The sequence below is a fragment of the Burkholderia sp. MS389 genome, from assembly GCF_016899425.1.
In the GTDB taxonomy this organism is placed as follows: domain Bacteria; phylum Pseudomonadota; class Gammaproteobacteria; order Burkholderiales; family Burkholderiaceae; genus Burkholderia; species Burkholderia sola.
The window spans coordinates 2687159-2742222 of sequence record NZ_CP045995.1 but is presented as its reverse complement, the minus strand read 5'-3'; the positions used below and the strand labels follow the sequence as shown (position 1 = coordinate 2742222).

The following is a 55064-nucleotide window of genomic DNA, read 5'->3' as shown; positions in this document are numbered from 1 at the left end:
CGTTTGACTTTGTGCAATGCACCATAACATTGTTTCCAGGATTTTTCCTGCTCGCCGAGCGTGCCCGGCAGCGCAAAAAACGGGCCTCATGCGGACGCGGCGCTATACTGGGGTTTGGTCGCTTGTATCCGTTGTAGTCGTTCTTCCCGGCTCGCGCGTTGATTTAAGCATTGTCCCGCCTTCGTTCGTCCCCTTCCCGATGTTCGACCTGCCCGCTCACCTGTGGATCATGATCACCGCGTTCGGCGGCGCCGGCCTGACGTTGCCGCTCGCGATCACGATAGCCGTCTGGCTCGCGCTCGGCTACTCGTGGCAGCGCGCGGCCGCGTGGCTCGGCGTGCTCGCGGCCGCGATCGGCGTGGTGGCGCTCACGAAGATCGCGTTCCTCGGCTGGGGCATCGGCATCCGCGCGTGGGATTTCACCGGGTTCAGCGGCCATGCGATGCTGTCGACGTCGGTGTATCCGGTCGCGATTTTCCTCGCGCTGATCCGCACGCGCACGCCGGTGCGAATCGCCGGCATCGCGCTCGGGCTGGCGGCCGGCGTCGCGGTCGGCGTGTCGCGGGTCGCGCTCGACGCGCATTCGCCGTCCGAATCGATCACCGGCTGCATCGTCGGCGCGATCGCCGCGCTCGCGTTCATCGCCGGCTCGTGGCGCGCGGCGCCGCACCGCTGGTCGGTGCCGGCGGTCGTCGCGAGCCTCGCGCTCGTCACCGTCGCGCTCCACGGCCTCACGGTGCCGTCGCATCGCTGGGTCACCAAGGTCGCGCTGGAACTGTCGGGCCACGAGCGCCCGTTCGTCCGCGCGCGCTGGAAGGCCAATCCGAACTACCATCCCGCGTCGCAGCCGTCGTCGCTGCAGCGCACCGAATCGGCGCCGCCTGTGCTTCACGCGTGACCGGCCGCCCGTTTTCACCGCCCGTTTTCACCGCCCGTTTTCACCGCCCGTTTTCACGTCTGATCTTCACGTCTGATCATTTCATGCGCACCGCCGCATGAGCAGTATGTCGAGCGTTATAACCCGCCCTATATTACGATGACGGTTTCCACCCATTCACGACGAACTCCCATGCGCTCAACCGTCCGTCCGCTTCGCCGCGCCCTGCTTCGCTTACTGCCGATCGCCACGCTCGCCGCCGGGATCGCGCTCAGCGCGCCCGCTTGCGCCGCCGACGAACTGGTCGTGTCGGCGGCCGCCAGCCTGACGAACGCGTTCAAGGCCGTCGGCGACGCGTACGAGAAGCAGCATCCGGACACCAGGGTGCTGTTCAACTTCGGCGCATCGGACGTGCTGATGCAGCAGATCGCCAAGGGCGCGCCGGCCGACGTGTTCGCGTCGGCCGACCAGAAGGCGATGGATCGGGCGGTGAACGAGAAGGTGATCGTGCCCGGCACGCGCCGCGATTTCGCGGCGAACTCGCTCGTGCTGATCGTGCCGGCGGACAGCCGCGCGGCCGCGCCGACGTCGCTGAACGACCTGACCGCGCCGGGCGTGAAGCGCATCGCGTACGGCGACCCGGCGTCGGTACCGGTCGGCCGCTACACCGAGGGCGCGCTGCGCGCGGCCGGGGTGTGGGATGCGGTCAGCACGAAGGGCGTGCTGGCCGCCAACGTGCGCCAGAGCCTCGACTACGTCGCGCGCGGCGAGGTCGACGCAGGCTTCGTGTTCGGCACCGACGCGGCGATCATGCCGGGCCGCGTGAAAATCGCGCTGACGGTGCCGACCCGGACGGCCATCACCTACCCGATCGCCGTGGTCAAGGACAGCCGCCACGCCGCGCAGGCGCAGTCGTTCATCGATTTCGTCGCGTCGCCGCAGGGCCAGGCCGTGCTGTCGACGTTCGGCTTCAAGCCCGCCAAGTGAGCGAATCGCGATGCAAGACGCCTGGGTCCCGCTACTGCTGTCGCTGAAGGTTGCCGGCTGGGCGACCGCGCTCGACATCGTGCTCGGCGTCGCGGCCGCGTTCATGCTCGCGCGCTGGCGCTCGCCGCTGCGCGACGTCGTCGATTCCGTGCTGACGCTGCCGCTCGTGCTGCCGCCGACGGTGCTCGGCTATTACCTGCTCGTGCTGCTCGGCCGGCGCGGCGTGTTCGGCGCGTGGCTCGACAGGTTCGGCATCGAACTGGTGTTCACGTGGCAAGGCGCGGTGATCGCGTCGATGGTCGTCGCGTTTCCGCTGATCCTGAAATCGGCGCGCGCGGCGTTCGAGGGCGTCGATCCGCATCTCGAGCGCGCCGCGCGCACGCTCGGGCTCGGCGAAGCCGCGGTGTTCTTCCGCGTCACGCTGCCGCTCGCTACGCGCGGGATTCTCGCCGGGGCGCTGCTCGCGTTCGCGCGCGCGCTCGGCGAATTCGGCGCGACGCTGATGATCGCCGGCAACCTGCCCGGCCGCACGCAGACGCTGTCGGTCGCGATCTACGCGGCCGTGCAGGCCGGCGACGACAACACGGCCAACTTCCTCGTGCTGGTGACGTCGATCACCTGCGTGCTCGTGCTGCTCGCGACCGGCTGGCTCGTGCCGTCGCGCGCCCGGCGGAGCCAGTTGACTTGACGTCCTCCTCCGCCTAAAGGGAGAGGATTCCCACACCTGGCGATGCACGTCCGCATCGGAGAATGTTCAGCGCAGCGTTGATATCTCGATCATGCACGACACCACATCCACTGCAGGCCCATTCTCTTATTCTCAGTCCCGCGATACCTTTCGGCCGCGTCGTGCTGGCTTGCGACCCGCACGCCGAACAGGACTGGGTAAAACCGCTTTCGTCGACTTCCTCGAGCGTGGCCCCGTGCGCGATCGCTTTGTAACGAAACTTGTTTCGGAAGGACGACCAGGATGCGTCGTAGACGCTTTTCGCCATTCTGGTTCTGGCGAGTTTTGCGGCCGACACGTTGCCGACCGCGATGTAATCGAAGCGCCGCACCAGATCGAGCGCGAGCTTGTGCTGGAAGTCGGCGCGGACATTCGCCACCTTCGCGTGCAGCTTCGCGATATGCCGTTTGTGCTTTCGCGCTCGTTGCGCTTTCGCCAGCTTTTCCGCCGCTCGTCGACCGAACGGGTCATTGGGCAGCTTCTCGCCGGTCGAAAGTGCGGCGAAGTCTTTCAGGCCGAGATCGATGCCCACACCGGAACGGATAGGTCGGGCCGGAACATCCGGCATCTCGATCACAATGTTGAGAAACCAGTTGCCGCGTGCATCCTGCGCAAAGTTGGTCCCATCCTTGATCTTGCCTTCGGGAAGCGGCCGGCTGTTGAACACGCGAAACATGTTGCCGGCGAAACGGAACGCGTCACCCTCGCGCTTCAGGTCACGGCCCTTCAGCGGCACCCAGCCGAGCGATTTCCTGCCGCGATAGCGCAGGTAGGGCCGACGGTGCTGGCTGCCCGACTTCGCATATTGCTCGCATGTTGCGTTGATCGTGCCGGAGTGAATACCGAGTTCCTTGCTGCTGCCGGTTGTCAGCACGTTCAGGTCGAATCCGGTCGGCCACTTCTTGCTCCACTTGAGCGCGTGCTTCTGCGTGTCGTTGCAGAAATTCCAGACGTAGTTCACCGCGCGGCTCTGCTTGTTGAGCAGTCCGTTGAGCGATTTCACCCGGTAGCGATAGACAAGGATCATGCAGGTGATCCTAACCCGTGGAAGAAGCTGTCTGTCAACAGCACGCCTCTCCTCCCCGTCCTGAAGGACGGGGTTTCTCGGAGCAAATTCTGATGAAGCACCTGCGCTGCCCGTATCACGTCTGTCGTCCGGCAGCCGGCCCGCTTCGGCGGAGGCCCGCATGAGCGTCGTCGTCGATATCCGCAAGACCTACGCGAACGCCGAGCGCCGCTTCACGCTCGACGTGTCGTTCACGGCGACGACGCAGCGCGTCGTGCTGTTCGGGCCGTCGGGCGCGGGCAAGAGCATGACGCTGCAGGCGATCGCCGGGCTGCTGACGCCCGACGCAGGCGCGATCACGCTGAACGGCGAGCCGCTGTTCGACGCCGCGCGCCGCATCGACGTGCCGACCCGCGAACGCCGTGTCGCGTACCTGTTCCAGGACTACGCGCTGTTCCCGCATCTGAACGTGCGGCAGAACATCGCGTTCGGGCTCACGGCCGGCCTGCGCAACCCGCGCGCGAAGACGGCGCCGCCGGAGGTCGCGTACTGGCTGCGCGCGTTCGATCTCGAATCGCTCGCGGGGCAATATCCGTCGCAACTGTCGGGCGGGCAGAAGCAGCGCGTGGCGCTCGCCCGTGCGCTGGTCGCGCAGCCGCGCATCCTGCTGCTCGACGAACCGTTCGCGGCGCTCGACGGCGCGATGCGCCAGCGCATGCGCCACGAGCTCGCCGAGCTGCAGGCGCGGCTCGACATCCCGATGGTGCTGATCTCGCACGACCCCGACGACGTCGCCGCGTTCGGCGATCAGGTCGTGCAGTTGAGCGAAGGACGCGTGCAGGCGAGTTCGCCGCATGCCGAGTGGCCGACGCGCGTCACCTGAGCGCGCGACGCCGTGGTCGTGAGCGTGGCGCCGGTCGCCACGTTGGAGCCTGGGAGCAGCCGCGTCGCGGCACATGCTGAACGCGGAAACGAAGCCGGTGCGATGCGCACGCGTGCGGCACCGGCTTCGCCCCGCCCCGCACGCCGGCCGCCGGCCAACGCAAGCCGCGCTACCGCGCGGGTCAGCCCGTCACCGCCAGAATCACGCTCGACGCCTTGAACAGCGCGATCGCGCGCCGACCGGCGTCGAGCTGCAACGCATCGACGCTGTCGTTGGTCACGACGGCCGTCAGCGTCCCGCCGCCGTCGAGCGCCAGCGTCACCTCGCTGTTGACCGCGCCCGCCGTGACGGCTTCGACGCCGCCGCGCAGCCGGTTGCGCGCGGACACCTTCAGGTCGGGTCCGCCCTCGTCGACCGCGAGCACGACCCACGACGCCTTCACCAGCGCGCACGCGTCCGCGCCTTCCCGCAACCCGAGCGCCTCGGCGCTTTCGTGCGTCAGCACGGCGACGACGGCTTGCCCGCCCGGCAGCGCAAGCGTGACCTCGTCGTTGACGGTGCCGCGCACGATCGATGCGACCTTGCCGAACAACTGGTTGCGCGCGCTCGTCTTCATCCCGATCCGCCCGATCAGCGCCCAGTCGACGTCGAAGCCGGCAACGGCCGCGCTCGCGGCCTCGATGAAACGGCGATGCTCGCGCTCGATCGCGCGGAACGCGGCGATCAGCGACGTCGCGCGCGGCGTCAGCGTGGTGCCGCCGCCACCCTTGCCGCCGGTCGAACGCGCGACGAGCGGTTCGCCGGCGAGATTGTTCATCGTGTCGACCGCGTCCCACGCGGCCTTGTAGCTGAGGCCCACCGCCTTCGCCGCACGCGTGATCGAACCGGTGTCGCCGATCGCCGCGAGCAGCGCGATGCGCGTCGCGCCGCCGAGCGTCTGTTCGCCGGCGCGCAGCCACAGCTCGCCGCCCAGTTCGAGCGGTTCGGCGGACGAGGAAGAATGCGGTGCGTCGGTCATCATCGGCATGCGTGCGGGGAAACGGGCGGCCATTATAGGGTCCGGCGCGTGGCGCTCAGCCCGACTTGCCGTCGAGCTTCGGCGGCCGCAGGCTGGCGAGCAGCGTCTCGGCGTCGCGCGCGGCCCGCTGTTGGAGCGCGGCGCCGTAGCCGCGCACGAAACCGAGCTGGTACGGCGGCGCCGACAGTTGCTCGAGATGGTGCAGCGCGACCATCGCGTCGTTCGCTTCGCCGAGCACGCTCTGCACGCGCGCCAACGTCTTGACCGTCTCGGTGCGCGTGCGGCGCGACGCCAGCGACGCGAAGAATTCGAGCGCGTAGCGCAGCCGCTTCGCATCGATCCGCACCTGGTGGCGCGCCGCCGTGTCGAGCGACGTGAGCGACGGCGATCCGTAGAGATGACCGAACAGCCGCCGCACGCGCTTGGTCGCGTGACGCCGCAGCGACGGCGCGTCGTCGCCGTCGGCCGCCGGCAGCACGAGCGCGCTCAGCCATTCAAGCCAGCCGAGCGTCAGCCGCGCATAGCGGGCCGAATGCAGCGCCTGCCGCAGTTCGACGCGCGCGGCCATCGACTGCGCACGGGCGGCGTCGAGCGTGCCGTCCCAGTCGCTGCCGCCGCCGTCGGCCGCGATCAGCGCGGGCAGGCTCTCGGTCGCGAACACGTCCCAGTCACGCACCGTGCCGAGCAGCTTGGCGAGCCAGCGCAGGTCGACGCCGAGCGTGTCCTTCCATTGACGGTCCGTGAAGCGCGGGAAGAAGCGCATCAGCGTGCGCAGGCGGCGCAGCGCGACGCGCATCTGGTGCACGAATTCGGGATCGTCGCGATCGAGCACGCCGCATTCATTGCCGAGCCATTGCGCGGTGATGTCGCCGGCCAGCGCGAACAGCGCGGCGCGCTGCGTGCGGATGCCGGTCAGGTCGACGGGCTGCGCCTTGACCAGCGCGGCGGCCACCGGCCCGCCCGCACAGGCGCGGTCGATCACGCTCGTCAGTTGCACGAACGCGGGCCACGCGCCGCTCAGTTCGCGCGCCGCGGCAAACAGCGCGTGCAACGCGGCCGTGCGCGCGGCCACGGTTTCCCAGTCGGGCGCGGCCAGACGCAGCTCGACGTAGCGGCGCGGCGGCTCGCCGCCGCCATGCAGCATGATGTCGTCGAGCGTCATCTCGACCACGACGCCGCTGTCGTCGGCCCAGCGCCCGCGCCGCCGTTCGCTGACGATGCGCAGCGCCGACGCCTGGGCCCGCGCTTCGTCGGTGTCCGGCGCAATGCCCTCGGCGTCGGCGGCCGGCGCGTCGGCATCGGCTGCGCCGGCCGTCGTGGGCACCGGCAGCGGCGCCGCGACGACGATGCCCGCGTGCTCCGCGTCGAACAGCTCACGCTGCGTGACGCCGGGGGCGAACGTCTCGGTGCGCGATGCGACGACCCGCGTGCCATGCGCGTTCGATTCCACCCAGGTCCACCAGTTCGCGCCGGGGCTCCGCTCGGCCTCCTCGATCTGGCACGGCTCGATCGTCACGCGCTCGTGGCCGCGCCGCATCCGGACCTGCGGGCAGATCCGCCACGCACGCACGAGTTCGGCGCCGAAATCGCGCTGCGCGCCACGGGTGCGGCTTGCGCCCTGGACCGGCCACCCTTCCAGCGACAACGACAACACGATTTCCAGCACACGCGACATGGAGGCTCCTGCACATGAAGGATCGCCGGCGCATCGACCGCGCCAGCGTCGCTCGTGAAGCAACTTCCATAGTACACGCCCCAAAAGGACGCAGGCGACGATCCGGCCCTGTCTCCGTGTGGCACGTCAAACAGGCAGGTCAAGCCGGCACGTCAGACCGCGTATTGCGCGATGCCGTTGCCGAACGACCAGTTCTCCTTCAGCACCTCGACCAGACTGATGAATACGTCTTCCTGCCGCACACCCGGCTGCTGCGACAGGTTGTCGGCGATCGTCCGGTACAGCGAGCGCTTCTGCTCGAGCGTGCGCGTGTTGTTCGCGGTGATCTGGATGATCACGAGATCGTCGCTGCGTTCGATATCGAGGTAATGGCGGCCGAACACGAAGTTCTCGGCCGCATGCTCGGTCACGACCATGAAGATGTCGTCCTCGGGGACGTTGAACGTCTGGATCAGCGCGCGTTGCACGCCGTCGACGAGGGCCTTGCGGTAGGCGGCCGGTTTGCCTTCGCGTACGGCGATACGGGTGAATGGCATGGTGCTGCTCCTGTCGGTGAGTGACGTTGAAGAACGAAAACACAGCGTCAGGTTAGGCGCGGCAACCTATAATGAACAGTCATTGATGAATATTTCATCCATTTTCATTTGAAATGAAAGTACTCGATCTCGATGCCGTCCGCGCGTTCGTGCTGGTCGCCGACCTCGCCAGCTTCACGCGCGCCGCCGATGCGCTCGGCACCACGCAATCGGCCGTCAGCCTGAAGCTGAAGCGGCTGGAAGCCCATCTCGGCAAGCCGCTGCTCGCGCGCACGCCGCGCGTCGTCAAGCTGGCCGCCGACGGCGAGAATTTCCTGCCGGCCGCCCGTGCGCTGCTCGACGCGCACGAGCGTGCGCTCGGCGCGATCTCGACCGGCACGGTGCGCCTGTCGCTCGGCGTCAGCGAGCACGTCGCGGTGCCCGACCTGCCGGCCGTGCTGACGAGCCTGCACCGGCAAGATCCGGGGCTGTCGCTGGAAATGCATCTCGGGGCGTCGACGAGCCTGCTCCCGCAATACGACGAACGGCGGTTCGACGCGGTCATCGCGCGGCACGAGCCCGGCGAGGATCCGCCGCGCGACGACGCCACGCCGCTCTTCACCGAGCCGCTGGCCTGGCTCGCCGCGCCCGACTGGGCACCGCGCGCCGGCGAGCCGCTGCCGCTCGCGGTGCTGGCCGGCCCCTGCGGCGTGCGGGCCGCCGCGCTGCGCGCGCTCGACCGAGCGGGGCTGCCATGGCGCGAGCGCTTCACGGGCGGCGGGGTCGCGGCGGTCGCGGCCGCCGCCGCGGCGGGGCTGGCCGTCTGTCCGCTCGCGCGGCGCGTCGCCCCGCGCACGCTGGTCGACGTCGGCGCGAAATTCGGGCTGCCGGCGCTGCCGCAATCGCAGGTCGTGCTGTATTCGCGGGTACGCGACGCCCGCGCCGCCGCCGCGCTGCGCAGGTTCGCCGACAGTCTTGCAATCTCGGCGTAAACTAGCGGGCTCCTGCGCAATCTCCAGACGAATTCCATTGAAGCCCGACGCCCGCCAGCACCTCCGCGCCAACCTGCTGATGCTCGGCGCCGCCGCGATCTGGGGCTCCGCTTTCGTCGCGCAACGCCTGAGCCTCGACGTGATCGGCCCGTTCCTGTTCACCGGGCTGCGCTTCCTGCTCGGCGCGCTCGTGCTGGTGCCGCTGCTGATGCTGAATCCGGCGTCGCGCGCGCAGCTCGCGGCGATCCGGCGCGACTCCGCGCTGCTGCTGCCGGGCGTCGCGCTCGGCGGCCTGCTCGCCGTGTCGATCTCGCTGCAGCAGGTCGGCCTGCAATACACGCGGATCGCGAATGCCGGCTTCATCAGCTCGCTGTACGTCGTGATCGTGCCGCTGATGGGCGTGTTCGCGCGCCACCGGATCGGCGCGGGCATGTGGTTCGGCGCGTTGCTGGCCGCGATCGGCCTGTATTTCCTCAGCATCGACGAGCACTTCTCGGTGCTCTACGGCGACTGGTTCCAGCTCGCGGGCGCCGTCATCATCGCCGCGCACGTGATGGCGGTCGGCCATCTCGCGAAGCGCCACGATCCGCTCGTGCTCGCGTTCCTGCAGTTCGCCGTATGCGGCGTCGCGTGTCTCGCGGTCGGCCTCGCCGTCGAACCGGTCAGCGTCGCGATGCTGCGCGGGGCGCTGCCGACGCTGCTGTACGGCGGGCTGCTCTCGGTCGGGGTCGGCTATACGCTGCAGGTCGTCGCGCAACGCGACGCGGCGCCCGCGCACGCGGCGGTGATCTTCAGCATGGAAGGCGTATTCGCGGCGATCGCCGGCTGGGCCGCGCTCGGCGAAACGCTGACGCTGCGCGCGCTCGTCGGCTGCGCGCTGATGCTGGCCGGCCTGCTCGCGTGCCAGTTGCTGCCGAACGGCGACGCGCGGAAAAAGGACGAGGACGCGCTGCCGGCGTGACGCCCACCGTCCCTATAATGGCGATTCGCGTGACTTCCACGCCAACCGCTTCCGACAGGCCAGCTCCGTGACGTCCACTTCCGTCGATCCCGCCGCCGACCTGCTGCGCGAACGCGCAGCGCACTACGCCGCCCAGGCGGCGCTGTTCCTGCGCGACCAGGCGCTCTCCACCGCGTCGCACGACCTGCGCAGCCCGCTGAATGCGATGCACAGCTGGGCCTACGTGCTCGAGCGCCAGCTCGCGAATGCCGACCCGAACCTGCAGCGCGCGCTCGCGGGCATCCGCACGGGCATCGACCAGCAGGTCGCGCTGATCGATGGCGTGCTCGACGCGCCGCGCGCGGAAACGCGCACGCTCGCGCTCGCGCCTCGGCCGTTCGCGCTGCGCGCACTGCTCGACGAAACGATCGCGCTCGTGCGTTTCGCGCTCGCGGACGCCCGCCAGGTCGCGCTCGACACGACGCTGCCGGACGGCGAGCCGTCGCTCACCGTCGATCGCGAACGCGTCGCGCAGGCGCTCTGGACGCTGCTGACGACGGCCGTCGAGGCCAGCGCCGCGGGCAGCCGCGTCGCGTTCGCCTGCACGCGCGACGGTGTGCAGTTCACCGCGCACGCCACCTGCACCGTCAACGCCGGCGTGCTCGTCGATCCCGCGCAGCCGCACGCGTTCGAATCGTTCGCGCGGCGCGAGATGCTGCACGAGCGCGACGCGAAACGCAGCGCATGGGCGCTCGCGCTGTGCCAGCGCGTCGCCCTCGCGCACGGCGGCACGTTCGCGCACGACGTGTTCGTCGACGGCGCGAGCGCCACCCTCACGTTCTCGATTCCGTGCGAGGCGCCGGTGTAAGCAAGCGCCCGCCCGACACATTACGAATTCCTTTCTGGCTCTATACTGACGGGCCTGTCATAACCGGAGCGATTCTTTGTTACAGATCTTCGCGCTCATCGGCGCGTTGTTCCTGGTGGCCCTGAACGGGTTCTTCGTTGCGGCCGAATTCGGCCTCGTCAAACTCCGCGCGACGCGCGTCAAGACCCTCGCCCGCAAGCACGGCCTGCGCGGGCGCATCCTCGCCATCGTGCACGGCCGGCTCGACGCGTATCTTTCCGCGTGCCAGCTCGGCATCACGCTCGCGTCGCTCGGCCTCGGCTGGGTCGGCGAACCGGCGTTCGCGGAACTGATCGGCCCGCTGCTCGACCTGATCGGCGTCGAGTCCGAACGCGTCGTGCACCTGATCTCGCTCGTGTTCGCGTTCTCGCTGATCTCGTTTCTGCACATCGTCGTCGGCGAACTCGCGCCGAAATCGATGGCGATCCGTCAGCCGGAGAAGGTCGGCCTGTGGGTCGCGCTGCCGCTCTACGCGTTCTACTGGGCGATGTATCCGGCGATCTGGGTGCTCAACACCAGCGCGAACGCGGTGCTGCGCCTTGCGGGGCTGTCGGCCGATCACGGCGGCGATGCGCACTATTCGACCGACGAGCTGAAGCTGATCCTGCGCAGCCGCCGCAGCGCGGCCGGCAATGCGGCCCAGCCGGCGCGCGGCACGTACAGCAACGACGAGTGGAATACGCTCGCGCATTCGCTGGATTTTTCGTCGATGACCGTGTCGGACCTGATGCGGCCGGCCCATGAAATGATCGGCCTGCGGCGCGACCTGCCGCTGCCCGACAACATGGAGATCGTCGCGCGGCACCGCTTCAGCCGCTATCCGCTGTTCGAGGATGCGTCGCGCGAACAGGTGAGCGGGCTGATCCACCTGAAGGACCTGCTGCTCGCGCGTCACGCGGGCGCCGCGCTCGAGGATCTGTCCGACTACGTGCGCCCGGTCCAGTACGTGAAGCCCGACACGCCGGCGCTGGAGCTGTTCCGCCGCTTCCGCAAGGGCGCGCCGCACTTCGCGCTGGTCGGCAACAAGGGCGAGAAGCCGATCGGCTTCCTGACGCTCGACAACCTGCTGGGCGCGCTGGTCGGCCAGATCCACGACGAATTCCGCCAGGGAGACGCCGACTGGAGCCGCCTCGACGACGGCACGCTGATGGGCAAGGGCAGCCTGCCCGTCGTGTCGCTCGAGCAGGCGCTCGGCATCGACATCGACGAAGGCCGCGCGGAATCGGTCGGCGGCCTCGTGATCCAGGCGTTGAGCGACCTGCCGACCGAAGGGCAGCGCGTGTCGTTCGACCGCTTCGACGTCGTCGTGAAGAAGATGAACGGGCCGCGCATCGTGCTCGTGCGCGTCTATCCGAAGATCGCGAAAGAGGCCGACGAATGACGGCCGCGCGCTGCATCGCGCGATGAATGGGCCGCTGCCGCGCTGCTGCGTGATCACGCCGGAACCGGCGTCCGCGTCGGCGGCCGATCGGGCCGCGTTCCTCGACCGGCTGTCGGCCGTGCTCGCGCGCGGCGAAACGCTCGTGCAACTGCGCGTGAAATCGTTCGACGCGGCCGCTTTCGCGTCGCTGGCCGCCGCGGCGCTCGCGCGCTGCGACGCGGCCGGCGCGCATCTGATGCTGAACGGCCCGATCGAGGCAGCCGGCGTGATGCGGCTCGACGGCGCCGGCTGGCATCTCGACGGCGCCGCGTTGCGCGCCGCCGTGCAGCGGCCGCTGCCGGCCGGACGCTGGGTGTCCGCGGCGTGCCACTCGGAAGACGATCTGCTGCTGGCCGCGCGCGCCGGCGCGGATTTCGTCACGCTGTCGCCGGTGCTGCCGACGCTCAGCCACCCCGGTGCGCCAGCGCTCGGCTGGGCGCGATTCGACGCGCTGGCCGCACAGGCCGCGATGCCCGTGTTCGCGCTCGGCGGCATGACGCGCGCGCACCTCGACGATGCGCGCCGTCATGGCGCGTACGGCATCGCGGGCATTCGCGGGTTCTGGTAATTAATTCGGCGCTTTCCGGCAGCGCGGCCGCGCACGATCGCTTACCGCCCCGCCACGCCGCCTCACGCGTTCATCGGCTCATGCGTTCAGGTTCGGACGCCTGCCGCGCCATGAACCGTCGTCGAGGCGACGCACGTCGTGCGTCAGCGCGTAGCGATTGACGTCGCCCGTCAGCCACGCGACGAGCGAATACGGCGGCAACTCCCCTTCCTCGACCCGGTCGCGCGCGCGTGCCGGCGTCTCGAACACCACCCGCCCGACCGGTGCGTCGAACGGCACCGCATCGGGCGACAGGTTCAACGCGATCGTCAACGTCTCGTCGTCGGCGAGCCGCCATGATGCGCACAGCGCGTCGGCATCGCCGTCGCCGTCCGCCTTGAGCGCATGGGCTGCCTGTGGCCGGCAATCGGACAGCCTCGGCGCGATCAGCTTCGCGCGCACCGCGAGCGCCGACTGCACGAAATGCGCACGGTCGATGTCGCGCGCGGTTTCGTCGAAGATCAGCGGGATCTGCGGCGTGAGCAGCGACAGCGCGAGCGCGGCCAAGCCGGCCGCCTGCCCGTGATCGCCCGGGCCGCTGTCGCGCCATGCGCCGTCGGACAGTACGAGCGACGTCAGCGACAGTCCGCTGTCGGCGGCCATCCCGTCCGCCGATGCGGCCGGCTGGTACGCCGCGCCGGCCGCGGTCAGCGCGCGGGCGAGCGTGTGAATCGACTGGTGCGTGGAAATGCCTTCATGAGCCGACGTGTCGCGCCCGGTGAGCCGGTGCAGCGCGCGTTCGCCGCAGCCGTTCCACTGCGCATCGAAATGGGTATCGGCGAGATGCGCCGGATGCCGCTCGCTGCCGAGCACGAGGTGGATCAGCCGGTCGGCCGGCACGGCGGCGCGCACGCGATCCGCGATCTCGCGCAGCCACGACACGCCGATCCGGTCGGCTTCGCGCAGGCGCAGCCCGTCGCAGCGGTATTCGTCGATCCAGTACAGCGCGTTGTCGCAGAAGAAATCGCAAACTTCCGGATGATCGAGCGCGAGCGGCGCGGCCTGCAGCGGATCGTCGCGCGTATGGAAGAACGGCCCCGCGTAGTGGCGCAGCGCGTCGGTGCCGCTGCCGAAGCGCGCGTAGTCGAGTTCCAGCAGCACCGCGAGACCGTAGCCGTGCGCAGCGTCGATCAGTGCCTTCAGCGCGTCGGGGCCGCCTTCGGCCGCGAGCGGCGCGAACGGCAGGCTGTCGTGCGGCGACGCGAGCAGCTCCAGCGCGGTCACGCCGAGGCGCGCGAGTTGCGGCAGCCGGCGGCGCACGCCGTCGAAGCCGCCCACCGCGTGCGGGCGGATCGCGTAGAGCGCGATGTCTTCCCACGCGCGCCCGTGCCAGAACGTATTGCGCCACGTGAACGCGCGCGGATCGACGACCTCGCTCGGGCCGTCGAGCCCGTCGGGCTGCGAGCGCGACGCGGGATCGGGAATCGATACGGTGTCGTCGAGACGATAGCGGTAACGTGCGCCCGCGCCGCAGTCGACGAAGACCTCGAACCAGTTCGGGCCGGCGCTCGTCATCGGGACGAGCATCGGGCCGTAGCCGGTATCGAGTTCGAGCTCGACGTGGGTGCTGCCGGGCGCCCACACGCGGAAATGCGTGCGCGGCGTCGTGCACAGCGCGCCGCAGGGCTGCGCGCCAAACGGCAAACAATGGATGTAGTGCTGCGCGTACGGATCGTGCGGACAATCGGACATCATGCGCTCCTCGTGCGTACCGAGCGGCATGGCCGCGCCGATGGCGCAGCGCATCGGGGCCCGGCATGCGAAGGCCAGGCGGGGGGAGAGCACCGAGTATGCGCCGGATTCGCCACGTCGATGCATCGTAGTCAGACATTTTTAAATGCGAATCGACCCTTGGAAAATCGCACGGGAAACCGGCCGGCACGCGCCGACGAGTCGGGTAGTCTGCATACCGGAATGATTGCTCGTCTTGTTGCGCCGGCCGCGCGCACATACGCTCTGCGTCCTGTTCGCGGACATGTCGTCCGCCCCGATCCGAGGACCTGCCATGTCGCTTCCCGCCAGCGCCGCGAAATTCGATCCGTCACGCGCACACGAATACGCCGAGCAATCGCGCATCGCGCTCGCCGGCTACGATGCGTGCCACGAACTCACCGCATGCATGCTCGCGTCGGCGATCGGTGCGGCCGATGCGCGGATGCTCGTCGCCGGCGCGGGCGGCACGGGCCAGGAAATCTGCGTCGCGGCCGCGCTCGAACCGGGCTGGCGGTTCACGGCCGTCGACCCGTCCGCGCCGATGCTCGCGCTTGCGCGCTCGAACGTCGAAGCCGCGGGTTTCGGCGCGCGTACGGCGTTCGTCGAGGACGGCGTCGACGCGTTGCCCAACGTGCCCGCGTTCGACGGCGCGACGCTGATCGGCGTACTGCATCACGTGCCGGGCGACGACGCGAAGGCCGCGCTGCTGCACGCGATCGCGCGACGCCTGAAGCCCGGCGCGCCGCTCGTGCTCGCCGGCAACCATCGCCGCTACGCGGACCACCCGCGCCTGCTCGACGCGTGGCAGCAGCGCTGGCGCATGAAAGGCGCCACGCCCGACGCCGTGCGTGCGCAACTCGCGAAGATCCTGCAGGGCGCCGATCCGCCCGCGTCCGAGGAAGCCGTGTTCGCGCTGCTGCGCGACGCGGGGTTCGACGCGCCGCTGCGTTTTTTCGCGAGCCTGTTCTGGGGCGCGTGGATCGCGGTGCGGCGCGCATGACGGTTCGGCGCGGCACGAAACGGCGCGCGCAACGCTATTTGCGTGCGCAACGGACGCGCTCGGTATGATGTCGTTCCCGCCCCCTTCCGGCCTCGACATGCTCACCGTCCATCACCTGAACAACTCGCGTTCGCAGCGCGTGCTCTGGCTGCTCGAAGAACTGGATGCGCCGTACGAGATCGTGCGCTATGAACGCGATCCGAAAACGATGCTCGCGCCGGCCGAATTGCGCGCGATCCATCCGCTCGGCAAGTCGCCCGTCGTGACCGACGACGGCCGCACCTTCGCCGAATCGGGCGCGATCATCGAATACCTGGTCGACCGCTACGGCGACGGGCGTCTCGCGCCGCCGCCCGGCTCGCCCGAGCGGCACGACTACACGTACTGGCTGCACTACGCGGAAGGGTCGGCGATGCCGCCGCTGCTGCTCAAGCTCGTCGCGCTGCGGATCGCGCATGCGCCGATGCCGTTCTTCGCGCGGCCGATCGCGCGCAAGATCGCCGCGACGCTGCAGTCGGGATTCGTCGATCCGCAGATCGACCTGCATCTCGGCCATGTCGACGGCACGCTGGCGCGCAGCGGCTGGTTCGTCGGCGACGGCTTCAGCGCGGCCGACATCCAGATGAGCTTTCCGCTCGAAGCCGCGACCGCGCGCGGCGGCGGCAGCCGGTATCCGGCAATCGCGCGCTTTCTCGACACGATCCATGCGCGGCCTGCGTACCAGCGGGCGCTGGAACGCGGCGGCCGGTACGATCTGCTCAAATAACCGGCGTCAGCTCAGCAGCCCCGCCGCGACGTTGATCGACAAGCCGAGCACGGCCATGTTGAAGTAGAACGACAGGATCGATTGCGCGAGCACCGAGCGCCGCGCGGAACGATTCGCGAGCGACACGTCGGCCGTCTGCGACGCGACCGCGATCGTGAACGCGAAATACAGGAAATCCCAGTAATCGGGCTCCGGGTTCCGGTCCGGGAAACGGAGCGCGCGGTCGCTGCTCGGCGAGCCGTAATAGAGCCGCGCGTAGTGCAGCGTGAAGATCGTCGGGATCAGGAACCACGCGCCGAACAGCGTCGCGCCCGTAATCGCGTAGTGGCTGAGCCCCGCGCGAAAGCCGACGCTCTTGGCGGTCGCGAGTTCGATCGCGATCGCGGCCACGCTCGCGACGGTCGCAAGGCACACGACGGTCAGCACGGTCGTCGCGTTTTCGTCCTCGCGGATCGCGACTTCGCGCACCTTGTGATGATGCGCGGTGACCATGCGCACCCACATCAACACCAGATACAACCAGACCGCGCAATCCCAGCCGATCAGTGCCCGCGCGGTGGCTCGCAGCGGAAGCGGCAGCAGCACCGCGCACAGCACGCCGGCGACGAACGCCGCGACCATGCGCGGCCGGTTGCGTAATACCTGCGGATAAAGCGTCATCGTGTGATTCCGAAAGCGGATGGAAAGGGTTCGGCCGCGCGCGCGGCAGCGCCGGCGCGCAACGCGCCCCGATTATCCTCATTCCGTCGTGACGTGGCGATGGGCGCGCGCGCCCAAGGAGCGCCTAAGATAACGGAATGACCGCCACCGCCCTGCTCTGCCGCCATCCCGCGAACACGGCCGGCCGCGACTTCGTCGTCGGCGACCTGCACGGCTGCGTCGACGTGCTGCGCGCGCTGCTGCACGACGTCCGCTTCGATCCGGCCCGCGACCGGCTGTTCTCGGTCGGCGATCTCGTCGACCGCGGCCCGGCCTCCGACACCGCGCTCGACCTGCTCGACCGGCCGTGGTGCCACGTCGTGCGCGGCAATCACGAGGAAGTGCTGAGCCTCGTCGCGCGCGGCAAGCTGCCGCCCGACGCATGGCGCGGGATCGGCGGCGACTGGGGCGCCGACCTGCCGCCGGAACGGCTGCGCGCGCATGCGGCGCGCGTCGACGCACTGCCGCTCGTGCGCGTGATCGGCGACGGCCCCGCGCGCTTCAACGTGCTGCATGCGGAATTCTTCGGCTCGGACGCGGATCTCGATACCGGCAGCTATCCGCACGACGTGCGCGAGCGGCTGATCTGGGGCCGCGATCTCGTCCAGGGGCTCGCCGATCCGGCGCTTCAGGCCGGGCTGTCGCTGACCTGCACCGGACACACGCCGGTGCGTGAGCCGCAGCGGATCGGCGCGCAATGGTTCATCGACACGGGTGCGTTCGCGCCGGCCGGGCGGCTCACGCTCGCCGAGCCGCGCACCGGCCGCACGTGGTCGATGACGCAGGCCGAAGCGCGCGAGCGCCACGCGGGCGACTGGGCGCTGCCCTGACGCGCCGGCCAAGCGAACGCTAGCCGACCTGATTCAGTTCGAACACCGCATCGACGGCCGAGCCGTTCCAGTTGTATTCGAGATAAGCCGCATGCTGGCAGTCGCGCAGCAGCGTCGTGCGGAACGCGGCCAGACACTCGCCGCGCGGATCGCGCACCGACGGATAGATGATCCCCGCGCCGCCGGCATGGCGCACCGCGCGGCCGAACGCCTGCCCCGCGCCGTAGTCGACCGGGTCCAGCAACGCGGGATCGCGCTGCGGCCACGTGCGCACGTCGGCGACGTCGCCATGCGCGAACACGGTATAGAGCCGCATCTGCTGGCGCATCGGCGGCTCCTTCGTCGCGGCGAGGAACAGCCCGCTGTGATAGCGCGTTTCGGCGATCGCCGTGTCGCGCGAGCGCGTGCAGTAGAACACGCCGTAGCTGCCGTCCGAAAAACGGCTGCCCAGCGGATTCAGGTGCGTGAACGCGGCCATGATCGGCCCCCAGCCCTGCCCGTAGCGGCGCTCGGCCGGCGGCACGAGGTCGAGCGTGCCGACTTCGTTGCGGATGCGGTCGTTGGTCAGCGATTCGAGTGCGTAGAGCGCGTCGAAATCGTCCGCCGACGCGACGCGGTCGAACAGGTTGATGGCCGGAAAACGGGTGGGAATCACGCGATAGGCTGGCGCCCAGTCGACGGTGGTCATGGGCCACCGGGTGACTTCGATCGGTGTCGTCACGCCCAGCCACCCCGCATCGCGTCGAGATATTGCCGGACGGCCACCAGATCGCCGACGTTGCCGGCCAGCATCCGGTCGAGCGCGCGCTTGCCGCCGAACGGCGCCGCGTCGTTGGGCCGCTTGACCCATGCATCGGCCGCGGCCGGCTGCGGCAGCAGGATCTGCAATGCCTTGTAGATGCCGAGCAACAGCGATAGCCGCTCGAGCGTATCGCGCGGCAGGCGGGCCGATTCCGGCGCGGCCTTCCACTTGAAGAACGTCGAGCGGCCAGGCGACCCGAGCAGCACGATCTGCTCGTCGATCGTCAGTTCCCAGTCGCGCGCGATGTTGAAAAACGCGCGCAGGCCGGCGGCCGACATCTGCGCGACCGAAGCGTGCGGCACGGCGGAATGCGACTCGTACGCGGGCTGTGACATGATCGTTAGTCTCGAAACGAATTTACTAACAAGATTAGTCCATTCTCGTATTTTTGCAAGGGTCGCACCCATCGATCGTCACACCGATCCGCTCAATCGATATTTTTTGTCCATTCTGGACTCTTATTTTATTTTCTGCGTTAATGACCGTGCGGACACCGCGTCACGGCGCGGGTCGTGTCCGTGGAAACCGTGTCGCCCAGAACCCGGATGCACCACGCCAAGGAACGCACCATGAAGAGACTGATTGCCGCCGTTTCGATCGCCCTGCTCGCGGTATCCGCAGGCCCCGCCATCGCGAAGGACTGGACCACGATCCGCTTCGGCACCGACGCCAGCTACGCGCCGTTCGAGTCGAAGGCGCCGGACGGCAAGCTCGTCGGCTTCGACATCGATCTCGGCAACGAGATCTGTGCGCGCCTGAAAGCGAAATGCGTGTGGCTCGAGAACGATTTCGACGGGATGATTCCGGCGCTGAAAGCGAAGAAGTTCGACGCGGTGCTGTCGTCGATGTCGATCACGCCGCAGCGCGCGCAGCAGATCGGCTTCACGACGAAGATCTACAACCAGCCGACGCGGCTCGTCGTGAAGAAAGGCTCGTCGCTGCTGCCGACCGCCGAATCGCTGAAGGGCAAATCGATCGGCGTCGAGCAGGGCACGACGCAGGAGACGTATGCGAAGGCGTACTGGGGCAAGCAAGGCGCGAACGTCGTGTCGTACCAGAACCAGGACGGCGTGTATGCCGACCTGATCGCCGGGCGCCTCGACGCGGCGCTCCAGGATGAAGTGCAGGCCGCGATCGGATTCCTGAAATCGCCGCGCGGCGCGAACTACACGTTCGTCGGGCCCGAGCTCGTCGACGAAAAGGTGCTCGGCATCGGCGCCGGCATCGGCCTGCGCCAGGAGGACACCGACCTGAAGGCGAAGATCGACCGCGCGATCGCCGACATGGTCAAGGACGGCACCTACAAGCGGCTCGCGTCGAAGTACTTCGACTTCGACATCTACGGCGGTTGAAAAACGGCGTCGCGCGCGTACGGATTACTGCTTCCGTCGCGCGCGTCCGACCGCCCCTCCCCTTCAACCGGATGGCAACGGCGGCGCGTGGTTCGCCCTTGCATCGAATGCCTGTCTTCCTGCATCGCGTGCAGCACGATGCGTCGACCATCGTTCGGATAACGGATCAATCGTTCGCGGAAATGATGACCGTGCGAACGAACGTCGTGCCGCTCGCGTCAATAGGCGAAGATCGGACGTCGCGGTATCGGCGCCCGTGTGCACATGCCCATGCGGATCGGATTCGCGTGCAGGAAAGTGCCGACCCGGCGCGGATGACCGGCAAGCAGCCGGATCCGCCTCGCACCGGGCGCGGAGAGATGGCCTGTCGTCGCATGCCGGTCGGCCGCAAGCGCGACGCTCGAGCGGCGATGTCCCGAATCACTGCGATCGCGGCCTGCGGACCGCGGCGTGTGATGATCGATCATTTTTCTACCCCGTTTGCTGTCTGATGTTTGTTCCGGCAACCGGACGATGCCGATGCCCCGGCGATCGGGCGACGACGTTTCCTGCTCGCCGTGACGCGGCCCGCTGCACCGCGCCCGGCCGCCGCATCCCCGCGGACTGCATCCTGGTCGATCGCGGCGGCTTTCGCTGCCTGACCGGACGGATCTCGCGCCGTCGACTCTCGCATGCCCTTCATCGCAAGGAGCGGGCCAGCGCTGCGCAAGCCCGGCCGGACAAGGCGGTGACCGAACCGGCTGGCGGCCGGAACGGGCGCGGAATGCCGGAAGTTACGAAACTGAAACATCGGCGCCGCGGCACGCGCCGGCCGCGCAACGGCGGGGCCTTGCGGAATAAGGCTGAACAATGGAGCGCGGAATTTTTACCGGCGGCGGACTGGCCGATCGACCCGGTTCGTCGCGGAAATTCGCGTGGGGGCCAACGCGAAATGTTTCATGGGCTTTACATGCCCGGCTGCGGCAAGACGCACCGCCCGTCGCTGCCGGACGCTGGACGCGGCGGCCGATCGCATGGCTATACTGCGACACCGCTTCACGCGATTTCACGCAACCTCGCGCCCCCCCGCCCACGATGATCCGTACCTTCCATGCCGCCGAGCGCGCGAGACTGATCCGCTTCGGCGTGTCGGGCCTGGGCTCGACCGCGCTGCATGCGCTGATCGCCGCCGCGATGTTCGCGCTGTTCGACGCGACGCCCGTCATCGCGAACGCGACCGCGTTCGTCTGTTCGACCGCGTTCTCGTATCTCGCCAACACGCTGTGGAGTTTTTCGTCGCCGGTGACGTGGGGCAACTTCGTGCGCTTTCTCGCGGTCGCGATGGCCGGCCTCGCCGCGACGATGCTGCTGGCGCACGCAACCGACGCGCTCGGGCTCGCCCGCGCATGGAGCATCGTCGCGGTCGTGCTGTGCGTGCCGCCCGTCACGTTCGTGCTGCATCGGCTGTGGACCTATCGGTGAGCCGCGCCGCACGCATCGCGCGCGCCGCTCATCCGACCCGCTGATGCCCCGCGTCGTCCGACGGCGCGCCGTCGTGCCCGCCGCTGTCGCCATTCCCGCCGTTGCCGCCGGTGTTGTCGTGATCGTTCAGCCCGTGCTCGATCATCATCCGGTAGAGCGTCACGCGTGAAATGCCGAGTTCGGCGGCGGCCTTGTTGATCCGGTGGTCGTTGCGCAGCAGCGCGTTCTCGATCGCGGTGCGCTCGGCCAGCGACCGCGCCTGTTCGAGCGTCACCGGTTCGGTTTCCCCGGGCGTCTCGAGCCCGAGATCGTGCGGCGTCAGCAGCCGGCTCTCGGCCATCACGATCGCGCGCCGCACGCGGTTGATCAGTTCGCGCACGTTGCCGGGCCATTCGTAGCGCCGCATCGCGTCGAGCGCGGCCGACGTGAAGCCGCTGATCTTGCGGCCGCTGTCGGCCTTGAATTTCTGCAGCACGTAGTGCGCGAGGATGTCGATGTCCTTGCCGCGCGCGCGCAGCGGCGGCTCGTGGATGCGCAGCACGCACAGCCGGTGATAGAGATCCGCGCGGAAGCGCCCGGCCTCGACCGCGCCGTCGAGATCGACGTGCGTGGCCGAGATGATCCGCACGTCGACCGCGATCGATTCCTGCCCGCCGAGCCGCTCGATCTTGCCTTCCTGCAGGAAGCGCAGCAGGCTCGCCTGGCTTTCGACCGGCATGTCGCCGATCTCGTCGAGAAACAGCGTGCCGCCGTTCGCCGATTCGATCCGGCCCGCGCGCCGCTGGTTCGCGCCGGTGAACGCGCCGCGTTCATAGCCGAACAGCTCCGACTGCAGCAGGTGATGCGGAATCGCGCCGCAATTGATCGCGACGAACGGCCCCTTGCCGCGGCCGGAGCGCTCGTGAATCGCGAGCGCCGTCAGTTCCTTGCCGGTGCCCGACTCGCCCGAGATGAACACGCTCGCGTCGGTCTTCGCGACCTTGCGGATCGTGCTGAACAACTGCTGCATCGCCTCGCAATTGCCGATCATCCCGTGTTCGCCGATCGACGCCGCATAGGCGGCGCCGTCGACGCGATCGAGCGCGGCCATCCCGCGCGCATGGCCGAGCACGTGCGAAATCCATTCGTACGGCAGCGGCAGCGTCACGTAGTCGAAACAATAGCTGCGGATCAGTTCGCGCACGGCGGGGCCGATCGTGATGCCGGCCTGCGCGATGGAAATCCAGCCGATTGCCGGCTGGCTCAGGCACATCTTCAGCGCGGGATAGTCGCGCGACGTGAACCCGGTGAAATCGACCAGCCCGGCGGCCACGCTCACGCCGGAGGTCATGTTCTGCGCGGCGCCGGCCGTCTTCGCGACCGCGATCTCCCAGCCGAGCCCGCGCAGTTGTGCGAGCAACGGCTCGTCGGGCGTGCGCATGATCACGAACAGCTTGCGTCCGGCCTCGGGAGCGGTGACGGACACGTCCGTCATCTCGGGCGCCGCCTGCCCGTTTGCGTCGGGTGACCTTGCAACCATCGTTGTTCCCCGCTTGGCGTTGGTATCGCGCGCCGGCTCACCGCCGCGTACGACGGACACGATCGAACCGACATATTGGCCGTATTTCCGTCCGAATAAAATCCCCCTGCGCATGAATCGCGCCGGCGGTCGACGTTGCCATGAACGGTATATCGATGCGGCCGGCCTGCGGCTGGATGGGTGTTATCCCGGAGGCGGGCACGGCGCGCGAGTGGAAAGGGCCGGCGCCGTGCGCGCACAGCCGCGCCGGCGCTGGCGCGCGGCGATTGCGCGCGACGCGGCGCACGTCTGATCGGCGTGCCGGCGCATGCGTGCGCAACCGCTCGGCCAGGCAAGCGGGCGCCCGGGCAACCGGTTCCGGTTGATTTGCGTCAATCGTCGGAAGCAGTCAGATGATGCACGCACGCAACATGCGCGGCGCCCCGCCGTGCGGCGGGTGGCCCGGTCAGCGGCCCGACGCGAGCGGCGCCGGCGCGTTCGCGCGGCCGCGGCCGGCCGGCGTGCCGCCGTGTTGGCCGTAGCGGGCGGCCAGCGCGTCGACCCGCGCGAGATGGTGGCGATTGTCGTGATCCCACGGGTGGAAGCCCGGCCGGAAAAAGCTCAGCCATTCGCCGGCGATGCGCGGGAACAGCCCGCGGCGCGGCCCGTACAGGAACGCGAGCACCCGCAGCAGGCCGCGCACGTGATGGCCGGCGCGGCGATCGCGCCACAGCAGCGTCACATGGATCAGGAACACGGTCGGCCAGAACGTCAGCGTCGTCAGCAGATACACGCCGATGCGGATCAGGTAACGGCGCAGCCCCGGCTTCATCGCGGCATTCCACACGTCGAACGACACGGCCTTGTGCTCGGTTTCCTCCAGCGCGTGCCACAGCCACATCTGCCGGTAGCCTTCGACCGAACCGGCCAGGCGCGTCGGGTCGCTCAGCAGCCAGTCGGCGAGCATCGCCGTATAGTGCTCGGCCGCCACCGTGTGCGCGAGCTGCATCGAATGCGGCAGCTTGCGCTTCAGGTAGCCGAGCACCGTCCACACGCGCTTGTCGAGCTTGCGCGCGGGCAGCCGGTTCGCCTGCATCAGCTCGTTGTATTCGACGTGCTCGCGCGTGTGCATCGCCTCCTGGCCGATGAAGCCGAGCACCTGCTGCCTCAGCACCGGATCGTCGATCCGGTCGCGATAGTGGCGCACCGAATCCATGAAGAAACGCTCGCCGGCCGGAAACAGCAGCGATAGCGCGTTGAAGAAATGGGTCACGTGCGACCCGAGGCCATGCCAGTCCTTCGCGCGGTCGACCGGCAGGTCGAAGCGCAGGTCGCGACGCACCGGCATGATGCCGGCTGCGGTGGCGGAAGCGGCTGACTTCATGTTCATCGTTCTCCTGTTGCGGAGCGGCCCGGCGCATCGTCCGACGCAGCCGGCGCAAGCCCGGGCGGCACATCGCGCGCCGCCAAATCCTGACATCGACAGATGTAAAGATAGGCCGCGCGCGCCGGCGCACGCAAGCCGCGCGGTAGATGCGCGCTTCCAAACAGGGCACGGTCGGAACGGCGTAAAAAACGGCGCGCGAGCGGCGCCCGGACAGGTCGCGATTCGAACGCGCGGGTTGGCGTACGGGTGACGCGCCGGAACCGGTTCGGCACCGCGCCGCCCGCCCGCAAGCCTCGTGTGGCGGGCGTGCCGTGGAATCCGGCAACGGTCGTGCAGCCTGCGGCAACGCGTGCCGGTCGCATCGATTCATACACTCGGCGCCCTCGCGTGGTGCAACCTCGGCGCCGCGACGCGCGAAAAATTCAAACGCGCGTTCCAATGGCGTGTCGGGCGATCCCGCGCGCGGCGCTCCGCCACGCTGGGCGATACGCTTGCCGACACGCGTACGGCGGCGCGAAATCCGCACGCGCCGGCCCGCTGCGCGCTCGCCTACAATAGCGGTTTTACGTCACGCTCTTTCAGGAGAAATCATGTCCGTCATCACGACCGAATCGGGCCTCAAGTACGAAGACCTGACCGAAGGCACCGGCGCGGAAGCGCAAGCCGGCAAGACCGTCAGCGTCCACTACACGGGCTGGCTGACCGATGGTCAGAAATTCGATTCGAGCAAGGATCGTAACGACCCGTTCGCGTTCGTGCTGGGCGGCGGCATGGTCATCAAGGGCTGGGACGAAGGCGTGCAAGGGATGAAGGTCGGCGGCGTGCGTCGCCTGACGATTCCGCCGCAACTCGGCTACGGCCCGCGCGGCGCAGGCGGCGTGATTCCGCCGAACGCGACGCTCGTGTTCGAAGTCGAACTGCTCGACGTCTGACCCCGCATCCGGCCGCTTCCTTCGGATGGAACGCATCGCCTCCCCCGCCATCGCGCTGCGCCGCTACGCCACGTGCGAAGCGTCGGACGTGCACGACTTCCACCAGGTCGTGCTCGGCGTCGATGGCGCGATGGTGATGGCGGTGGACGGGGTCGGCCGGCGCATCGACCGGCACGCGGCCTGGCTGATTCCGGCCGGCGCGCGCCACGACTACGCGGGCCTCGACGACAATCGCCAGCTCGTGATCGACCTGCCCGCCACATCGCTCGCGGTGCCGCAGCGGCTGTTCGACCATGCGCGCGCCGTGTCGATCGCCCCGGCGCTCACGTCGCTCGTCGCGCAGGTCGCGGCCGTCGCCGTGCAGCACGATGCGCCGGCCGGCGACGCACGGCAGGCGGCCGCGCACCGTTTCCAGTGGCAGGCCGCCGCACGCCTGTGCGATGCGCTGCTCGACGATGCCGGCATTGCCGCGCCCGCGTCGGGCCTCGATTTCGCGCGCATCGACCGCTGGCTGCGCGCGCGGCTCGCCGATCCGCTGCGCATCGCCGATCTCGCCGCGCACTGCGGCTACGGGATGCGCCGGTTTCATCAGCTGTTCGTCGACGCGTTCGGCGAAACGCCGCATCGCTACCTGCAGCGGCTGAGGCTCGACGCAGCGGTCGTGCTGCTCGCCGACGGCCGGCATTCGCTCGTCGACATCGCGGGCAGCGTCGGTTTCGCCGATCAAAGCACGTTCACGCATGCGTTCACGAAGCGCTTCGGCGTCGCGCCGGGACGCTGGCGTGGCGGACGGCACTGAACGGCCCAGCGACGCCGGTTTTCCCGCGATAGCGGATGCGGCGCTCGCTCGCGCCGTGGCATTACGGCCGAATGAGCTTCGACAGCCGCTGTCCGTTCCGTGCGAGGCCGTGCCGCGCATGAACGCGCCGCGCGTCCAGCCGATGGTCGCCACGCACCGCGCTCACCGACGCGTCGTGCCCGCTTCGTCACCGATCTTCTTCACGATAGTCTCGGCCGCCTTCACCGGCCGGCCGTCGTCGTGCCGCAGCGCGAGCTTGCGGATCGCGCGCCCGGTGCCGCGGTCGACCAGCACCGAATGCGGCTCGCCGCGCGCGAACAGGTTGACCTCGCCCCACTGCCGCAGCATCACGATGACCGGAAACAGCCCCTCGCCCTTTTTGGTCAGCACGTACTCCTGATACGCGGTGCCGTCGGACGCCGGCACGACGTCGAACACGCCGGCGTCCACCAGCCGCTTCAGCCGGTCGGACAGGATGTTGCTCGCGACGCCGAGGCTCGCGCGGAAATCGCCGAAGCGGCGCACGCCGTCGAACGCATCGCGCACGATCAGCAACGCCCAGCGATCGCCGACGATATCGGTCGCGCGCGCCACCGGGCACGCCGAATCCGCAAGACTTTTCTGCCTGGCCATCTTCCTCTCCACAATTGCGCCGGCGCCTTCGCAGGCATGCCGACCATCCGTGCGCGGGCCTTTGGCCCGTCACCCAACAAGTTGCATTTTAAAACCACTTTCCCTACACTCCAAACAAGTTTCAAATTGCAACTCCATTGCGTGAGGCAACCATGGAGTCATCCTGCCGTTCCGGCACCGTTGCATCGAACGCGCGAACCGACGCGGTCCATCCGGCCGACGGCGGCCGCCTGTCGTCGGCGCGCGTCGCGCTGCTGGCCGTCTGCTGCGCGGCGAGCGTCGCGAACGTCTACTACGCGCAGCCACTGCTCGATTCGATCGCGCGGGATTTCGGCGTGTCGCAGGCCGCCATCGGCGGCGTCGTCACCGCGACGCAGCTCGGCTGCGCGCTCGCGCTGCTGTTCGTCGTGCCGCTCGGCGACTTGCTGAACCGCAAGCGCCTGATCGCCGTGCAGCTTCTGCTGCTGACCGCGGCCTGCATCGGCGTGGCTGCCGCGTCGACACGCGTCGCGCTGCTGGCCGGGATGGTCGCGGTCGGATTGCTCGGCACCGCGATGACGCAAGGGCTGATCGCGTGCGCGGCCGCGCTCGCCGGCGCAGGCGAACGCGGCCGCGTAGTGGGTGCTGCGCAGGGCGGCGTCGTGGTCGGGCTGCTGGCCGCGCGCTCGGTGGCGGGCGTCGTCACCGACATCGCCGGGTGGCGGGCCGTCTATCTCGTATCGGGTGCGCTCGCGATCGCGATGCTCGTCGTGCTGTCGCGGCTGTTGCCGGATCGGCACGCACCGCGCGAACGCATCGGTTACGCGGCGCTGCTGCGCTCGATGGTGTCGCTGCTGCGCGAAGAACGCGTGCTGCGCGTGCGCGGCACGATCGCGCTGCTGATGTTCGCGGCGTTCAGCATCTTCTGGAGCGCGCTCGTGCTGCCGCTGAGCGCGCCGCCGCACGCGATGTCGCACACGCAGATCGGCGCGTTCGGCCTCGTCGGCGCGCTGGGTGCGGCGGCCGCCGCGCGCGCGGGCCGGCTCGCGGATCGCGGGCGCGGCGAAGCGACGACCGGCGCCGCACTCGCGCTGCTCGCGTGCGCGTGGCTGCCGCTCGCATTCGGCACTACGTCGATTGCGCTGCTGATCGTCGGTATCGTGCTGCTCGACGTCGGCGGACAGGCCGTGCACGTCGTCAACCAGAGCATGATTCTCGGCGCGCGGCCGGACGCGCATGCGCGCCTCGTCGGCTGCTACATGCTGTTTTATTCGGCCGGCAGCGGGCTCGGTGCGATCGCGGCGACGATGATGTATGCGCGCGCCGGATGGACAGGCGTGTGCGTGCTCGGCGCGGGGGTGAGCGTGGCCGCGCTCGGCGTATGGGCCGCGACGCTGCGGCGCGCATGATGCGCACCGGTCGTGCGGATGGAATGGGAAAAGCCGGCCCGCCCCAGACGGGCGGCCGGCATGCGAACCGGCCGCGCACGCGCGCCGGTCCGGCTTTCGGTCGCGCTGCGGCTCCGCTGCGCGCCGCGAGCGTTCAGCCTGCCGCCTGAATCGCCTCTTCGTACACGCCAGCCACGCGTCGCGCGATCACCGCGTTGTCGAAATGATCGCGCGCATAGCGCTTGCACGCGACCTCGTCGGGCAACGTGATCGCCCCTGACAGCGCACCGCCGAGCCCTTCGGCAATCGCATCGGCGCCCGTCGACGGCAGCACGAGATCGTTCGACAACCCGGCGACCGCCTCCGGCAGCCCGCCGACCGGCGTCACCAGCACCGGCGTGCCGGATGCCAGCGATTCGACGGTGATCAACCCGAAGCCCTCGAGCGCGACCGTCGGCACGACGCTGACCGTCGCCGCGCGGTACAGCGCCGCGAGATGATGATCGGGCACGAAGCCGAGCAGCTTCACGTTGTCCTGCAGCCCCGCTTCGTCGATGCGCTGCTGCAGTTCCTCGCCGATCTTGCCCTTGCCGGCGATGAGCAGCAGCACGTCCGGGTGACGGCGCTTGACGATGCCGATCGCGTCGATCAGGTCCTCCAGCCCCATGCGCCGCACGAGCCGGCGCACGGCGAGCACGATCGGCCGGTCCTGCGGCAGTTGCAGCTTGTGCCGCGCCTCGGCCGGCGTGAGCGGCGTGTCGAACTGCGCGGTATCGACGCAGCCGGGAATCACGCGCACCCGCGACGGATCGATCCCGTAGCGGTGCGTCAGGATCTGGCCGAACGCCTGCGACAGCACGATCAACCGCGACGAGCGCGTATAGACGGCCTGTTCGAGATAGCGCTTCGCGCGCTGCCCGAGCGACGCGGCGCCCTCGACCTGGCTTTCGTCGGCCCACGGCCCCTGGAAGTGCGACACCTGCGGAATCCCGCGCGTCACGTCGAGGCCCGGGAACGTGTACAGCGCGAAGTGCGACGAAATCACGTCCGGCCGTTCGCTGCGGATCTCGTCGCGCAGCGCGCGCCGCGCGGCGAGCATCCGGCGCGCGAGCGGCTGCGACGCGGGCCCGAAGCCCTGGATCGCGCCGCCCGTGTCGTCGGCGACCTTCGGCGAGCCGGCGACGAGCCCGCGCACCTCGACGCCCGCGCCGGGCAGCGCGCCGACGAGCGAGTAGTACATCCGGTCGAGGCCGCCCGCGCGTTCGGGGAACCAGTGCATGCCGATCTGCAACGATTTGATCGGCCGGGAAGAGTGGGACATCACGGTTGCTCCTGCGTGATTGCATGCTCGACCCGCTCGAACGCGGACGGCTGCGTGGGTTGGCCGATGCGCCGGTAAAGCGCGACGTACTGGGCGCCCATGTGCGCCCAGCCGAAACGGGTCATCAGTTCGCGGGCCGCGTCGCCCATCGCGCGACAGGTGTCGCGCGATGCCGCGAGCGCGCCGATCGCCTGCGCGAGCGCGGCCGGATCGTCCGGATCCTCCAGCACGATCCCGCATTCGCGCGTGATGATTTCCGCGCCGCCCGCCGTGCGCGCGGTGACGACCGGCAGACCGGCCGCCATCGCCTCCAGCAGCGACAGGCTCATCGCTTCGTAGCGCGACGGAAAAACGTACGCGTCGACCGAGCGCATCAGCGTCGGCATGTTCTTCACGAGCCCGAGGAAATGCACGCGCGAATCGATGCCGAGCGCGCGCGCTTCTTCCGGATACGGGCTGCCGGGCAGATAGCCTGCCACCGCCAGATGCACGTTCGCCGGCAGCTTCGTCAGCGCCTTCAGCACGGTGCCGAGGTTCTTGCGCGGCGTGCGCAGGTCGCCGACGAACAGCAGCAGGAACGCGTCGGCCGGCAGCTTGAACGCCGCGCGATCGGCCTGCGCGCCCGCGAACGCGCTGCCGTCGACGCCGTTGTAGATCACGCTGATCTTGCCGCTGTCGATGCCGAGCCCGGCGATCTCGTCGGCCACCTTCTGCGACACCGCCGTGATCGCGCGCGAACGCTTGTACGCCCAGCGCTCGAGCACGGTATTCACACGCGTATAGACGTACTGGTAGGCCGACCACAGCCCCTTGGTGGGTCCGAACGGATAGTACGGACTCTTGAACCAGCCGCCGTGCACGAAGTGCGCGGTATTCACGTCGGCCTTGATCCACGAGATGAAGCCGTTCACGTGCAGCACGTCGTATTCGCCACGGTGCGCGCGCAGCCACGCCGCGCTTTTCAGCGCGAACACCTGCTGCTTGACGAGATTCGACGGCCAGAAGCCGCCGACCTTCACCGGCACCCAGCGCACGCGCGGATCGGCCAGCAACTCGGGCGCGACATGCGACGCGACCAGCGTGACCTCGTAGTGTTCGGCCAGCGCCGCGCGCGCGATTTCGTAATTGACGCGGCCCTGCCCGTCGTTATGTCGCACGACGTGCGTGACGATCGCGATTCTCAATGGTCGCCTCCCCGTGAACGCGCGGCGGCCAGCAGGCGTTGCGCCTTCTGCCAGTGCGCCGCGGCAAGTATCGAAAAAATGGCTGTGAACATCAGCAGGCCGCCGGTGCCGATCAGCGAGTTCGTGAATACGAGCATCGCGAAGGTCGACAGGCACAGGCTCAGGCACGCGCCGACGAACTTGTCCTGGCGCAGCTTGAACGCCGCGCGCAGCGTGCGGCCGAACAGCATCACGACGCCGGCGAGATACAGCAGCGTGCCGGGCCAGCCGAGCACGAACGGCACGTTCATCACGCCGCTGTCGAAGCTGCCGTACTTGCCGAGCTCGCCGCTGTCGCTCGACAGCTTCGTGGACGCGCCGGTCGCGCCCATCCCTTCGCCGGCGACGTCGGTGAACGCCGTCTGCGCGAAGGTCGCGTAGAACTTGTTGCGGTCGTCGTAGCTGCGGTCGTCCTTCAGGTTCGTGATCGACTGCAGGCGCGCGCCGAGCCGGTCGGCCACCGGCCCGACGGTCAAGAGCGGCACGCACAGCCCGACCAGCACGACGCCGCTGATCAGGATCCGCATCCGCACGCGGTTGCTCGATTGCACGAGCTGGATCGCGAGCGCGATCACCCAGCCGCCCCAGGTCGAGCGCACGAGACACAGCGCGAACGACACGAAACCGGCCGCGCCCGCGAACCAGCGGATCTTCTGCGGCGCGACCAGCACGAACACCAGCGCACCCATCATCGCGAACGCGAACGGCCCGGACGAATTCATCGTGCTGAACACGCGCACGCCGTACGGCACCGGCTCACCCTGCGAGCCCATCTGCGAGCCGACCATCCACAGCACGTCCCACTGCGGCATCACGAAGTACTGCACGACGCCGTACACGCCCATCACGAGCATGCCCCACATGAAGGTGGACAGCAGCACGTCGCGATACTCCGGATAGTTGCGCGCGTTCACCATGATGTGAAAGCCGATCAGGATCGGGTACAGCCAGTTCGCGAGGTCGTAGGTTGCGGCCATCACGCCACTCGACACGATCCCGACCAGGTATGCATACACGAGCCCGAACAGGATCAGCAGCACCGGAATCCCGCGTCGCTGCGCGAGCACGCGGTAATGCCTGATGAGCCCCAGGCCGGCGATCATCGTCACCGCGAGCGGCGCGACCTGGATCAGGCTCGTCGGCGTGAACGCGCCCTTGGACCAGTCGGCCAGACGCCGCACTTCCGGGCTCAGGAACCACACCCACCACATGAAGCCGACATAGCGCGCCGGGCTCTTGAAATACAGCCAGATGCCGACCCCGATGGCCAGCACCGGGAACGCGAGCGTCAGCACCTTGCCCTGGTGGATCGCGATCAGCGCGGCGGTCAACGTCCACAGCCCGGCCTGCCCGGCCCAGTGCTTCGGTTCGGCGAACCAGCTGCGGGTGCGCGACGGCGCGCGTTCGGCGGCAATCGTACTCATCGATCCGCGCTCACTGCGACGAAGGGTGCGAATCGGCGAGCGGCATCGCGACGCCGGCCGCCGCGGGCGTGCGGCGCCGGCGCAGCATGTCGCGCGTGATCCGCACGTGCTGCTCGGCGAACGCCTGCGTGGTCAGGTCGCGCTCGCGCAGGCAGGCGGCGGCGGCCCGCGCGCAGTCGAGCGCCGCCGCCGGATCGGCGACGAAGCGATCGGCGGCCTGGCGCATCGCCTGCGCGTCGAACGCCGGCACATAGGCGGCCGTATCGTGCGGGAAGTAGTCGCTCAGGCCGCCCACGTCGGACACGATCATCGGCTTGCCGACGGCCGCCGCCTCGAGCATCACGGTGATGCCCGACGCATGGAAATTCGGCCGCAGCGGCACGACGATCACATCGGCCCACGCGTACAGTTCGTGCTGCTTCGCGAGCCCCGACGCCGGGCCGATCTTCACGTTCGGCGCATGCCATTCGCGCGGCACGCGGCGGCGCGTCGCGAGCCGCACGTCGTAGCGTTCGTCGCCGCCGAACGCGGCGAGGAACGTGCGCCAGTCGCGATCGCGGTCGTTGCCGATCGCGGCGATCCGCAGCGGCCGGTTCGGCTGCCACTGCCGCGGCTCGACCGGCGGGAAATCCTGCGTGTTCAGCCCGTAATAAACGAACTCGGCTTCGCGCCCGAGGATGCGGCGGCACAGGTCGGCGTTGTCGCGGGCGAGCGTGGTCAGCGCGTCGGCGCGCGCGAGCAGCTTGCGGTACAGCCAGCGGCGCGGGCCGCCGAAGCTGCCCCACTTGTCGAACAGCCACACGCTCTGCGCGAGCAGCAGCGGGCGCTTGCCCTGCGCGCCGGCGAGCTTGAGGATCAGCGCGGCGGCCAGATGCTCCTGCTCGGTATGCGTCCAGATCACGTCGGTCGCGAGCAACGTCGCGCGGTTGCGCCACGCATGCACGATATCGAAGCCGAGCGCCGCCTTCAGCGCGCGGCGCGCGACGCTCACGACGCGGTTCTCGCGGCCGTCCTGCGAATAGGTCAGCCGGAATTCGTCGGATTCGGCGTGGTGATAGCCGTACAGGCAGCCGATGTCGTCGCCTTTCCGGTAGGTACGCGGATCGGCGCCGTAGAACAGATGGACGTGAACGTTCGTTGCAGCCTTCGTGGTCATGCGAGCCCTCCGGGCATGGCCGCGCGCGAGGCGCGCAGGCCGTTCAAGACGTCACCGGCGGCATCGCCGCACGATGGGGGGCAAGATCGGTGCGACGCGCATCGCGCGCGCCGCGGCGCACCGCGCGCCAGTGCGCGAGCACGCGGGCACGCCGCGCGGTCGGCAGCGCCAGCAGCACGTGCGCAAAGCCCGGATAGACGCGTGTGCCGACCAGCGTCCACCACCACCACGCGATCTCGCGCCGTACCGGCGGCAGATGCTCCCGCAGCGTCAGTTGCAGGTTGTACGCGCCGTTGCTGATCGCGTTCAGCGACGCCGCATCGCGCCGGTCGTCGTCGAAGCGCTCGGCCGGGAAATGGTCGACCGCGATCGCCGGGTCGTACAGCAGCGTCCAGCCCGAGCGCTGCACCTCCATGCTGAACGCCATGTCGTTGTGCACCTGCGCGCCGGCGCCGCGCAGCCGCGTGTCGAAGCGCAGCCGTTCGATCGCCGCGCGGCGGTAGCTCATGTTCGCGCCTTTGAGCATGTCGACGGCGCGCGCACCGCCGACGCCAAGGTGATGATTGCCGATGATCTTGCCCGACAGCGTGAGCTGGCCAACGAGCTCGCGCGATTCGTCGAGCAAGCGGCCCTTCTCGTGCACCCAGTCGCGCCCGCCGACCGCGCCCACGCGCGGGTCGGACAGGAACGCGGCTTCGATGCGCGCGAGCCAGTCCGCGTGCGGCGCCGCATCGTCGTCGGTGATCGCGACGATGTCGCCGTTCACCGAGTCGAGCCCCTTGTTCAGCGCGGCGACCTGGCCGGCCACCTCGACCGGCACGATGCGTAGCGGCAGCGCGCCGCCGACCGCCGGATCGGCGAGCCGTTCGTGCGTGGCGTCGTCCTCCGGGCGCGCGACGACGATCACCTCGTCGGGCAGCCGCTGCTGCCGCTGCAGCGCCAGCAGGCAGCGCGCGAGGTCGGCGGGACGCCGATAGGTCGGAACGAGCACGGAAATTTTCATCAAGGATTCTCCAGTCGGCCGGTCAGGCGCCGCTCGCGCCGGCCCGGTGTCGTGAAATGCGATCAAGCGCTCAGGTATTCGTGCACGGCCGCATAGCCGCGGCCGTAGCCGCGCGCCTTCGGCGGCACGCCGTTGAAGATCCCGCCTTCCAGGTCGACCCCCGCGGTGCGCAGGCGCTTGATCGCATCGGCGATCTCGCCTTCGGTATGCATGCCCGAGCGCAGCACGAGGAACGTCGAGCCGGCCATGCGGCCGATGATGGTTGCGTCGGTCACCGCCAGCACCGGCGGCGAATCGATCAGCACGACGTCGTAGCGCTTGCCGAGCCCTTCGAGGTATTGCGGCAGGCGCGTCGACATCAGCAGCTCCGACGGATTCGGCGGGCGCGTGCCGGCCGCGATGAACGACAGGCCCTGCACCGGCGTCTCGCGGATCGCTTCCTCGAGCGGCGACTGATCGCTCAGCAGCTCGGACAGGCCCGGCTGCACGGTCAGGCCGAAGTAGCGGTCGAGCATCCCGCGGCGCATGTCGGCGTCGATCAGCAGCACGCGCTTGCCCGAATGCGCGAGCAGCACCGCGAGGTTGACCGTCAGGAAGCTCTTGCCGATGCCCGGCGTCGGGCCGGTCAGCACGATCACGCGGTTCTTCGCATCCATCATCGCGAACTGCATCGCGGTGCGCAGGCTGCGCATGCTTTCGACGCTCAGGTCCTTCGGACGCAGGCTCGCGAGGATCGGCCGCGCACGGCTGCCGCCCTTCTCCGCGGCCGCGTCGAGCTTCACCTGCTCGGCGCTTTGCGGCACCAGCCCGTACAGCGGCAGGTTGAACGTGCGCTCGATGCGGTCGGGATCCTCGATGCCCTGGAACAGGTTGCGACGCAGGAACACGACGCCCGTGCCGAGGATCAGCCCGAGGAACACGGCGGCCGACAGGATCAGCACCTTCTTCGGCTTGACCGGCGCGCCCGGACGCAGCGCCGAGTCGATCAGGTGGATGTTGCCGCCCGTGCCGGCCTTCTGCACCGACAGCTCCTGCACGCGGTTCAGCAGCAGCACGTAGATGTCCTCGGCGACCTTCGCGTCGCGCTGCAGCTGGACGGCCTTCACCTCGGTCGCCGGCAGGCTGCGGAAGCGGTTGCTGAACTTGTCCTTCTCGCCCTGCAGCTCCGCGAGCTGCTGCTTCGCGGCGATCACCATCGGGTGCGAATCGGTGAAGCGCTGCGCGAGCGATGCGAGCTGCAGGCGCTGCGCGGCGATCTGCTGTTCGTATTGCACGCTGCCCTGGAGGTAGACCTTCGCCTCGTCGCTCGCGTTGATCGAACCCGACGTGCGCTGGTATTGCGTGAGCGCGGCTTCCGCGCGTTCGAGGTCGGCCTTCAGGCGCGGCTCCTCGCCCTTCAGGAAGTCGAGCATCTTGGTCGCTTCCGCCTGCTTCGCGACCACGTGCTGGTTCAGGTACGACTGCGCGAGCGCGTTCGCGATCGCGGCGGTCTGGTCCGGGTCCTTGCCTTCCAGCGAAATCTGCACGACGCCCGTCTGCTTGCCCTGCTCGCTCACCTGGATGCCGGCCTGGAAGCCGCTGATCGCGTCGAGATCGTTGTAGCGCACCACCGTGAATTGCGTGCCGGGGCGCGCGACGAGCTTCTGCACGAGCAGCGTCACGCCGCCGCCCTGCGCCGCTTCGCCGACGCGACCGGCCAGCAGCCGCGTGCCGTTCTCGTCGACCAGCGAATAGGTGCCGTTCGGGCCGGCCGTCAGCGTCAGCTTCTTGCCTTCGAGCGCCGGCACGACGCTGATCGAGTCGACGTCGGCGAGCTCGCCGCCCCACGCGTACGATTTCAGGCCGAGCCACGGCCGCGACGGCTCGCCCGGCGTCGCGAGGCGCGCGGCGAGGCTGCCGAGCACCGGCAGCGTCTTCGGCGCGATCGAAAAGTTCAGCTTGAACTGCTCGACGACCGGCGTGACCACGCCGCGGCTCTTGATGATCTCGATTTCCGCGTCGGTCGGCGCCTGCTGCGGGCCGCTGTTGATCGACGCGCCCGTCTGCGTCTGCGTGAGCGCCTGCGACGTGTTGTCGTTGCCCTCGACCCGCACGTGCACGTCCGCCTGGTAGACCGGCTTCGCGATGAAGCAGTAGAGGCCGGCGAGCGCGATGACCGTCACCGCGATGCCGATCAGCAGCCAGATGTCGTCCATGATCACCTGGAGCAACTGGCCGAGAACGAAGTCCTCTTCCTCGGTCTTCGCGGTCAGGTCCGCGTAGGAGTGTTTCGCTTGCGTGTTCACCATTCGTTCCCGCTTGAGTGGTGCCGGGGGGCGGACGCCGCCCCGGCGGGCTATCAGCGCGTGATTTGCCGCATGTAGAAGATCGTCTGGATCGTCGGCAGCACCTGCTGCAGCACACGGTTGAACTGCACCGAGCCGGCCGTGCTGACGTAGACGACGTCGAGCGGCTGAAGCGGGAAGCGGCTCGACAGCATCAGCGCATCGGGCTGCGTCATGTCGAGGCGGAACACTTCGGGCTTCGTCGGGTTGTCGCGCATGCCGCGCATCACGTAGATCTTGCGCGGGTTCGCATCGGTGTCGAGGATCCCGCCGCCCGCGGTCAGCGCGTCGGCGATGGTCAGCCTGCCCTTGAGCATCGGCACCGTGACCGGCGTCTTGACCTCGCCCATGATGAACACGCGGCTGTCGCTGCGATCCGGCACGTTGACGATGTCGCCCGGCTGCAGCATCACGTTCTGCTTCACCTCGCCGCGATCGAGCACGCCGTTCGCGTCGAGCGTGTACAGCTTGCCGTCGCGCGTCAGGCGCACGCGCTGCAGGTCGGCTTCGGCGGTCGAGCCGCCGGAGCGCGAGATCGCGTCGACGAGCGTGAGCGGCACGTCGCTCACCGCGAGCGGGCCCGGCTGCTTCACCTCGCCCGTCACCTGCACCTTCTGGCTGCGGAACGACAGCACGCGCACGTCGAGCTGCGGATTCTTCACGTAGCGCGACAGGCTGGACGCCATCTCGTCGCGGATCTGCGCGACCGTCTTGCCCGCCACGCGAATGCGGCCGACGAACGGGAAGAAGATCGTGCCGTCGGCGGCAACCGTCTGGCCGTACGGATCGGCCTGGCCCGGCAGCGCGGTCGTATACGGCTGCTGCAACGCGCCCGCGACCGATTGCGTCGTGTTGCCGCCGCTCGAGAACGACTGGCCCTGCGGCGTCGTCAGCTCCGGGTGGTCCCACACGGTGACGCCGAGGATGTCCTGCGGGCCGACGCGATACGTGTACTGCGACGGATCGGTATAGCGCCCGGGCGGCAGCGGATGATCGACCTGTGCTTTCTGCAGCTGGTCCATCACCACTTTGGCGTCGATGTAATGAACCGGATAGGTTTCGGCCGCTTCCTGCCGGCCTTCGTCCTTCAGGTTCGACGAGTCGAGGTAGTTGCCGGGCGCGGTTGCACAGGCTGACAGGAAAGTCGTCAGCGCGACGGCAAGCGCCACCGGGCGCATCGGGCGTTTCAGCATAGTTTCTGTAGCCATCCTTGAACCAGACGTTCGATCAGTGAGTAGCTCTCGCGGTAGTCGGCCTCGGGGCCGCCGTGCGGGTCCGCGATCTCGGCCCCTTCCCACTTGCCGAGCAGGTGGACCTTGCCGCGTGCGAACGGATCGACCGCTTCGACGGCCGCGATCTGTCGGCGCTCGCTGACGAGAATCAGGTCGGCGTCGCGCACGATCCGGCGCGACAGCCGCCGCGAGCGATGGGTCGTCGCATCGACGCCCCGCTCGGCCAGCAGTTGCCGCATCACCGGATCGATGCCGTCGCCGTCGTTCGCGTGGACGCCGGCCGAATGAAACGTCGGACGCGGGCCGCCGCGCGACGCGGCGTGCGACTTGAACAGCATTTCCGCCGCCGGGCTGCGGCAGACGTTCGCGTGGCAGACGATCAGGATGTTCCGGAACATGGCGTCTCGTAACGAGTGACGAAAAACGGGTTACGCGCTCGCGCGCGCGGCGCCCGGCACGCGCGCGGCGACGGCCTGGCGCGAGCCCGGCCGGCCGATCGGGTGGTACTCGATGCCCTGCTCGCTCATCGTCTCCGGCTCGTACAGGTTGCGGCCGTCGAAGATCACGGGCGCCTTCCACAGGCGGCCGAGCGCGACGAAGTCGGGGCTCTTGAACGCCTTCCATTCGGTGACGATCACGAGCGCGTCGGCGTCGCGCGCAGCCTGCGCCTCGTCGTCGACGAACGACAGGCGCTCGAGCCAGCTCGGGTGATCGGCGAGATCGAGCGCGAGCACGCGGCGCGCTTCCTGCTGCGCGACCGGGTCGTACGCGGCGACGCGCGCGCCGCGCGACAGCAGCTCGGCGATCAGCTCGCGGCTCGGCGCCTCGCGCATGTCGTCGGTGTTCGGCTTGAAGGCCAGGCCCCACAGCGCGAACGTGCGGCCGCTCAGGTCCTCGCCGAAACGCGCGACGATCTTGTCGGCGAGCACGCGCTTTTGCGTCGCGTTGACCGACGACACGGCCTTCAGGATCTGCAGCGACTGGCCGTGCTCGTCGGCCGTGCGGATCAGCGCCTCGACGTCCTTCGGGAAGCACGAGCCGCCGTAGCCGCAGCCGGCGTACAGGAAGTGGTAGCCGATGCGCGGATCGGAGCCGATCCCGCGGCGCACGGCCTCGATGTCCGCGCCGAAGCGGTCGGCGAGGTTCGCCAGCTCGTTCATGAACGAGATGCGCGTCGCGAGCATCGCGTTCGCCGCGTATTTCGTGAACTCGGCCGAGCGCACGTCCATGTACAGCGTGCGCTCGTGATTGCGGTTGAATGGCGCGTAGAGCTTCTTCATCAGCTCGCGGGCGCGCTCGCCCGGCACGTCGTCGTCGCAGCCGATCACGATGCGGTCCGGCCGCGTGAAATCGTCGACAGCCGCGCCTTCCTTCAGGAATTCCGGATTCGACACGACCGAGAACATCTGGTCGCCGCCGCGCTTCGCGAGCTCCTCGGCAACCGCCGCGCGCACGCGCTCGGCCGTGCCGACCGGCACCGTCGACTTGTCGACGATCACCTTGAAGCCGGTCATGTAGCGGCCGATGTTGCGCGCCGCCGCGAGCACGTATTGCAGGTCGGCCGAGCCGTCCTCGTCGGGCGGCGTGCCGACCGCGATGAACTGCACGTCGCCGTGCGCGACCGCGGCCTCGACGTCGGTCGAGAAGCGCAGGCGGCCGGCCGAGCGGTTGCGCGCGATCACTTCCTTCAGGCCCGGCTCGTGGATCGGCACGCCGCCGTTGTTCAGGATGTCGATCTTTGCCTGGTCGACGTCGAGACAGAACACGTCGTGCCCGATGTCGGCGAGACAGGCGCCGGTGACAAGCCCTACGTAACCGCTGCCGATGATAGTCAGATTCATGATGTGTCGGACCCCTTGACCAATGATTCGAAATTCGGAAAACCCGAATGCCTGTGCGACGCAGCGCGTCGGTGTCAGTACGCGTTGCTGCCGGTGAAGCCTTTCCACAGCGTCAGCACGACGATCTTGATGTCGAGCCAGAACGACCAGTTCTGCATGTAGTACAGGTCGAGCTTCACGCGGCCCATCATCTTCTCGATCTGGTCGGTCTCGCCGCGATAGCCGTTGATCTGCGCCCACCCGGTGATGCCGGGCTTGATCCGGTAGCGGAACATGTAGCCCTTGACCAGATCCTTGTAGATGTCGTCGTGCGCGAGCGCATGCGGGCGCGGGCCGACCACCGACATCTCGCCCTTCAGCACGTTGATGAACTGCGGCAGCTCGTCGAGGCTCGTGCGCCGCAGGAACCGGCCGACCGGCGTCACGCGCGAGTCGTTCTTGGTCGCCTGCGTGACCTGCCCGGCCACTTCCTGGTGCACCTTCATCGAGCGAAACTTGTAGATCTCGAACTCGTGCCCGTCGATGCCCTTGCGCTTCTGCCGAAAGAACACCGGCCCGCGCGAGGTCAGCTTGATCAGCGCCGCGATCAGCACCATCACCGGCGCGAGCGCGGCGAGCGCCGCCAGCGCGAACAGCCGGTCGAACACGAACTTCGGCAGGATCCGCACGTCGGTGATCGGCGACGCCGCGAGGTTGATCGCCGGCACGCCGAGCACCTCGACCACTTCCTGGTTGAAGAACGACAGCGTGCGCACGTCCGGGATGAAGCGGATGTTCACGAAGTCGTGGCGGAACACCGTCACGATCTGGTGAATCCGGCGCTCCTCCGTGATCGGCAGCGTGAGCCACAGCTCGCTGATCGCGCGGCTGCGCACCAGCCACACCAGCGATTCGAACTGCCGCTCGATGCGCACGTCGTCGAGCGCGACTTCGCCCGGCGCCTCGCTTTCGTCGTACACGCACACCGGGTTGAAGCCGGCTTCCGGCCGCGCCCGCATCTGCGCGATCAGCCGCCGCGCCGCCGGCGTGCCGCCGACGATCGCGACCGCCTTCAGGTTGTAGCCGCCGCGGCGCAACTGCCGCAGCACGACGTGCACGCAGGTCTTCGAGCCGGCGAGCAGCGCCATCGTCACGAGCGCCCAGTAGCCGAGCCACAGCCGCGACAGATCGCCCGACTGGTGAAAACTGAAACTCATCAGGATGCCCGCGAGCTCGACCGCGAGCCACGCGAACGCCACGCGCACCACCAGCCCGACGAGACGCTTGCCGCGCCACGACTGGTAGATGCCGATGGCCGGAAAGAACACGACGACCAGCAGGCAGTCGAACAGCACCGTCGTGCGCTGCAGGTCGCTGAGCCCGATGCTGCCGTCGTGCAGCGCAGCCGCGATCAGCGCGCCCGTCACGACCATCGCGATATCGATGACTCTCGCCAGCACGCTCAACATGTCTGTTTCCTCTTCTTTGAACAGGCGTTTGCCGAACAGCGCCTTGCGCGACCCGTGCCGCACATTCGATTCAAACGTTGCATGACGCTATTGAAGCGACAAGAAAATTCATCCTCAAGCGCACAAGTATTTCGAAAAATAATCGGAAATTCTTGCCGCGATCTTTTTTAATTAAATCGGCAGGATTTCCCGAATCGGGCTCGATCGGGGATTTTTTCTGAATCTTTACGCTTTCCGCTCGCCCTTTGCGGGCGGGCGCGGCAGGCTGGCGCCGGGAATTATTTTTTATTTTTTTATTTGCGGCCAGTGCTACCGCGGAAAGTTCTTCCAGATGACGGCTCGGCGGATATCCGGCATTGGGTCCGGTTTTATTGTCGATTTACTTCATGCTACAACGACAGGCACTGACTTCAACCGTGGAGAGTGTCATCATGAATGCTCCGGCAGTGGTCGCCGAAACGCGCCATTCTTCTTCCGCCGCCCCCATCGTCGGCACGCCCGCCGTCGGTACCCGCCTCGCCGTGCAGCCCGTGATTCTCGCCGGCGGTTCCGGCACGCGCCTGTGGCCGATGTCGCGCGAGCGCTTTCCGAAACAGCTGATCGGCCTGCTCGGCGATCATTCGCTGCTGCAGTCCACCGCACTGCGCCTCGACGGCCTGATCGCCGATCACCCGCTGAACGACGACGTGCTGATCGTGTGCGGCGAGGATCACCGCTTCACGACCGCCGAACAGTTGCGCCTGACGGCCAAGCACGCGACCATCATGCTCGAGCCGCTCGGCCGCGACACCGCGCCCGCGCTGACGCTCGCCGCGTTGCGGCTCGTCGCCGGCGGCAACGACGCGGTGATGACCGTGATGCCCGCCGACCATGCGGTCGCGGACGTGCCGCGCTTTCACGCGGCCGTCGCGGCCGGCGTGCACTGCGCGGCGCAAGGCAAGATCGCGACGATGGGCATCGTGCCGAAGCACGCGGAAACCGGCTACGGCTATATCCGCGTCGGCGCGCCGCTCGGCGACGCCGGCACGGGCGGCCTCGACGTACGCCGCCTCGACCGTTTCGTCGAGAAGCCGCATCTCGAACTCGCGCAGCAGTACGTCGCGTCGGGCGAATACTGGTGGAACAGCGGGATCTTCATCGTGCGCGCGTCGGTCTGGCTCAAGGCGATCCGGCAGCTCGAACCCGAGATCTACGCGGCCTGCGAACAGGCGGTCGCACAGGGCAAGGAAGACGGCGATTTCTTCCGCGTCGATCGCGATGCGTTCGCCGCGTCGCCGTCGAACTCGATCGACTACGCGGTGATGGAACCGCTCGCGAGCCTGCCGCAACTGTGCGAAAGCGTCGTCGTGCCGCTCGACGCAGGCTGGTCGGACGTCGGCTCGTGGGACGCGATCTGGCAGATCTCGCCGAAGGACGACGCCGGGAACGTCGGCCGCGGGCACGTGTTGTTCGAAGGCGCCGACTCGACGTTCGCGCATTCGGAAAGCCGGCTCGTCGCGTGCGTCGGCACGCAAAACCTGGTCGTCGTCGAAACGCCCGACGCCGTGCTCGTCGCGGATAAATCGCGCGTGCAGGACGTGAAGAAGATCGTCGGGCACATCAAGGCGCGACAAGGCACCGAAGCGACCGATCACCGCAAGGTGCATCGTCCGTGGGGCCACTACGACTCGGTCGACACGGGCGAGCGCTTCCAGGTGAAACGCATCGTCGTGAAGCCGGGCGCGCAACTGTCGCTGCAGATGCACCACCACCGCGCCGAACACTGGATCGTCGTGCGCGGCACCGCGCGCATCACGCGCGGCGACGAAACGTTCCTGCTGTCCGAAAACGAATCGACGTACATTCCGCTCGGCGTGTCGCACCGCCTGGAAAACCCGGGCAAGATGCCGCTCGAGCTGATCGAAGTGCAATCAGGGGCGTATCTCGGCGAGGACGACATCGTCCGCTTCGACGATACCTACGGCCGGCAGTAACGCGTCATGCAACACAGGGCGCCGCTTCGCGCGGCGCCCTAAGCAGACATGGAGACACGAGACTTCCGCGCGGGCGTCGTGGCACACGACGGCCCGCGCGTGACACGGCAACGGCGATCAGCCCACGCGGTACGCGTACTCGCGACGCTCCGCCTGCACGGGATCGTTGCGGCTTTCCGACAACGCGCCCGCGCGACGCTCGGCGATGAAGCGCTTGATGTCCGATTCCGCGCGCGCCAGCGCCGACAAGCCGGCCAGCACTTCGCCCTGCGGCTCGCGCGCCGGTGCGTCGCTCGCACCGTGGCGATCGATCCACTGGCGCGCCCAGTCGAGCGCGTACTGCTCGGCCGCCTCGGCGTCGGTGAAGCGCGGGCCGATCAGGCCCGAGCGTTCGACCCGACGGTCGTCCTGCGAGATCTCGGCCCACGCGCGATACATCAGGTTCTGCACGGGCTGCGCGATGCCGCTGATCGTATAGCCGCGATACTCGTCGACCTGCGGCTCGGCCGCGGCGAAGCTCGCGGCCGACGCCCGCGCATGCCGCAACTCCGCGGCCGGCGCACCGGGCACGGTAAACGACACGTCGGCGCGGCCGTCCATCGGGTCGTCCGCCATCGCGCTCAGCGACGCACCCTCGCCCTGCCAAACGTTTGCCTGCGCGCCTGGCAATTGCCACGACTCGGGGTTCTGCCAGAACACGCCGCGCAGACGGTCGTTGTCGGGCGCGGGCTCCGCGCGGCGGGCCGGCACGACGGCCTCCGGCGGCGGCGGAATATACGCGAACGTGCGCCCGCTGAACTGGGTCAGCACGTCGATCATCTTCAGCAGCGTGCCGTTCGCGAGCCACTCCTCGTAGCGACGGCGGCACGTCGGCCCGGACGGATAGCGGCCGGGCAGCTTGGACCAGGCTTCGCCGGTCGTCAGGATCCAGAGCACCGCGTTCGCGACGACGCGCGGTTCGGCACGTGGACGCCCACGACGGTTCAGCCTGATGGGTTCATCGGCGATCAGCGCTGAAAGGCGAAACCACTCTTCATCGTTAAGCTCATCGAAGAACATAGTCAATCTCTCCACGCAGCCAGGCCGGGGCTGCGATTGGCGGCGCCGTCACGACACATCGCGTCGCGGGGCGGCCAGGTTGCACATTATGGTTATCCGGCGTTGTGCATACCGGGCGACACCGCACTTTCACGGTGCCGCGATTCCCGGCAATGGCGCACAAATCGCGGTCTCACTCCAATGTGGGAATTTTTGTGCACGAAGCATACCATCCTCAGGGTTTATCTCAATATGACAATGACTTAATGTTACGCACTGAAACAACCTGCCATCGGCGAGCAATCCATTTACGCTTGAATTTTTTTGCGGGATCTTTATGCCGATGGCTGCAAAGGCCCGTCTGGCGGGGCTCCGCAGCGTCTGAAGAATGCGCTGAAACGGCAGTTTCCGCCTGCTCCGACCCTAGCCGGCAAGCTCTTCCGGAAGGGTTACGGGGAATCGGTAAATCAGGGAAAAATTCGTAACAAGTTATTCACGAATCGGTAAATCATTCAATTTGACCTGAATCAAATTATCTCGATGCACAATCTTTTTATTGTTTCGCTGCGAGGAATGAAAATACGCTGACGCGGCGCGCCCACTCTGTCCCCGCATGCAAATCCGTCACGCTTGTTACATTTTCGCCGCAACCGGCAAGCGGCCGCGCCGCAGGGCTGCGACGCGGCTGTTTCGGGTCCGAACGGAAAGGGGGAAGCCGGCTTGCGCGGCTCGCGACGACGGCGGCGCTAGCGCAGATCGCCTGCCAGCGACGCGGTCACGTCCGCGTCGATGCGCTGCGCGGGCATCGTGTAGGCCGGATGATCGCAGCCGATCGACAGCGCCGCCCCGCCCTTGAGCGCCGCGCGCATCGGCGCATCGAACTCGAAGCGGACGAAGTGCACGGCCGACGTCTTCTCCGCGTTGTCGCGCTCGAGATCCTCGTCGGCGATCGCGTAGACGCTCGCGTGCCCGTCGACCCGCAGGTACACGCGATCCTCGACACCGATCAGCCGCGCGAGCGCCGCGCGCCGTTCGATCTCGTGCTCGTACTCGATCTGCATCGTCGCCTTCAGGTTGGTGCCGTCGGGCACCAGCGGCAGATACGCTTCCAGTTCCCCTTCGATGCCGGCTTCGTCGAAGATCTTCTCGATATGCAGCATCTCGTGGATCTGATAACGGATCGTCGTCTCGTCCTCGAACAGAAAACGCAGGTGGTTGCCGAGCGCCACCGCGCGGCGGCGCTTGTACGCGACGAGTCGCGCGTGTTCGGCCTTGCGGATCTTCGCGTACGCTTCGAGCGTCAGCAGGGAGTCGCGGGTCAGCGTCATCAGTTGCTCCGAGAAACCCCGTCCTTCAGGACGGGGAGGAAAGGCGTGCTGTTGACAGGCAGCTTCTTCCACGGGTTAGGATCACCGGCATGATCCTTGTCTACCGCTACCGGGTGAAATCGCTCAACGGACTGCTCAACAAGCAGAGCCGTGCGGTGAACTACGTCTGGAACTTCTGCAACGACACGCAGAAGCACGCGCTCAAGTGGAGCAAGAAGTGGCCTACAGGATTCGACCTGAACGTGCTGACAACCGGCAGCAGCAAGGAACTCGGTATTCACTCCGGCACGATCAACGCAACATGCGAGCAATATGCGAAGTCGGGCAGCCAGCACCGTCGGCCCTACCTGCGCTATCGCGGCAGGAAATCGCTGGGCTGGGTGCCGCTGAAGGGCCGCGACCTGAAGCGCGAAGGCGACGCGTTTCGCTTTGCCGGCAATACTTTTCGGGTGTTTAACAGTCGACCGCTTCCCGAAGGCAAGATCAAGGATGGGACCAACTTTGCACAGGATGCGCGCGGCAACTGGTTTCTCAACATCGTGATCGAGATGCCGGATGTTCAGGCTCGTCCGATCCGTTCTGGTGTCGGCATCGATCTCGGCCTGAAAGACTTCGCCACACTTTCGACCGGCGAGAAACTGCCCAATGACCAGTTCGGTCGACGCGCGGCGGAAAAGCTGGCGAAAGCGCAGCGAGCACGAAAGCACAAGCGACATATCGCGAAGCTGCACGCCAAGGTCGCGAATGCGCGTGCCGACTTCCAGCATAAGCTCGCGCTCGATCTGGTGCGGCGTTTCGATTACATCGCGGTCGGCAACGTGTCGGCAACCAAACTCGCCAGGACCAGGATGGCGAAAAGCGTCTACGACGCGTCCTGGTCGTCCTTCCGAAACAAGCTCCGTTACAAAGCGATGGCGCACGGGGCCACGTTCGAGGAAGTCGACGAAAGCGGTTCGACCCAGTCCTGTTCGGCGTGCGGATCGAAAGACAGCACGACGCGGCCGAAAGGTATCGCGGGACTGCGAATAAGAGAGTGGGCCTGCAGTGACTGTGGTGCCGAGCATGATCGAGATACCAACGCTGCGTTGAACATTCTCCGATGCGGACGTGCATCGCCAGGTGTGGGAATCCTTCCCTTTAGGGAGAGGAGGACGTCAAGGGTGTCCTCGTGATGGCCGGCCGCCGCTCAGATGCCGTACGCGCGCCGCAGCAGCGTCAGCGGATGCGCGAGCGGCGCCGGCGGCAGCCCGTTCTCGTCGATGCCCTGCACGATGTGATGGCCGGCGAGCGCGCAGTCGGACGACACGACGTCCGGCCGCGGCTCGGCCATCGCCTTGAACACCGGCGTGCCGATCCGCATCGCGTCCGCATGAAATTCCTTCTTCACGCCGAACGTGCCCGCGTGGCCCGAGCAACGCTCGACGACGGTCACGCGCGTATCGGGCACGAGCGACAGCGCATCGGCCGTCTTGCGGCCGATGTTCTGCACGCGCGCATGGCACGGCACGTGATACGACACACTGCCGAGGCCGGTCTTGAAATCGGTCTTCAGCAGCCCGTCGCGATGGCGCGCGATCACGTATTCGAACGGGTCCCAGAACGCGTCGGCCACCGCGCGCACGGCCGGGTCGGCGGGAAACATCAGCGGCAGCTCGCTCTTGTACATCAGCACGCAGCTCGGGATCGCGCCGATCAGCGCATAGCCTTCACGTGCGTAGCGTTCGAGCACCGGGATGTTCACCGCCTGCTTCGCGGCGACGCCGGCGAGGTTGCCTTGCTCCAGCAGCGGCATCCCGCAGCACGCTTCGCGCGTGACGAGTTCGTACGGGATCTCGTTGTGCGCGAGGATCGCGAGCAGGTCGTGGCCGATCCCCGGCTCGTTGAAATTCACGTAGCACGTCGCGTAGATCGCGACCTTGCCGGGCGTGCGTTCGCCGTCGCGCACGGGCGGGTTCGCCGAGCGCTCGGCTGCGCGCCGGAACGTGCGCGGCGCGAACTCCGGCAGCCACGCATGGCGATCGACGCCGAGCGCCGCTTCGAGCGCGTGCCGCGCGGGCGGCGTGCGGTTCACCGCGTTGATCGTCTGCGTGACGACCGGAATGCCGGCGAAATGGCCGAGCGCATCGGTATTCGACAGCACCTTGTCGCGCAGCGTCGCTTCGCCGCGCTTGTAACGCGCGGCCTTGCCGCGCAACATCAGGTGCGGGAAGTCGACGTTCCATGCATGCGGCGGCACGTACGGGCATTTCGTCATGTAGCAGAGGTCGCACAGATAGCACTGGTCGACGACCTTGCCGAATGCTTCCTTCGGCACGTCCTCGACGTCGCCCATCGGCGTGTCGTCGACCAGGTCGAACAGCGCCGGAAACGCGCCGCACAGCGACACGCAGCGCCGGCAGCCGGCGCAGATGTCGAATACGCGGGTCATTTCCGCATCGATCTCGGCCTGGTCGTAGAACGCTTCGGACTGCCAGTCGAGCGGATGCCGGGTCGGCGCTTCGAGACTGCCTTCCTTGTGGGGCATGGGGCGCTCCCGCATGGCGCGCATGTGCGCAAGCGCACCGCCCGCACGATGCGGGCGGCGATGAACGAACAGCCGGCCGCGTGCCGGTCGCACGGCGATGCCGGGCGGCCCGCGGCGGCCCGTCAGTCGACGAGACTGTCCAGCGCCTTCGTGTAGCGGTTCGCGTGGCTGCGTTCGGCCTTCGCGAGCGTCTCGAACCAGTTCGCGATTTCGTCGAACCCCTCGTCGCGCGCGGTTTTCGCCATGCCCGGATACATGTCGGTGTATTCGTGCGTTTCGCCAGCGATCGCCGATTCGAGATTCAGCCGCGACGAACCGAACGGCAGGCCCGTGGCCGGATCGCCGACGGTTTCCAGGTATTCGAGATGGCCGTGCGCATGACCGGTTTCGCCTTCGGCGGTCGAGCGGAACAGCGCGGCGACGTCGTTCTGCCCCTCGACGTCGGCCTTCGACGCGAAATACAGATAGCGCCGATTCGCCTGCGATTCGCCCGCGAATGCGGCCTTCAGGTTCTCTTCGGTCTTGCTGCCCTTGAGTTGAGCCATTTGCGCCTCCGTTCGAGTCGGCGCGGCCGCGTGCGACGCCGGGCCGATCAGATATGTGGGGAACGATGCGTGCGCCGGGCGCGCGTCGTGCTCTTCAATCTAGGCGCTCGCGTTCGCATCCCCCAATAGGCTTTTTCAATGCGGGCGATAGTGTCGGGGGGCGGTGTGCGGCGGATGGCGGGAAGACGGGCGCCATGCGGTGCGCGGGAGCGGACGGGACGGGACGGGACGGGACGGGACGGGACGGCGGGTAGTGTGCGGTGCGCGGCGGCGCCGCGCTCGTCACGCGTCACGCATCCATCGCGCGCTTCAGCAGCAATTCGCGCTCACGCTCGTTGCGCGTCAGTTCCGCCGCGCGGCGGAATTCCAGCTTCGCCTCGTCGGCGCGGCCGAGCTTCGCGAGCAGATCGCCGCGCACGCTCGGCAGCCAGTGATAGCGCGCGAGCGCCGGATCGTCGCGCAGCACGTCGACGAGTTCGAGCGCGGCGGCCGGCCCGAACGCCATCCCCACCGCGACCGCGCGATTCAGCTCGACGACCGGCGACGGCGCGACTTCGGCGAGCGCGTCATACAGCGCGACGATCTGCGCCCAATCCGTGTCCGCCGCGTGCCGCGCCCGCGCGTGGCACGCGGCAAGCGCGGCCTGCAGCGCATACGGCCCGCGCACGCCGCCGAGCTTCGTCGCCCGCTCCAGCGCCGCGAGGCCGCGCCGGATCAGCAACGGATCCCAGCGGCTGCGGTCCTGGTCGAGCAGCAGCACGGGCCGGCCCTGCGCGTCGACGCGGGCATGCATGCGCGACGCCTGCAACTCCATCAGCGCGACGAGCCCGAGCACTTCGCTTTCGTCCGGCGCGAGGCCGGCCAGCACGCGGCCGAGCCGCAACGCCTCGTCGCACAGCGCCGGGCGCATCCAGTCGTCGCCCGCCGTCGCCGCATGGCCTTCGTTGAACACGAGATAGATCACTTCGAGCACCGACGCGAGCCGCGCGGGCCGCGCATCGGCGGCCGGCACCTCGAACGGCACGTGCGCGGCCGCGAGCGTGCGCTTCGCGCGCACGATCCGCTGCGCGATCGTCGGCTCCGGCGTCAGGAATGCGCGCGCGATCTCGCCCGTCGTCAGCCCGCCGAGCAGCCGCAGCGTTAGCGCGACGCGCGCGTCGGTCGACAGCACCGGGTGGCACGACGTGAAGATCAGCCGCAGCAGATCGTCGCCGATGTCGTCGTCGCGCGCGTCGGCGAGCGCATCGGCGATGTCGGGGACGACGTGCGCTTCGAGCGCGTCCATCTCGTGGCCAAGCTGGTCGCGCTTGGCCGAATGAAGCGACTCCTGCCGGACCCGGTCGAGCGCGCGACGCTTCACGGCCGTCATCAGCCAGGCGGCCGGGTTGTCGGGCACGCCGTCGACGGGCCAGTGCTCGAGCGCCGCGACGAGCGTGTCCTGCGCCAGTTCCTCGGCCACGCCGACGTCGCGCACCACGCGCGCGGCGCGCGCGATGATCTTCGGCGCCTCGATTCGCCAGACCGCTTCGATCGCACGATGCGTCGCCTCATGCGTCACGACGCCTGCCCCTGGGCGGACGCCTCCAGCGGCATGGCCATCAGTTCCCACGTGTGGCCGTCCGGATCGGTGAACCCGTGGCCGTACATGTTAGGGTACTCGCGCGGCGCCTGCGGCGCGGCCCCGCCGGCCGCCAGCGCCTTCGCGACGAGCGTGTCGACTTCGGCGCGGCTATCGCACGACAGGCACGACAGCACCTGGATGTGCGTCGCCGGATCGATGATGGTCTTGTCGGTGAAGGTCTGGAAAAACGGCCGCACGAGCAGCATCGCGAAGATCGCATCGCTGATCTTGATGCAGGCGGCCTGCTCGTTGGTATAGGCCGGCACGACCTCGAAGCCGAGCGCCTGGTAGAACGTCTTCGCGCGCGGCAGGTCGGCTACCGGCAGGTTGATGAAAACCATCTTGTGCATGACGGGTGCTCCCGGTGAGATTGGATTCAGGCGTGGCTGCGGCCGACGTGGAGATCGCGGAACCGCTCGACCGCGTCGCTCGGCGTCAGGTCGTCGAGCTCGAACAGCGGCCGCACCTCGATCTCGCAATCGAGCTCGGCGCCGAACGGCGCGGGGAACCGGCGCGTCCATTCGAGCGCCTCGTCGCGCGAGCGCACCTGGATCAGCGTGTAGCCGGCGATCAGTTCCTTCGTTTCGGCGAACGGGCCGTCGATCACCGTGCCCTTGCCGCCCGTGTAGCGCACGCGCCAGCCGTGGGCGCTCGGCCTCAGGCCGTTGGCGTCGAGCAGCACGCCGGCCTTCGCCAGTTCCTCGTGATAGACCGTCATCGCCTCGACCAGCCGGTTGTCCGGCAACGCGTCGGATTCGCTGACGGCATTCGCCCGGATCATGATCATGAATCGCATCGTTCACTCCTTGTCGTCGGTGGAAAGCGGCGCCCGTTCCGTGGCGCCTTACCCGGACGACGGGCGGAAGACGGCCGGATCGACACGCGCCACGACAAATCAGGGTAAATACCGAGTCGCGACGCTCACAGAAAGCACGGGCCGACCGCGCGCACCTCGACCGTGCACCATTGCGCGGCCGGGCACTGGCGCGCGATTTCGATCGCTTCCTCGCGCGTGTCGACGTCGACGAGGAAGAAGCCGCCGACCATCTCCTTCGCCTCCGCGAACGGCCCGTCGAGCAGACGCGTCTCGCCGTCGCGCACCTGCACGCGCGTGCCGCGCTCGGACCGTTCCAGCGACTCGACGCCGCGCAGCACGCCGCGCGCCTTCAGCGACTCGGCGAAATCGACCATCCGCGCATAGAGCGCCTGGCCTTCGTCGAGCGTGCGCTCGACGCGCTGCTCGGTCGGTTCGACAATCAACAGCATGTAAGACATGGATTTCTCCTGTGGGAACGGGGTGCGGCGACATGCAGCGGCCGAGCGGCACACGACGCCCGGTGCGAAAGCGTAACAGCCGCGGGGCGGCTTGCCGCATCGTTGGCCAACCGGCAATGGCCGAACGGCCATTTCGGCCGCAGCCTGACATTTTGCCTTCAAGATGCGGTCCCGAACTGTCGGATTTTCATCCTGTGGACCGTCCCATGTCACGCCCGCTCCCCCTGCTTGCCGTCGCGCTGTTCGTCGCGCTGTTCGTCGTGTTGTCCGCCGTGCTGTCCGTGGCCTTCTGCGCGCGGCCGCCCCCCGCCGCGCTGCCGGTCGGCAGCGGTTGCGGCGGCCCCGCCACGGCGATCGCCGAGATCCGCCGCGCCGGCGGTCCGTCGCGGCTCGCCGGGCAAACGACGTCGATCGAAGCGGTCGTCACCGCGGCGTTCGGCGGCGCAGACGGCCTCGGCGGCTTCTTCGTCCAGCAGGCCGACGCGCAACGGCAACACCGGCCGGGCGTTCCGGAAGGCCTGTTCGTCTACGCACCGAATGCGCGCGCAGAACCCGGCGATCTCGTGCGTCTGACCGGCAAGGTCGACGAGAAATACGGCCGGACGCAGCTCACGCTGTCGGGCCGCGTGGCCGTCTGCGCACGCGGGCAGACGGTCACGCCGGCCGCGCTCGCGCTGCCGGTTGCGTCGCCCGCCGTCCTCGCCGCGCACGAAGCCATGCGCGTACGCCTGCCGCAAACGCTGACGGTCAGCGATACCTACGAACTCGGCCGCTACGGCAGCATCGTGCTGAGCAACGGCCGGCTGCGCGTGCCGACCCAGGTCGCGCCGCCGGCCGACGCTGCCGCGCAGGCAGCGGCCAACGCATTGAATCGCCTCGTGCTCGACGACGGTTCGAACCGCCGCGACCCGGCGACCGTCCGCTATCCGCCGCCCGCGCTGAACGCCGCCAACACGCTGCGCGCGGGCTACACGGTACGCGGCGTCGAAGGCGTGCTCGAGTTGCGCTACGGTACATGGCGGCTGCAACCGGTGGCCGGCGCGGCGCCCGTATTCAATGCCGCCGCGAACGCGCGCACCGCGGCGCCGGCCCGGCATCCCGATGCCGACGTGCGCATCGTGTCGTTCAACGTCTTCAACTATTTCAACGGCGACGGCCGTGGCGGCGGATTCGACGCGCCGGCCAACCGCGGCGCGAAAACGCCCGCCGCGTTCGCGCGGCAGGAAGCGAAGATCGTCGCGGCGTTGCGCGCGCTGCGCGCCGACGTGATCGGGCTGATGGAAATCGCGAACAACGGCCACGGCGACGCGAGCGCCATCCGTCGGCTCGCCGCGCAACTCGGCGACGGCTGGCGCGCGGTCGATCCCGGCACCGCGCGCCTGGGCCGCGACGCGATCGCGGTCGCGCTGCTGTACGACAGCCGCACGATCGAGCCGGTCGGGCGCGCCGCCACCGTCTCGCTCGGCGGCCGACACCGCCCGCCGCTCGCGCAGACGTTCCGGCGCATCGGCGGCACGCGTGCGTTCACGGTCGCGGTCAATCACCTGAAGTCGAAGAACTGCCCGCACGCGAGCGGCGCCGATCTCGACCAGTCGGACGGCCAGGGCTGCTGGAACGCGGCGCGCACGCGGGCGGCCGCACGCGTCGCCGACTGGCTCGCCACGTCGCCGACGGGCGTCGCGGCCGACGGCGTGCTGCTGATCGGCGATCTGAACAGTTATGCAAAGGAAGACCCGGTCCGCACGCTCGAAGCGCGCGGCTACGCGAACCTGGTTGCGCACTTCGTCGGCGATGCTGCGTACAGCTACGTATTTCGCGGCGAAGCCGGCAATCTCGACCACGCGCTCGCCACGCCGCCGCTCGCCGCGCGCGTGAAGGCCGTGCGGTTCTGGCACATCAATGCGGACGAACCGGTCGCGCTGCAATCCGTGCCCGATTACAAAACGCGCACGCGACGGTCGGCTTATTACGCACCGGACGCCTACCGCTCGTCGGACCACGATCCCGTCGTCATCGACGTCGCACTGAACGATACCGGCCCGCAGCCGGCATCAGGCACGAATCGTGCGCCTCGACCGGGCGTCGAGTAGTGCATTTGCATCAGCGCTCAACCTGCAACGGCACTATTTACCTGATGCCGGTGGCGGCGCCATATTTACCGCACCTTCACTGCGATCCGCTGCTCGACACGCCGTATCGCCCCGACGCGCGAAATTTTTTCAACCGCAGCGCCGCCCCGCGCGACGGGGTTTCCCGGCGATCCTGCCGACGAATTGAAAATTTGTCTCGAAACTCAATCGGATCAAGTGAATCACATCAGTTGCAGCGATTCGTCTTATCTTCAAATTGCCTGGAATCAAAGGAGGATAAACACCATGGCGCTTACCGACTCGATCGAACACAAGCTGGACCGCGGGCTGTCCGATATCCGTCGCACCGGCCGACGCGTGGGCCGCACGACGCGCGCGGCTGCCCGCGATCTGCATGCCGACGTGACCGACGATCTGCGCGGGCTAGTCGACGAACTGGAAGATCTGCTGAAAAACGATGGCGATGGCGATATCGCCACGCTGCGCAAGCGCGTGCAATCCCGCCTCGATGAAGCACGCGGCGCGCTCGACTATGCGTCGGGCAGCGCGGCCGCCCGGCTGCGCGATTCGGCCGAACGCGTGTCGCAAGTCGTGCACGAGAACCCGTGGCAAACCGCCGGCGTCGTCGCGGGCCTTGCGTTCGTTGCGGGCCTGCTCCTTTCCCGCCGTTGAACGGGGCGGCGTGTACCGCCGCCCGCCTCGCCCGTCACCCATCAGACAACGAAGGAGAAACGCCATGCAGAAATCCCTCGCCATGAAAGCCGCCGCCGCCGTGATGCTCGGCAGCCTCGCCCTCGCCGGTTGCACGACCACGTCCGGCAAACCCGATAGCGCCGCGGCCAGCGCGTCGAAGCGCGAGTCGATCGACGCCAGCGTGAATGCGACGCTGTCGCGCCTGTATTCGACGGTGCCCGGCTCGCGCGACCTGGTCTCGAAAGCACGCGGCGTCCTCGTGTTCCCGAATGTGCTGCAAGCCGGCTTCATCGTCGGCGCCCAGTCCGGCAACGGCGCGCTGCGCGTCGGCGGCAGCACCGTCGGCTACTACAACACGTCGTCGCTGTCGGTCGGCCTGCAGGCCGGCGCGCAATCGAAGGCGGTCGTGTTCCTGTTCATGACGCAGGATGCGCTCGACTCGTTCCGCAAGTCGGACGGCTGGTCGGCCGGCGCCGACGCGTCGGTCGCGGTCGTGAAGGTCGGCGCGAACGGCGCGGTCGACTCCAACACGGCTACCGCACCGGTGGAAGTGCTGGTCCTGACCAACGCGGGCCTGATGGGCGACCTGTCGGTGAACGGCACGAAGGTCACCAAGCTCAACATCTGACGATCCGGCACGCGGCCTCGCGCCGCGTTCGCTTCCCGGCAGCGCCGCGGCCCCGGCCGCGGCGTTTTCGCATGTGTCTCACGCAGCGGCTATGATGGCGGCACCTTTGCGGGCATACTCCGCATGGGCCGCCCGGCCGCGCATTGCGCCGCGAACCTGACGTTCGCGAACCGATCGCGCGCGGGGCAACGAGATTCAATCAAACCACGCATCAATCTGCGCGAATGTACCCATGGATAGCGGACACGATCACCAAAAATTCTTCTACTTCCTGCTGTTCGCGGTCACCGTCGGACTCTGCTGGATCCTCGCGCCATTCTCCGGCGCCGTCTTCTGGGGCACCATTCTCGCGATCCTGTTCCAGCCCGTGCAGCGCTGGCTCGCCGCACGCTTCGGCAAGCGGCGCAATCTGGCCGCGCTCGTCACGATGTCGCTGATCATCCTGATCGTGATCCTGCCGCTCGTGTTCGTCACGGCGACGCTCGTACAGGAAATCGCGTACGTGTACCAGGAACTCAAGGATGCGCAGCCGAATTATTCGCAGTACTTCCATGACATCATCCACGCGCTGCCGACGTCGATCC

At 68.3% G+C, this 55064-nt stretch carries 53 protein-coding genes (1 of these 53 cut by a window edge); 24 read left to right on the top strand and 29 right to left on the bottom strand.

What is annotated here, in order from left to right:
* The first annotated feature begins 199 nt into the window (after positions 1–199).
* The 3 genes from GJG85_RS28650 (at position 200) to modB (ending at position 2552) form a co-directional block, all read left to right on the top strand.
* Entirely contained in the window at positions 200–898 is a 699-nt protein-coding gene (locus tag GJG85_RS28650) for a phosphatase PAP2 family protein (RefSeq protein ID WP_050011356.1), read from the top strand.
* A gap of 171 nt (positions 899–1069) precedes the next feature.
* Positions 1070–1864 (top strand): molybdate ABC transporter substrate-binding protein, encoded by a 795-nt coding sequence (gene modA, locus GJG85_RS28645; protein WP_050011357.1) that lies wholly within the window; start codon positions 1070–1072, stop codon positions 1862–1864.
* 10 nt (positions 1865–1874) lie between these two features.
* On the top strand, positions 1875–2552 hold the full coding sequence (modB, locus tag GJG85_RS28640; protein ID WP_050011358.1) for a molybdate ABC transporter permease subunit: 678 nt from the start codon (positions 1875–1877) through the stop codon (positions 2550–2552).
* 13 nt (positions 2553–2565) lie between these two features.
* On the opposite strand, the gene GJG85_RS28635 is transcribed toward modB, so the two are convergent.
* On the bottom strand, positions 2566–3618 hold the full coding sequence (locus GJG85_RS28635) for an RNA-guided endonuclease TnpB family protein (protein WP_204384487.1): 1053 nt from the start codon (positions 3616–3618) through the stop codon (positions 2566–2568).
* A 160-nt stretch (positions 3619–3778) separates the two neighbouring features.
* Here GJG85_RS28635 and GJG85_RS28630 point away from each other — a divergent pair, with 160 nt between their 5' ends.
* Positions 3779–4480 (top strand): ATP-binding cassette domain-containing protein, encoded by a 702-nt coding sequence (locus GJG85_RS28630; RefSeq protein ID WP_050018279.1) that lies wholly within the window; start codon positions 3779–3781, stop codon positions 4478–4480.
* A 181-nt stretch (positions 4481–4661) separates the two neighbouring features.
* Here GJG85_RS28630 and GJG85_RS28625 read toward each other — a convergent pair whose 3' ends face one another.
* From GJG85_RS28625 to GJG85_RS28615, 3 genes are all read right to left on the bottom strand, one after another.
* Complete coding sequence (locus GJG85_RS28625) at positions 4662–5498, bottom strand: TOBE domain-containing protein (protein ID WP_050018282.1); 837 nt, start codon at positions 5496–5498, stop codon at positions 4662–4664.
* A gap of 55 nt (positions 5499–5553) precedes the next feature.
* The gene (locus tag GJG85_RS28620; protein ID WP_089489130.1) at positions 5554–7173 is read right to left on the bottom strand and encodes a CHAD domain-containing protein; all 1620 of its coding nucleotides are present in this window, start codon (positions 7171–7173) and stop codon (positions 5554–5556) included.
* A 152-nt stretch (positions 7174–7325) separates the two neighbouring features.
* Positions 7326–7709 (bottom strand): tautomerase family protein, encoded by a 384-nt coding sequence (locus GJG85_RS28615; RefSeq protein ID WP_124553969.1) that lies wholly within the window; start codon positions 7707–7709, stop codon positions 7326–7328.
* Positions 7710–7822: 113 nt separating this feature from the next.
* Between GJG85_RS28615 and GJG85_RS28610 the strand changes: the two genes are divergently transcribed.
* From GJG85_RS28610 to GJG85_RS28590, 5 genes are all read left to right on the top strand, one after another.
* Positions 7823–8680 (top strand): LysR family transcriptional regulator, encoded by an 858-nt coding sequence (locus GJG85_RS28610; protein ID WP_060733610.1) that lies wholly within the window; start codon positions 7823–7825, stop codon positions 8678–8680.
* A gap of 37 nt (positions 8681–8717) precedes the next feature.
* On the top strand, positions 8718–9641 hold the full coding sequence (locus GJG85_RS28605; RefSeq protein ID WP_204384128.1) for a DMT family transporter: 924 nt from the start codon (positions 8718–8720) through the stop codon (positions 9639–9641).
* Between the two features lie 67 nt (positions 9642–9708).
* Positions 9709–10488 (top strand): HAMP domain-containing sensor histidine kinase, encoded by a 780-nt coding sequence (locus tag GJG85_RS28600; RefSeq protein WP_050017975.1) that lies wholly within the window; start codon positions 9709–9711, stop codon positions 10486–10488.
* 76 nt (positions 10489–10564) lie between these two features.
* Entirely contained in the window at positions 10565–11908 is a 1344-nt protein-coding gene (locus GJG85_RS28595; RefSeq protein WP_050017974.1) for a hemolysin family protein, read from the top strand.
* A 22-nt stretch (positions 11909–11930) separates the two neighbouring features.
* Positions 11931–12515 carry a thiamine phosphate synthase gene (locus tag GJG85_RS28590; RefSeq protein ID WP_050017973.1) on the top strand — a complete coding sequence of 195 codons (585 nt, stop codon included), beginning with the start codon at positions 11931–11933 and terminating at the stop codon, positions 12513–12515.
* A gap of 78 nt (positions 12516–12593) precedes the next feature.
* Here GJG85_RS28590 and GJG85_RS28585 read toward each other — a convergent pair whose 3' ends face one another.
* Positions 12594–14246, bottom strand: coding sequence for a DUF3459 domain-containing protein (locus GJG85_RS28585; RefSeq protein ID WP_089489723.1), 1653 nt, complete (start codon positions 14244–14246; stop codon positions 12594–12596).
* A gap of 313 nt (positions 14247–14559) precedes the next feature.
* Here GJG85_RS28585 and GJG85_RS28580 point away from each other — a divergent pair, with 313 nt between their 5' ends.
* Positions 14560–15267, top strand: a complete 708-nt coding sequence (locus tag GJG85_RS28580) for a class I SAM-dependent methyltransferase (protein ID WP_089489128.1) — start codon at positions 14560–14562, stop codon at positions 15265–15267.
* A 97-nt stretch (positions 15268–15364) separates the two neighbouring features.
* Positions 15365–16033 carry a glutathione S-transferase gene (locus GJG85_RS28575; protein ID WP_124631290.1) on the top strand — a complete coding sequence of 223 codons (669 nt, stop codon included), beginning with the start codon at positions 15365–15367 and terminating at the stop codon, positions 16031–16033.
* Positions 16034–16039: 6 nt separating this feature from the next.
* On the opposite strand, the gene GJG85_RS28570 is transcribed toward GJG85_RS28575, so the two are convergent.
* Entirely contained in the window at positions 16040–16693 is a 654-nt protein-coding gene (locus GJG85_RS28570; protein WP_050017971.1) for a DUF1345 domain-containing protein, read from the bottom strand.
* Between the two features lie 137 nt (positions 16694–16830).
* On the opposite strand from GJG85_RS28570, the gene GJG85_RS28565 reads away from it, so the two are divergent.
* Positions 16831–17562, top strand: coding sequence for a metallophosphoesterase (locus tag GJG85_RS28565; protein ID WP_124553965.1), 732 nt, complete (start codon positions 16831–16833; stop codon positions 17560–17562).
* Positions 17563–17581: 19 nt separating this feature from the next.
* Here the strand turns inward: GJG85_RS28565 and GJG85_RS28560 are convergent, their stop codons facing one another.
* A complete protein-coding gene (locus GJG85_RS28560; protein ID WP_124639103.1) occupies positions 17582–18250 on the bottom strand; it encodes an RES family NAD+ phosphorylase in 669 nt (222 codons plus the stop codon).
* A 29-nt stretch (positions 18251–18279) separates the two neighbouring features.
* Complete coding sequence (locus GJG85_RS28555) at positions 18280–18699, bottom strand: MbcA/ParS/Xre antitoxin family protein (protein ID WP_050017968.1); 420 nt, start codon at positions 18697–18699, stop codon at positions 18280–18282.
* 234 nt (positions 18700–18933) lie between these two features.
* Between GJG85_RS28555 and GJG85_RS28550 the strand changes: the two genes are divergently transcribed.
* From GJG85_RS28550 to GJG85_RS28540, 3 genes are all read left to right on the top strand, one after another.
* Positions 18934–19716: an ABC transporter substrate-binding protein gene (locus GJG85_RS28550; RefSeq protein ID WP_089489721.1), complete on the top strand. Its 783-nt coding sequence runs from the start codon at positions 18934–18936 to the stop codon at positions 19714–19716.
* A gap of 107 nt (positions 19717–19823) precedes the next feature.
* Positions 19824–20207 (top strand): hypothetical protein, encoded by a 384-nt coding sequence (locus GJG85_RS28545; protein WP_204384127.1) that lies wholly within the window; start codon positions 19824–19826, stop codon positions 20205–20207.
* Positions 20208–20790: 583 nt separating this feature from the next.
* The gene (locus GJG85_RS28540) at positions 20791–21177 is read left to right on the top strand and encodes a GtrA family protein (RefSeq protein ID WP_089489124.1); all 387 of its coding nucleotides are present in this window, start codon (positions 20791–20793) and stop codon (positions 21175–21177) included.
* A gap of 28 nt (positions 21178–21205) precedes the next feature.
* On the opposite strand, the gene GJG85_RS28535 is transcribed toward GJG85_RS28540, so the two are convergent.
* Together GJG85_RS28535 and GJG85_RS28530 are read right to left on the bottom strand one after the other, a co-directional pair.
* A complete protein-coding gene (locus GJG85_RS28535; RefSeq protein ID WP_050017964.1) occupies positions 21206–22696 on the bottom strand; it encodes a sigma-54 dependent transcriptional regulator in 1491 nt (496 codons plus the stop codon).
* Positions 22697–23141: 445 nt separating this feature from the next.
* On the bottom strand, positions 23142–24059 hold the full coding sequence (locus GJG85_RS28530) for a metal-dependent hydrolase (RefSeq protein WP_050017978.1): 918 nt from the start codon (positions 24057–24059) through the stop codon (positions 23142–23144).
* Between the two features lie 593 nt (positions 24060–24652).
* On the opposite strand from GJG85_RS28530, the gene GJG85_RS28525 reads away from it, so the two are divergent.
* Both GJG85_RS28525 and GJG85_RS28520 read left to right on the top strand, forming a co-directional pair.
* Positions 24653–24994 (top strand): FKBP-type peptidyl-prolyl cis-trans isomerase, encoded by a 342-nt coding sequence (locus GJG85_RS28525; protein WP_006479474.1) that lies wholly within the window; start codon positions 24653–24655, stop codon positions 24992–24994.
* 25 nt (positions 24995–25019) lie between these two features.
* Positions 25020–25793 carry an AraC family transcriptional regulator gene (locus GJG85_RS28520; protein WP_050017963.1) on the top strand — a complete coding sequence of 258 codons (774 nt, stop codon included), beginning with the start codon at positions 25020–25022 and terminating at the stop codon, positions 25791–25793.
* Positions 25794–25955: 162 nt separating this feature from the next.
* Here the strand turns inward: GJG85_RS28520 and GJG85_RS28515 are convergent, their stop codons facing one another.
* Positions 25956–26426: a helix-turn-helix domain-containing protein gene (locus tag GJG85_RS28515; protein WP_050017962.1), complete on the bottom strand. Its 471-nt coding sequence runs from the start codon at positions 26424–26426 to the stop codon at positions 25956–25958.
* 152 nt (positions 26427–26578) lie between these two features.
* Between GJG85_RS28515 and GJG85_RS28510 the strand changes: the two genes are divergently transcribed.
* A complete protein-coding gene (locus GJG85_RS28510; protein ID WP_050017961.1) occupies positions 26579–27814 on the top strand; it encodes an MFS transporter in 1236 nt (411 codons plus the stop codon).
* Between the two features lie 133 nt (positions 27815–27947).
* Here GJG85_RS28510 and GJG85_RS28505 read toward each other — a convergent pair whose 3' ends face one another.
* The 10 genes from GJG85_RS28505 to GJG85_RS28460 all read right to left on the bottom strand — a co-directional run bounded on the left by GJG85_RS28505 (position 27948) and on the right by GJG85_RS28460 (position 40765).
* A complete protein-coding gene (locus tag GJG85_RS28505; RefSeq protein WP_050017960.1) occupies positions 27948–29114 on the bottom strand; it encodes a glycosyltransferase family 4 protein in 1167 nt (388 codons plus the stop codon).
* On the bottom strand, positions 29114–30298 hold the full coding sequence (locus GJG85_RS28500; protein ID WP_050017959.1) for a glycosyltransferase family 4 protein: 1185 nt from the start codon (positions 30296–30298) through the stop codon (positions 29114–29116). Before GJG85_RS28500 ends, GJG85_RS28505 begins: the two co-directional genes overlap by 1 nt.
* The gene (locus tag GJG85_RS28495) at positions 30295–31761 is read right to left on the bottom strand and encodes a glucose-6-phosphate isomerase (protein WP_050017958.1); all 1467 of its coding nucleotides are present in this window, start codon (positions 31759–31761) and stop codon (positions 30295–30297) included. Before GJG85_RS28495 ends, GJG85_RS28500 begins: the two co-directional genes overlap by 4 nt.
* Before the next feature lie 10 nt (positions 31762–31771).
* On the bottom strand, positions 31772–32917 hold the full coding sequence (locus GJG85_RS28490; RefSeq protein WP_124553956.1) for a glycosyltransferase family 4 protein: 1146 nt from the start codon (positions 32915–32917) through the stop codon (positions 31772–31774).
* A gap of 43 nt (positions 32918–32960) precedes the next feature.
* On the bottom strand, positions 32961–33920 hold the full coding sequence (locus GJG85_RS28485) for a glycosyltransferase family 2 protein (RefSeq protein WP_050017956.1): 960 nt from the start codon (positions 33918–33920) through the stop codon (positions 32961–32963).
* 62 nt (positions 33921–33982) lie between these two features.
* On the bottom strand, positions 33983–36208 hold the full coding sequence (locus GJG85_RS28480; RefSeq protein ID WP_050017955.1) for a polysaccharide biosynthesis tyrosine autokinase: 2226 nt from the start codon (positions 36206–36208) through the stop codon (positions 33983–33985).
* Between the two features lie 50 nt (positions 36209–36258).
* Positions 36259–37437, bottom strand: a complete 1179-nt coding sequence (locus tag GJG85_RS28475; RefSeq protein ID WP_050017954.1) for a polysaccharide biosynthesis/export family protein — start codon at positions 37435–37437, stop codon at positions 36259–36261.
* Positions 37431–37874: a low molecular weight protein-tyrosine-phosphatase gene (locus GJG85_RS28470; RefSeq protein ID WP_006482944.1), complete on the bottom strand. Its 444-nt coding sequence runs from the start codon at positions 37872–37874 to the stop codon at positions 37431–37433. The genes GJG85_RS28475 and GJG85_RS28470 overlap by 7 nt, the downstream gene beginning before the upstream one ends.
* Positions 37875–37904: 30 nt before the next feature.
* A complete protein-coding gene (locus GJG85_RS28465; RefSeq protein ID WP_050017953.1) occupies positions 37905–39317 on the bottom strand; it encodes a UDP-glucose/GDP-mannose dehydrogenase family protein in 1413 nt (470 codons plus the stop codon).
* Positions 39318–39391: 74 nt separating this feature from the next.
* Positions 39392–40765 carry an undecaprenyl-phosphate glucose phosphotransferase gene (locus GJG85_RS28460; protein WP_050017977.1) on the bottom strand — a complete coding sequence of 458 codons (1374 nt, stop codon included), beginning with the start codon at positions 40763–40765 and terminating at the stop codon, positions 39392–39394.
* A 431-nt stretch (positions 40766–41196) separates the two neighbouring features.
* Here GJG85_RS28460 and GJG85_RS28455 point away from each other — a divergent pair, with 431 nt between their 5' ends.
* Positions 41197–42738, top strand: a complete 1542-nt coding sequence (locus GJG85_RS28455; protein WP_050017952.1) for a mannose-1-phosphate guanylyltransferase/mannose-6-phosphate isomerase — start codon at positions 41197–41199, stop codon at positions 42736–42738.
* Positions 42739–42855: 117 nt separating this feature from the next.
* Here GJG85_RS28455 and GJG85_RS28450 read toward each other — a convergent pair whose 3' ends face one another.
* Positions 42856–43797, bottom strand: coding sequence for a transposase (locus tag GJG85_RS28450; protein WP_050017951.1), 942 nt, complete (start codon positions 43795–43797; stop codon positions 42856–42858).
* 725 nt (positions 43798–44522) lie between these two features.
* Positions 44523–45104, bottom strand: a complete 582-nt coding sequence (locus GJG85_RS28445) for a DUF3501 family protein (RefSeq protein WP_050017950.1) — start codon at positions 45102–45104, stop codon at positions 44523–44525.
* An 89-nt stretch (positions 45105–45193) separates the two neighbouring features.
* On the opposite strand from GJG85_RS28445, the gene GJG85_RS28440 reads away from it, so the two are divergent.
* Entirely contained in the window at positions 45194–46276 is a 1083-nt protein-coding gene (locus GJG85_RS28440; protein ID WP_060733609.1) for an RNA-guided endonuclease TnpB family protein, read from the top strand.
* 14 nt (positions 46277–46290) lie between these two features.
* Here GJG85_RS28440 and GJG85_RS28435 read toward each other — a convergent pair whose 3' ends face one another.
* The 6 genes from GJG85_RS28435 to GJG85_RS28410 form a co-directional block, all read right to left on the bottom strand.
* Complete coding sequence (locus GJG85_RS28435) at positions 46291–47628, bottom strand: heterodisulfide reductase-related iron-sulfur binding cluster (RefSeq protein ID WP_050017361.1); 1338 nt, start codon at positions 47626–47628, stop codon at positions 46291–46293.
* 122 nt (positions 47629–47750) lie between these two features.
* A complete protein-coding gene (locus GJG85_RS28430; protein WP_006479492.1) occupies positions 47751–48173 on the bottom strand; it encodes a rubrerythrin family protein in 423 nt (140 codons plus the stop codon).
* A gap of 289 nt (positions 48174–48462) precedes the next feature.
* Entirely contained in the window at positions 48463–49731 is a 1269-nt protein-coding gene (locus GJG85_RS28425; protein ID WP_050017362.1) for an RNA polymerase sigma factor, read from the bottom strand.
* Positions 49728–50144, bottom strand: a complete 417-nt coding sequence (locus GJG85_RS28420; protein WP_050017363.1) for a VOC family protein — start codon at positions 50142–50144, stop codon at positions 49728–49730. Before GJG85_RS28420 ends, GJG85_RS28425 begins: the two co-directional genes overlap by 4 nt.
* Positions 50145–50170: 26 nt before the next feature.
* Positions 50171–50590, bottom strand: coding sequence for a YciI family protein (locus GJG85_RS28415; protein ID WP_011548204.1), 420 nt, complete (start codon positions 50588–50590; stop codon positions 50171–50173).
* 125 nt (positions 50591–50715) lie between these two features.
* The gene (locus tag GJG85_RS28410; RefSeq protein WP_204384126.1) at positions 50716–51069 is read right to left on the bottom strand and encodes a YciI family protein; all 354 of its coding nucleotides are present in this window, start codon (positions 51067–51069) and stop codon (positions 50716–50718) included.
* 206 nt (positions 51070–51275) lie between these two features.
* Here GJG85_RS28410 and GJG85_RS28405 point away from each other — a divergent pair, with 206 nt between their 5' ends.
* The 4 genes from GJG85_RS28405 to GJG85_RS28390 form a co-directional block, all read left to right on the top strand.
* On the top strand, positions 51276–53159 hold the full coding sequence (locus GJG85_RS28405) for an ExeM/NucH family extracellular endonuclease (RefSeq protein WP_204384125.1): 1884 nt from the start codon (positions 51276–51278) through the stop codon (positions 53157–53159).
* A gap of 285 nt (positions 53160–53444) precedes the next feature.
* Positions 53445–53831: a DUF883 family protein gene (locus GJG85_RS28400; RefSeq protein ID WP_050017365.1), complete on the top strand. Its 387-nt coding sequence runs from the start codon at positions 53445–53447 to the stop codon at positions 53829–53831.
* A gap of 64 nt (positions 53832–53895) precedes the next feature.
* On the top strand, positions 53896–54480 hold the full coding sequence (locus GJG85_RS28395; protein WP_050017366.1) for a YSC84-related protein: 585 nt from the start codon (positions 53896–53898) through the stop codon (positions 54478–54480).
* Positions 54481–54712: 232 nt separating this feature from the next.
* Positions 54713–55064 carry the 5' portion of an AI-2E family transporter gene (locus GJG85_RS28390; RefSeq protein ID WP_050017367.1) on the top strand. The gene runs 701 nt beyond the window's last position, so the window shows 352 of its 1053 coding nt (coding positions 1–352); it begins with the start codon at positions 54713–54715; the stop codon falls past the right edge of the window.

Coding starts and splice junctions, on each gene's coding strand:
- GJG85_RS28520 (WP_050017963.1), top strand. CDS start 25,020: ATGGAACGCATCGCCTCCCCCGCCATCGCGCTGCGCCGCTACGCCACG.
- GJG85_RS28435 (WP_050017361.1), bottom strand. CDS start 47,628: ATGCCCCACAAGGAAGGCAGTCTCGAAGCGCCGACCCGGCATCCGCTC.
- GJG85_RS28635 (WP_204384487.1), bottom strand. CDS start 3,618: ATGATCCTTGTCTATCGCTACCGGGTGAAATCGCTCAACGGACTGCTC.
- GJG85_RS28420 (WP_050017363.1), bottom strand. CDS start 50,144: ATGCACAAGATGGTTTTCATCAACCTGCCGGTAGCCGACCTGCCGCGC.
- GJG85_RS28485 (WP_050017956.1), bottom strand. CDS start 33,920: ATGAAAATTTCCGTGCTCGTTCCGACCTATCGGCGTCCCGCCGACCTC.
- GJG85_RS28585 (WP_089489723.1), bottom strand. CDS start 14,246: ATGTCCGATTGTCCGCACGATCCGTACGCGCAGCACTACATCCATTGT.
- GJG85_RS28525 (WP_006479474.1), top strand. CDS start 24,653: ATGTCCGTCATCACGACCGAATCGGGCCTCAAGTACGAAGACCTGACC.
- GJG85_RS28490 (WP_124553956.1), bottom strand. CDS start 32,917: ATGACCACGAAGGCTGCAACGAACGTTCACGTCCATCTGTTCTACGGC.
- GJG85_RS28505 (WP_050017960.1), bottom strand. CDS start 29,114: ATGTCCCACTCTTCCCGGCCGATCAAATCGTTGCAGATCGGCATGCAC.
- GJG85_RS28620 (WP_089489130.1), bottom strand. CDS start 7,173: ATGTCGCGTGTGCTGGAAATCGTGTTGTCGTTGTCGCTGGAAGGGTGG.
- GJG85_RS28650 (WP_050011356.1), top strand. CDS start 200: ATGTTCGACCTGCCCGCTCACCTGTGGATCATGATCACCGCGTTCGGC.
- GJG85_RS28545 (WP_204384127.1), top strand. CDS start 19,824: ATGCCTGTCTTCCTGCATCGCGTGCAGCACGATGCGTCGACCATCGTT.
- GJG85_RS28450 (WP_050017951.1), bottom strand. CDS start 43,797: ATGTTCTTCGATGAGCTTAACGATGAAGAGTGGTTTCGCCTTTCAGCG.
- GJG85_RS28405 (WP_204384125.1), top strand. CDS start 51,276: ATGTCACGCCCGCTCCCCCTGCTTGCCGTCGCGCTGTTCGTCGCGCTG.
- GJG85_RS28465 (WP_050017953.1), bottom strand. CDS start 39,317: ATGAATCTGACTATCATCGGCAGCGGTTACGTAGGGCTTGTCACCGGC.
- GJG85_RS28455 (WP_050017952.1), top strand. CDS start 41,197: ATGAATGCTCCGGCAGTGGTCGCCGAAACGCGCCATTCTTCTTCCGCC.
- GJG85_RS28440 (WP_060733609.1), top strand. CDS start 45,194: ATGATCCTTGTCTACCGCTACCGGGTGAAATCGCTCAACGGACTGCTC.
- GJG85_RS28570 (WP_050017971.1), bottom strand. CDS start 16,693: ATGACGCTTTATCCGCAGGTATTACGCAACCGGCCGCGCATGGTCGCG.
- GJG85_RS28560 (WP_124639103.1), bottom strand. CDS start 18,250: ATGACCACCGTCGACTGGGCGCCAGCCTATCGCGTGATTCCCACCCGT.
- GJG85_RS28580 (WP_089489128.1), top strand. CDS start 14,560: ATGTCGCTTCCCGCCAGCGCCGCGAAATTCGATCCGTCACGCGCACAC.
- GJG85_RS28515 (WP_050017962.1), bottom strand. CDS start 26,426: ATGGCCAGGCAGAAAAGTCTTGCGGATTCGGCGTGCCCGGTGGCGCGC.
- GJG85_RS28395 (WP_050017366.1), top strand. CDS start 53,896: ATGCAGAAATCCCTCGCCATGAAAGCCGCCGCCGCCGTGATGCTCGGC.
- GJG85_RS28410 (WP_204384126.1), bottom strand. CDS start 51,069: ATGTCTTACATGCTGTTGATTGTCGAACCGACCGAGCAGCGCGTCGAG.
- modB (WP_050011358.1), top strand. CDS start 1,875: ATGCAAGACGCCTGGGTCCCGCTACTGCTGTCGCTGAAGGTTGCCGGC.
- GJG85_RS28415 (WP_011548204.1), bottom strand. CDS start 50,590: ATGCGATTCATGATCATGATCCGGGCGAATGCCGTCAGCGAATCCGAC.
- GJG85_RS28565 (WP_124553965.1), top strand. CDS start 16,831: ATGACCGCCACCGCCCTGCTCTGCCGCCATCCCGCGAACACGGCCGGC.
- GJG85_RS28480 (WP_050017955.1), bottom strand. CDS start 36,208: ATGGTGAACACGCAAGCGAAACACTCCTACGCGGACCTGACCGCGAAG.
- GJG85_RS28430 (WP_006479492.1), bottom strand. CDS start 48,173: ATGGCTCAACTCAAGGGCAGCAAGACCGAAGAGAACCTGAAGGCCGCA.
- GJG85_RS28445 (WP_050017950.1), bottom strand. CDS start 45,104: ATGACGCTGACCCGCGACTCCCTGCTGACGCTCGAAGCGTACGCGAAG.
- GJG85_RS28535 (WP_050017964.1), bottom strand. CDS start 22,696: ATGGTTGCAAGGTCACCCGACGCAAACGGGCAGGCGGCGCCCGAGATG.
- GJG85_RS28470 (WP_006482944.1), bottom strand. CDS start 37,874: ATGTTCCGGAACATCCTGATCGTCTGCCACGCGAACGTCTGCCGCAGC.
- GJG85_RS28590 (WP_050017973.1), top strand. CDS start 11,931: ATGAATGGGCCGCTGCCGCGCTGCTGCGTGATCACGCCGGAACCGGCG.
- GJG85_RS28555 (WP_050017968.1), bottom strand. CDS start 18,699: ATGTCACAGCCCGCGTACGAGTCGCATTCCGCCGTGCCGCACGCTTCG.
- GJG85_RS28495 (WP_050017958.1), bottom strand. CDS start 31,761: ATGAGTACGATTGCCGCCGAACGCGCGCCGTCGCGCACCCGCAGCTGG.
- GJG85_RS28530 (WP_050017978.1), bottom strand. CDS start 24,059: ATGAAGTCAGCCGCTTCCGCCACCGCAGCCGGCATCATGCCGGTGCGT.
- GJG85_RS28575 (WP_124631290.1), top strand. CDS start 15,365: ATGCTCACCGTCCATCACCTGAACAACTCGCGTTCGCAGCGCGTGCTC.
- GJG85_RS28460 (WP_050017977.1), bottom strand. CDS start 40,765: ATGTTGAGCGTGCTGGCGAGAGTCATCGATATCGCGATGGTCGTGACG.
- GJG85_RS28610 (WP_060733610.1), top strand. CDS start 7,823: ATGAAAGTACTCGATCTCGATGCCGTCCGCGCGTTCGTGCTGGTCGCC.
- GJG85_RS28510 (WP_050017961.1), top strand. CDS start 26,579: ATGGAGTCATCCTGCCGTTCCGGCACCGTTGCATCGAACGCGCGAACC.
- GJG85_RS28630 (WP_050018279.1), top strand. CDS start 3,779: ATGAGCGTCGTCGTCGATATCCGCAAGACCTACGCGAACGCCGAGCGC.
- modA (WP_050011357.1), top strand. CDS start 1,070: ATGCGCTCAACCGTCCGTCCGCTTCGCCGCGCCCTGCTTCGCTTACTG.
- GJG85_RS28400 (WP_050017365.1), top strand. CDS start 53,445: ATGGCGCTTACCGACTCGATCGAACACAAGCTGGACCGCGGGCTGTCC.
- GJG85_RS28540 (WP_089489124.1), top strand. CDS start 20,791: ATGATCCGTACCTTCCATGCCGCCGAGCGCGCGAGACTGATCCGCTTC.
- GJG85_RS28550 (WP_089489721.1), top strand. CDS start 18,934: ATGAAGAGACTGATTGCCGCCGTTTCGATCGCCCTGCTCGCGGTATCC.
- GJG85_RS28625 (WP_050018282.1), bottom strand. CDS start 5,498: ATGACCGACGCACCGCATTCTTCCTCGTCCGCCGAACCGCTCGAACTG.
- GJG85_RS28615 (WP_124553969.1), bottom strand. CDS start 7,709: ATGCCATTCACCCGTATCGCCGTACGCGAAGGCAAACCGGCCGCCTAC.
- GJG85_RS28475 (WP_050017954.1), bottom strand. CDS start 37,437: ATGCTGAAACGCCCGATGCGCCCGGTGGCGCTTGCCGTCGCGCTGACG.